The following is a 55,630-nucleotide window of genomic DNA, read 5'->3' as shown; positions in this document are numbered from 1 at the left end:
GCAACCACGGGCCCACGTATTCGAAGCGCTACCCCGATGCGTTCCGGCGCTTCACACCCACCTGCGACACAGGCGAGTTGCGCAAGTGCACGCGCGAGCAGATCGTCAACGCGTACGACAACGCCCTGCTCTACACCGATCACATCCTGGCGCGGACGATTGCCTTCCTGAAGGAACGCGAGTCACGCTTCGACACCGCGCTGCTATACGTGTCGGACCACGGCGAATCGCTCGGCGAAAACGGCCTGTACCTCCACGGGATCCCATATGCCATCGCGCCGAACGAACAGACCAAGGTGCCCATGGTCTGGTGGCTGTCAGACGGCTTCACCACCAGCTTTGGCCTGGACCGCAGTTGCCTTGCGGCGCAAGCCGGCCGGCCTTGGGGGCACGATCAGTTGTTCCATTCCGTGCTGGGGCTGCTGCAGGTCCAGACGAGTGTCTACGAACGCAAGCTCGACATCTCTGCGGCGTGTCGTCAATGATGGGTGCCCAGGCAGAAGTGGCGCTGGCAAGTCCGCCCGCACCACACACGGCACTGCGAGATGGGCTGTGGGTGGGCGCTGCACTGTTGCTGCTGCTGGCGTGGGATCTTGCCGGGCTGGATCTGCCTCTGGCACGCCTGTACGGCAGCGCCCAGGGCTTTCCGTGGCGCGATCACTGGCTGACCGGCGGCGTCCTGTACGGCGGCGCGCGCGGGCTGGCCTGGGGTATTTTTGCCGTGCTGTTGCTCGGCATGTGGTGGCCATTGCCCGTCGTTCGGGCACTGTCCCGACGAGAGCGAGTCTGGTGGTTGGCCACGATGCTGCTGTGCGTGGCGCTGATCCCCCTGATCAAGCGGACGAGCTGGACCAGTTGCCCCTGGTCGCTGGCGGAGTTCGGCGGGACGGTGGTGCGTTACGTGCCGCATGGGGCGCTCGGCCAGCGGGACGGCGGCCCCGGCGGCTGCTTTCCGTCGGGGCATGCCTCCACGGCTTTCAGCTTCCTGGCCGGCTGGTTCGCGTTGCGCGAGCGCCAGACCCGTGCGGCGAAGCTCTGGTTGATCGTCACAGTGGCGGCAGGCTTGATGCTTGGATGGGTGCAGATGATGCGCGGCGCCCACTACCTAAGCCATTCCCTTTGGACCGCCTGGGTGTGTTGGGCGGTGACGGCCTTGTCGTTCCATTGCACCCGGTCGTGGCGAAGCCCGACGGATGGCCGCTCCAACGTGATTTAAGTACTGCATAAGTGCGTGAAACCCATCATGCGTGGGTCTGCAATTCAACTGGAAAGCGCAACCCCATGAACACCCCGCTTCAAGAGCCGCTTCGGCACATGCTCAACAAGGTGCCGCAGGTCACGCTGTTCTTCTGGGTGATCAAGATCATGGCCACCACCGTCGGTGAAACCGCGGCCGACTTCCTGAACACCAACTTCAATCTCGGATTGACGAACACATCCATCTTGATGGGTGCGCTGCTGCTGGCCGCGTTGGTGGGCCAGTTCCGAAAGGATCGCTACGTGCCTTGGATCTACTGGGTCTCGGTGGTGTTGATCAGCGTCGTGGGCACCTTGATCACCGACAACCTCACCGACAACTTCGGCATACCGCTGAAGGTCACGACGGGCGTCTTTGCCGCGGCGCTGGCGGCGACTTTCGGCGTTTGGTACGCAAGCGAGAAGACGCTGTCGATCCACACCATCGTCACCACGCGGCGCGAGTGGTTCTACTGGGCCGCGATCCTGTTCACCTTCGCGCTGGGCACGGCAGCGGGCGACCTGGTGGCCGAAAGCCTGCAGCTCGGGTACTTCTATTCGGCGCTCGCGTTTGGTGCCGGCATTGCGGTCGTGACCTTCTGCTACTACGTGTTCAAGGTCAACGCCGTCCTGGCATTTTGGGCGGCCTACATCCTGACGCGGCCGTTCGGTGCATCCTTTGGCGATCTGCTGTCACAGCCGACCAGCAATGGTGGGCTGGGGCTCGGAACGGTCGGCACCAGCGCGTTGTTTCTGGTCGTGATCTTGGGGCTGATCGTTTACATGACGCGAGATCAGCAACGGGTGGAAAGCGACCAGCGGACTCACGGTGCTGCATAGGTGGTTGATTCAGCGAATTCGCCTCTTGCGCCTGTTGACGCCAGCACGGCTGATGTCAGCGGACGGTTGATCGCACCTGCTACTCCACGCTGGCATCCCAATTCAAGAGCGGTGCGTGCCCACCAGCGAGTCAAGGCGGCGCAAGGGGCACGTCGCAATCGTTGCAATCGCGCTTGCTATTGGGTCGCCGTTCTTCTTCGAGATGGCACAGGCGTCGCGCGTGCGGGAGTCGATGCCCCTTCATGGCTGGCGTTATCCGAGCGGACATATGAGCTGTGCTGTCGTGGCGCATGGCGCGGTGGCACACATATCGTGCGCACCGTGACGCTTCGTTGGCATTTTCCGTTCGTACTGTTGTCCGGAGCGCTTGCCGTCACCCTTGCAGGCGGCAGGGTGATCCTGCAGGCGCATCGGAGGCTGGCGTCGTGCAGCCCAGGTGTGCGAACTGGATGTGGAACTCCTTGAAAGACTTTGATGCTCCACAAAAGCTGAAGCCAGACATCCCTCATCTGGCTGAGATTCCCAGCCCCGGCACGGCAGCGGCATTGAAGAGCACCGGTGGCGCAGGCCGAATCTGGCAGGCTTTTGGCTATTCGCGGCGTGGCTTCGCAGCAGCGTGGCGCTTCGAAGCGGCGTTTCGGCAAGAAGTCGGGCTGGGGCTTGTGCTGATCGTGGCCGCCGTCGTGTGGGCACCGGACCGTTGGCAAGGCTTGCTATTGGTGGCCAGCGTCTTGCAGGTTTGGCTGGTCGAGCTCGTCAATTCGGCGATCGAAACACTGGCCGACGCGGTTTCGCCCGAACTGCACCCGCTGCTCGGGCGCGCCAAGGACATGGGCAGCGCGGCGGTGATGGTGAGCCTGTGCCTGGCCGCAGCCGCATGGCTGGTCGTGTTCTGGCCCTGACCGCCGCAGTGACCTGCAATGGCGCGGCCGCCTTAAGTTTTGCCTAACCGTTGCCTTTGACCATTGGGTCAACGTCGCCGGACATTGCTGAACATCTGGAGTTATCAATGAAAAGAGTCTTAAGTGCCCCGCCTGTTGACCTGCTGAAGGCGGAGGCCTACATCAAAGGCGAATCTACGCTCGCCGTGGTGTGCGATGCCCCATTCGATGACGTCGCGGCCCGTCTGGAGGGAAGCATTCTGGCCAACGACATGTTGATCGTGCACATGCACGACATCGGCAAGCTGCTGCAGGGCAAGGGTATCGGGCTGGGACTGCGCTGTCGCATCTATGAGGTGTTCAATGCCCACCTGGCGGCGCAACTCATTCAGCTGGATGCCGGCCTTGCGCATGTGTTGCCCTGCCGTATCTCGCTGCACGACCAGGGCGGCCTAACTACGGTGACCACCCCGATGCCTTCGGCGTTGATCACCGAGTTCTCACACTCGGCTGATGTGGCCCGCGTGGCGCGGATCTTCGAGGCTGGGCTCCAGCGCGTGTTGCAGGGGCTGCGATGAAGTCTGCCGAGCAGTCGCGCGGCGAGCCTGGCCCCGCCGACGTGCCATTGTCTGACGCGCAGGTGCTACGCGAACTGCACGAGTCGCTGCACGACATTCGCAATCACCTGAACGCGATCCTGGGTTTGGTGAGCATTTTGCTGTTGCAGTCGCGCGATCAGGCCGCCGCCCGCTTCAGGCCGCTGATCGAAGAGCAGTCGGACCAGCTCCGGCACCTTGTGGATCAACTGGTTGAGCCACTAGAAAGACGGCGGCCATCCGCGTCACATGACATGCTGGTGGATCCGTCCCGCTTCGTCCCTTCGCTGGTTGACCTGTATGCACCGTATGCGGCTGAGCACGGCATACGGCTGAAGGTGCAGGTGGACGCCGGCACGCCGCGCCTGAGCACCTGCGCCCGCTCATTGCATAGGCTACTGAGCAATGTGCTGGTGAACGCGATTAAGCACTCGCAGGCCTCGCTGGTTGTACTGGGTGCTGCGCCTATCGATGCAGAGCAGCCGGAAGCAGGGGTGCAGTTCATCGTCATCGACGATGGAATCGGTATAGATGCGCTGGCGCAGCAAACCTTGCGCAGCGTTCTTTCAGGGCAGCGGGCTCCGGAGGTGGCGTACGACCGGTCCGGCCTGGGCATCGTCGCGCGCCTGTCGCAGGCCATTGGGGCCAGCATCGTTTTGGACAGCGAGCCTCACGATGGCACCACGGTGACCGTCGCCGTGCCATCGCGGCCCCGGGGACCGCTGGCTCGCGCCACTTGAGCGCCCGGCGCGCCGGCGCGTGTGAGCCAGCTGACGTTTAAGAACCGGCTAAGCGTCCGGCCCAACATTGCGACTGTGCCCCCACCCTTCGAGGAACTTTCATGACCACCCGCCCGATGATCTCCACCCGCCTTGTGCTCGCCCTGGCCGCCGCTGGCGTGCTCGGCGGCGCAGGTGCGACGCTCGTGTCCAACAGCCAAGCCCGTGCGGCTGCACCGGCGACCAACGCTGCAGGCGCGGCCTTGGCGACAAATCCGGCAAGCCCAGGGACCGCCTTGCCGGACTTCGCGCAGATCGCCAAGGCCCATGGGGCGGCTGTCGTGAACATCGGCGTCAGTGGCATCACGCAAGTGGCCGCCGGCGCTGACGAAGGTAATGACAGCGCCGAGGGCCCTGCAGCCCAACGCCATGGCATGCCCGGCATGGATCCGCGCGACCCGTTCTCCGAGTTCTTCAGGCGCTTTCAAAGCCCCCAGGGCCCAGGCCAGGAGGTGCCCGGCCAGCGCGAGATGCCCACACGGGGCCAGGGCTCGGGCTTTATCGTCAGCGGGGACGGTGTGATCCTGACCAACGCCCACGTCGTGCGGGGCGCCCGGGAGGTGATCGTCAAGCTCACCGACCGCCGCGAGTTCGCTGCCCGGGTGCTGGGCTCGGACCCTAAAACGGACATCGCGGTGCTGAAGATTGACGCGACGAACCTGCCCACCGTGCCGCTGGGCAGCGCCCGCGACCTGCAAGTGGGCGAATGGGTGCTGGCCATCGGTTCGCCGTTCGGCTTTGAGAACAGCGTCACAGCGGGCGTGGTCAGTGCCAAAGGCCGCTCGCTGCCCGACGACAGCTTCGTGCCCTTCATCCAAACCGACGTGGCCGTCAACCCGGGCAATTCGGGCGGGCCTCTGTTCAACGCGCGCGGTCAGGTGGTCGGCATCAACTCGCAGATCTTCAGCCGCACAGGCGGCTACCAGGGCCTGTCGTTCGCGATCCCAATCGATCTGGCCAGCAAGATCAAGGACCAGATCGTCGCCACCGGCAAGGCCAGCCATGCGCGGCTGGGGGTCGCGGTGCAAGAGGTGAACCAGACGCTGGCTGATTCCTTCAAGCTAGACAAGCCCGAGGGCGCACTGGTGTCTGGTGTCGATGCCGGTGGCCCGGCCGACCAGGCCGGCTTGAAGGCCGGCGACGTGATTCGCAAGGTGAACGGGCAGGCCATCGTGTCGTCTGGCGACCTACCCGCACTCATCGGACAGGCCTTGCCCGGTGACAAGGTTGCACTCGAGGTGTGGCGACAGGGCCGCCGCGAAGACGTGAACGCCAAGCTCGGCGATGCTGGTGACAAGAAGCCACAGTTCACGAGGGCCGAGGACGGCCGGGGCAATGGCAAACTCGGCCTTGCATTGCGACCCTTGCAGCCGCAAGAAAGGCGCGATGCAGGAATTGAAGCGGGCCTGCTGGTCGAGGATGCTGTTGGATCGGCCGCACTTGCAGGCGTGCAGCCTGGCGATGTGCTGGTGGCGGTCAACGGCACGCCAGTGGCCAGTGTCGAGCAGGTGCGCGCGGCCGTGGGCAGGTCGAGCAGATCGGTGGCCCTGCTGATTCAGCGCGAAGGCATCACGATCTTCGTACCGGTGCGCGTGGGCTGATCGAGGCTTCGCGCATCGGAGCCAGAGCGTCATGGACACAGACGGCCCCTCGCCTTCCCCAGCACCTGCCAACCGGGATGGACAGCCGGTGGGTGCAGGCGGCGGACTATCGGCCCACATCCTGCCGACCTCGGCCACGATGATCGGCGTGTGTCTGACGGCGCTCTACATCAGCCTGCTCAGCCCCGTGGGCGCGCAGCGGATGGTGATCGACAAGCTGCTGGCCGTGGACACGCTGGTGTTCCTGCTCAGCGCGACGCTGTCTTTCATGTCGATGCGGGCGCGACGTCGGGGCGCTGCATACGAGTCTGCTGCCGAAGCCATCTTCCTCGCCGGATTGGGGCTGTTGTCACTCGGGGCGGTGGTGCTGGCGTTCGTGGTCAGCTGATCGCTGGTAAGCGTGGCTTCATCACCCTCTTGACATGCCAGGCGCTCCTAGGAAGTTCAAGATCCAGGGTGACGCCCTGGCATGCTTCAGCCTATGAGCATTCGCGGCAACTTGAAGACGTGGGCTAAACGCATCAAGCGCGATGGCGTGACGCTGTGGTTCGCTGGTAAGAACCCCTTGACGCCTTGGTATGCGAAGGCGTTGGGGGTGTTCGTGGTGGCGTACGCGCTAAGCCCCATCGACCTGATTCCGGACTTCATCCCAGTGCTGGGATATGTTGACGATGTCCTGCTGCTGCCCGGCCTCATCTGGCTAACCATCAAGCTCTTGCCGCCTGAGGTCCTCGCAGAATGCCGCGTGCAAGCGGACGAATGGATGCGGACGCAGGGGTCGAAGCCCACAAGTCGGGCCGGGGCAGTCCTCATCGTCTTGCTGTGGCTGGCTGCTAGCGTAGCGATATGGTTTTGGCTGCAGCCACGCCTGTAGGCGTCCCCGGCTTCTCACCTGCCCTGTGGCTCAACAGCGCACGCAGGCACGCCGTATGAGCCGTGCGGCTTGGGCGGCAACCCGCTGGACTTCAGGCCGCGCGTGGGAGCGCTTGCTGCGCCGCGATCGACCACGGCTGCAGCTCGTCGATCCGGTTCACCGGATGGTCGGCGACCCGCTCCAGCACCTCGCGCAGATAGGCCTCGGGATCGAGCCCGTTGAGCTTGGCCGTCTCGATGAGGCAGTACATCGACGCCGCGCGCTCACCGCCGGCGTTCGAGCCCATGAACAGTTAGTTGCCGCGACCGAGCGCCAAACCTCGCAGTGCGCGCTCGACCGCGAGTTGTCGATTTCGATGCGTCCGTCGTCCACGTAGCGCGTCAACGCCTTCCAGCGCGCGAGGCTGTAGCGGGCGGCCTTGGCCAACTCCGACGGCGCCGACGCTTGAGCAGGTTCTGCGCCAGAGGCCTCGACAGCGTGATGTTCACGGCGCCACTTGAACACCAGGTTGGCGTTGATGCCGTGAACCATCGCGATGCTGGAGACTGAAGCACCGGGCAGCAGGCACTGCCGGACCAACTCGCGTTTTAGTTCGGGGCTGTGGTCGCGCTTGCGGCGCCTGGAGGGTGTGTCTTGATCGGCCATGGTGTGCGTTAGCGATGCCTGATGCACACCATCTCGGGTGCGCCGGATCAGCCGATCTTGCGCACGACGCCACCGCCACGCCAGAGGGCCGTGAGGCCACGCTTACGATCGCCGCGGCGCGACCGGGTTGATGATGGAGGGGTAAGCATGGCAAAGCGCCACGCTTGGCTGTTCTTTACGGTGCCTATCAGGCGCCGCGCAGTCGCCGCGTTGCGTACAGCCAGAGCGCCGCCCAGCCGGCACCGAACGTCCACCCAGCGATCACGTCACTGGCCCAGTGAACACCCAGCGCCACGCGGCTGAAACCGACCAGGCCGGTGCACAGCACGGCAATGCCGATCACATAGGCCCGCGCTGGCCGACACGATTGCGCCTGGGCGAGCAGCGCGCCTACGGTAAGAAAGAAGATGGCGGACATGCCCGCGTGCGCGCTGGGAAAGCTCAACCCATCCTGCACGAAGGCGGCAAGGGCCGGGTCAGGGCGTGCCCTGCCGAAGCTGTGCTTCAAGGCGCTCACGGCCAGCTCGCCCGTTCCCATCGAGACAACCACCAGGACCGCCCGCGCGGCATGGCCGCTGACCCAGAGGTAACCCGCCGTCGCCAGGGTAGCCAGTGTCAGCACGACCCCACTGCCGACGCCGCTCAGGTCGCGCATGACGATCTCGACTTTCGGGCTCGATGCGCGCCACTGCTGCGCCAGCTGAAGGCAAACAGCATCGAGCCTGGCAGTCTCAGATTCCATCACTTCGCTGGCCATGCCCGTGAAGGCAACCATCAGCAGCAGTCCGATGCCCAGCCACAGCCAGGACCGATGAAACGAGCCGCTCACAGAGCGGGCCTCTTCTTCTGACCTCATTGATTGCAGCATCGATAGGCCAAGCCGACGCTGGCGGACGATCCCAGCCCATGCTTGGTCAACGGGCTCGCAGCGGCGTCCTGGAGCAGCTTCGATGCCCCAATGTTGGCAAAAGCTATCCACCGCGGGGTGACCGCCGTCATCACGGCGACGCCAAGGTGCACATCGCGCGCGCCAGCACCGGCCGAGAAGGCTGCGCGGTCAGGTCGCACCGCCCTGTCCGGCACGCCGAAATAGGTGTTCATGTACGTGGCGTTGCCGAACGACACGCCGATACCGCTGGACAGCTCGGTGCGTTCGCCCAGGCGGATCCGATGGCCAAGATCGAGGCTGGCCACGGCGCCCCCATGCCGCCCGATCAGGTCCTGTGATACGGACCCGCTGAGGTTCCATTGTTCGCCCAATCGGTACGAAGCGTAGAAGCGGCCCCGCAGCGTTCGCTTGACGTCGGGCATGCCTTCCAAGTCCACCGAGTCGGACGACGAGCGGCCGCTGTCGAAGCGCAGTGCGGCTCCCACGCGCCAGGTCTTGCCGCTGATCAGCTCAGCGCTCGCGCCGGGCCCGGCGGGATCGGAGGCAAAGCCCAGCACGCTACTCGCGCGGGAGGTGCTGACGCGCCAGCGACCGTACTGGTAGGCCCACAAGGGCCTGAGCTTGGTTTGGCGGCGGCCAGACCCTGGGTATTGCGGCGCGACCGTGAGCGAAGCGCCAAGAACGTACCGCGAGGTCGTGACCGGCGACTCGGGGTCATCGGCGGCAGTCGCGACAGTAGAGATCGCGAAGAAAGCGGCGAGAAGCGCACAGCCGGGAAGACGGGAGACGGGCATAGCGCCAGGATGTGGGAGGCCGGCTTAAACCGGCCTTAAGCCAATCCCGATCAGACGCGTGCCGAGCTACTTACCGCTGACGCAGCGCTGCTGCGCACCTCATGCTCGATCAGTCTTGCCTTGGCGACGGGGTCGTCCGGCGCTGCCGTGACAGCGATATGGAAGCTGCCGCCATCTTGTCGCACCTGAACGCCAGACGCGGCATAGGCATCGAACCAAAGCAACGCTACGCGCGCTGCGCCAGGCCCGCGTCCTACTACAGGCAATGACAGACAGCCGCGAACTCGCCCAGGCCATACGGCACTTGGCCGCAGGGGCGCTGCGACGCTACCCAGTCCACGCCGAGATTGATACCCAACGTCAAGCCCAGAGTGCCGCTGATGCTGAGCTGGCGCAGCAGCGCCCGCATCAGCCAGCGGATGTTGAACCCGGCCGCGCACAGCACCGCGTGCAGCGCGTCCCCGTCGCTGCCCTCGAGCCAGTAGCGCTGCATGCCGTGGTCCTGCTTGGTGTGGCCGATTAGTGGCTCGATGGCTTGGCGCCGCCTGAGCCAGCGCTTGTGCTCCTGGCTCAGCGACTTGTACTTGCCCCGGTGGATCAGCTCGACGGGCGCGATGTCCTTGTCCACACCGCGATAGCCCAGATCGACCACCGGGACCTTGGGCGACACGCCGATGTCCTGCAGGAACGCGCCCGTCTGCTCCAGTTGGGCACTGCGCGTGTGCCCGTCGAACGGGTTGCCAGGGAACGACCTGGCACCCACCATCAGCCCACTCTTGTGCGTCACCGCCAGGCTGACCTTGACTCCGAACTCGTAGGGCTTCCTGGCCGACACGCGACGGATCGAATCGGGAACCGCACTTCGGAAGATTTCAGAGACGCTTGCCTAGTTCCCATCCCAGCGGCGGCGCCATCCCGCACGCGCCGATTTAGCCAACTGGGGGACGTCAACGCTTTTTCAGCAGCGAGCGTCTGCGACGTCGATCGCCAGGCGGCGACTTGACCTGTTTCATCGAGTCGCGCCACATGTCTGTCAATGCCTGAATGGTCTCGCTCGTGTAGCCGCACCACTCCGCTTTTACACGAAACAATGACTCAGCATTGACTGGATCTGGTGGCCGCAAGCGAACTGGAAATGCTTGCGCGGCGGCCCCCAAAGCACGCGGCTTCCCCTCGTATGCGCCTTCAAGAATGATGGTCATGGAACAAAACCGACGGCGGAGAAACTCGGCGAATCTGTCTGCCAGTACTTTCGAACCAAAGGCCACTGGGAGCAAGTGCAATTGGCCGAGGAGCAGTTCGTATCCCCTGCGATAGGCGATCGAGTCTTGGTACAGCTCCGCCTCTCGCAGCAGCCCCACGGTTGCCATCAACCCGTTGAAGGTGCACAGATCCGCGACAACCTCCAACTCAGTCCGCAGAAAGCCGGCTGACCTCAACACACGGCCGTTGGGAAACACGTCGATCATGAGAAGACATCGAACATCGATGGGCAGCTCCACCATCAACCAATGGATCTCGGCGAGCGAAAGCTCCGCGTACCCTGCCAGGCGCCATAAGGGCCACTGATAGCTCGCGGCGGCATGTGGGTAGCACTCCGCCAATCGGCTCAGGAGGAGCCCCGCAGTTCTCGGCAGATTTTTTCCAGCGCTCAGACGATTCCACGCGCCCGAGCTGCGAGGCTGGGCCCGGGTGGCTGGGAACAGCTGGTTGAGCTCCGCAAGCTTGGGGCTGACACCTTCGTGTTCGCCTTGGTATGCGAGGGACGTGAGGGTCCACAGAACCGGTCCTCGCACAGGATCGACGTCAGGGTCCCACCGTTGCGTTCGATGCGCTGACTTCACGCCCACAACGCCTGCGCCTTCTTCCTAAAGACGAGCATCGCTGCCTCTCGACCGGATGTTCGAGACCCGGTCAAGGCCCAAGTTTAGTTTGCAAAGTTGCAGCTTGCCAGTCTGGGTAGCCGCCGCTCCACTTCGCACTCTCCCGTGCATCCACATGCAAACAAGCGCATCAATCCAACCGCCCGATCTGCGGCCGTTGCTCACAGCGCCCGAGGTGGCCGCCGTACTGGCGATCTCCTTGCGCAAGCTCGAGCAACTCATCGCCGCCCACGATGCTCCGGCGCACTTTCGCGTCGGTCGTCTACGCCGCTGGCGCGCGACGGACGTGCAAGCCTGGATCGATGCCCGCACCGAACCGCAACCGTAGAAAGGAGGAGTCGAAGCACCGGCGACGCTGAGCCGCCGGATTTGCTGACTGATCGGGAGGCAACACGCACCCGAGCACACCCCAGCCGCGACATCGCGGTCGAGGACCCGTCGCCAGCAATCAACCGTGTCGAAGCCACTAAAAGGCAATGGCATCGCGACGATTCCAACGTGGCGATGCCATCTCGTACCCTGTCAATCACACCGACAGAGTCACTCTAGACAAGTTTCCGCACCGGGTCAACAACCTGGAGTGTGGATGGTCGCGCCTTTTCGCCGCTCCGATGCAGGTGACTGCATCTGGGTGCATTCCGCCCTGGATGCGGCGGATCCTTGTTGTCAAAACGAGGAAAGGCAAGACCATGAAATCGAAGTTACATCAACTCGCTGCCGCTGCACACCGCGGCGTGCACACCACTCAGCGGGAGGCGCCATGAGCACGCCCTCCCCAAACGGCTCCGGCGCACGCCTGGGCACACAGCTGCGCGGCAAGCTGGCCGCGGGCTACAAGAAGCGCGGCAAGACCAAGGGCGACCTGGTTCTGCATCACTCTTTCAAGTGCCGCGCCGACGTCCCGCTGGCCGCCGAGATGCAGTTGCTGCATTTCCTGCACGCCGAATCGGACCCTGACGTCGAATCAGTCGTGTATGAGCCATCCGCCGAGGTCACTCGCTTGGCAGGATCGGCCAACGCGAAGCTCGTGCATGCGGCCGTGACGTTGAAGGACGGAACCCGTGTCTGGCGCAGGCTCATCCAGCAACTGCCCGATACCGTCGAGCGGGTCGAGGAACTCGTCGCCATGGTTGGCAAGGGTGCGCTCGCCGAGATCGCACGCGTTGAGACCATCGATCGGGATCTACTGACCGCCAACCCAGTCAGGCTGCGCAACGCGCTGCGCGCGACCAGTTGGATCGCGGCAGCAAAGCACTGGCCGTTGATCGACCACAAGTTGCAGATCCTGAAGGTTGTGCGCGCGCGCACCAGCACCTTTGAAGAAGTCATCAATCTTGGCGAAGGAGCGCAGCGCGCGCTGTTCGGCGCGGCGGTGTTGGAACTGGCCTTCGCCGGTTCGCTCGGACATGACCTTTTCGAGCTGCCGCTCACCGCGGTCAGCGTGTTCCATCCGACCATGAAGGAGGCCTGAGATGGCGCAACGAGTCCTTCCCACAGCGCACCCGCCCGAGCCGGTGACGAAGAGAAAAGTCCTCTGGACCTTCAAGACCATGACTGACCGGCAACGCGACTGCGAGAACTGGCCGACAGCGGTCAAGCCCGACGCGGCCCAGATCAAGACGAGCTACCCCTTCCTGTCAGATGAGGAGGCCGAAGAGCACGCCCTGCTGATCGGCGAGCGCTTTGACCGCCTCGCCAAGGCCATACGCGCATACCTGACCAACGGCAGGCTCAAGCCGGCGCTCGTTATCGCTGAATGTGGCCGCGAATCGTTCTATGAACAGCTCAACCGGTGCCTTACGAAGAGTCAGCACAGCGACACCATCGTCGGATGGGCAGGCTTGATCTATCACCTGCGACTCACCCCGACTCAGGGAAAGTTCAGGAAGTGGCTGGATGGCAACCCGTCTTGGAAACTGATCTTGCACCGCTTGATTGAGTGCGGTGGCGGCACGAAGAAAGTCAAACTAAGGAAGCCCACCGTCGAGACGGTCTCGCGGGCGTTCATCAAGGCATTCAAGACAGGAGAGCTAGCCGGGGAGAGCATCAAGCCTGTCCCGATCCCGCTTGGCACGTATCCGCACACCGGCGGGTCCAACGCCCGCGGCCCGGTTCGGCGTTACATCGCTGACTACATCGCCACCCATCTTGAGACGACCGAGGTCTGGTTCGGCTCTACCGCCGACGCGAAGAAGGGACTGGGGACGGGGAAGATGTCCTTCCTGCTCTCGCACGCGCCGTTCGACGTTATCGGCGGCGACTGCCATACGGTCGATGCGATTGGCTACATCATCTTGGAAGGGCCGGTCGGCCCGATGAAAGTGCCGGTCAAACGCATGCAGGTTTTCATAGACGCCTGCCACACCTCCCGCGCGGCCACCGGGTGGGCCGTCTGTATCGGCGCACAGATCGAAGCCCGCCATGTTGAGCTGGCCCATCTCATGGCATCGAGGCCCTGGAAGCCGAAAAAGCTCACCGTAGAAGGTCTCAGGTATGCGGAGGGGGCTGGCTTCCCGTGCGGCTGCGTTGAAGGGTTGGAAGATGGCATCCAGCCCGCGATGAAGCGACTGGACAACGCCGTGCAGCACTGGGCTGCGCTAATCCGGGAGGACTTGCGCGCAGCGATCGGCTGCGCCATCGCCTACGGCGCGGTCGGCAGTTGGTGGCGGAACTCGATTTCCGAGCGGCTGTTCGGTACGTTGGAACGCTTCGGCTTTCAGCGGCTGCCCAGTTCCATGGGAACCGGACCGCAGGACGTTCACCGCGCGGACGATCCAACGCTGGAGGCGAAGGGCGTCGGCATCGAGTGGAACGAGCTCATCGAGGTACTGGACGTCCTATTGGCAAACTACAACGCCACCCCGCACTCCGCGTTGGGAAACCTCTCGCCGCTGGACTACATCCGCCAGTCGCTGAACGGACGCCGTCCGCGGTGGATCCCAAGGAGCGCGCCGCCGCCAACGGCGCTCTCACCGCGGCTCGGATGGACCGTCATGCGAAACAAGACGATTCGCGGATCTGTCTCAAAACGGACCACTCCCTACATCGAGGTCGGCGAGGAACGGTACACGGGAGACCTGCTCAAGGGCAGGTACGACCTGATCGGACGTGACGCCACGGTTCATGTTCCGGAGGACATGCGGACCGTAGAGGCGTTCCTGTCTAGCGGCGAGTCGCTGGGCACCCTCAACGTCCTGCACAAGGGCTGGTCGAACGTCGCTCATTCGCTGCAAGACCGCCAGGCATTCAATCAGTTGGTGCGTGATGGCCAGCAGGTCGACCGGGACGATCCCATCGGCACTTTGGCGGCGCACTTCGAGAAGAAGGCAGTACGGAAGGCGACGCAGTCCGGTACGGACCACATCTCGGCTGAGGCGTCCGAGCTGGCCGACCACATCCACCGCCACGGCGTCGCGCCGAAGGCGCCGAAGCCCGCCAGCCCGGCAGCCAATGCCGAGCGGTTTGAAGACCTCCGCCGCGCACGCGGCATTGGTCTGCCTGAGGGGTGGTAATCAAATGGAGCTGAACATGCAAGTCAATTTCACTGAAGATTCAGATGGCGATTGCAGCCATCCCAGTTCCCAGGCCGATGAATCCAGGAGTCGGGAGTCTCTGAGGAACGCTGCGCTGCTTCCGGGGCTAGAAAGGCAGGCCCTCTTGCAGGGTCACCCGCTTCACGCCGTCATCATCGAAATCAAGACGCCACCGGTTAGAGAGGCGCTGCTTGCCATTCAGGAAGCCATCAAATTCCGCCGGCCGGGACTCGCATTCGCTGCGGACTGTCGCCATGGCAAGACCACGATGGTGACGATGGTCTCAAGGGCCATGGGCACGATGTTCCCTAATGTGCCTTACCAAGTCATTACGGCAGCCAAGCATGACAAGTGCACTGAGAAGGCGCTTTGGACTGATGTGCTCTTGGGCTTCAATATCGAAGCTGCGGGGACGGCCGTGGATCGCAAGAATGCCGCGCGCGGCGGAATTCTCGCAGCTTGCCGCGAGGTGAAAGGGGACACTTTTGCGCTTTATATCGATGAGGGTCAAAACTGGGGTGACCCCGAGTTCAATTTCTTACGCGACTTCACGAATGAGTTGCGGGAGTACCACAAGAAAACCGTCATCACTATCCCGGTCGGCGACTTGAAACTCCAAACGGTCGCCGATGCGATTCGAGTCTCGGACAAGGGCCTGTGGTCGCGTTTTCTCCGAGGAGTTCGCGTGTTCTCCGGCATCTCCTCGCAGAAGGAACTTCGTGCAGTTATGGGGGAGTACGACAGCGTCGACAGCTGTGAGTATCCGGCCGGGTCTGGCGTCTGCTACTCGCAGTTCTTCCTGCCGCATGCCCATGCGGCGGGCTGGCGACTGGCGCACGAAGCGCCGCGGCTGTGGAGCGAGCTACAAGCCGTGGCCAAGAAGCATGTCAAGCCTCTGAAAGACGTGGGCATGCAGTGGATCGCGGATTCCATCCTGGCGTTCTTGACCGTCCAGATGGTTGAGGACGAACCCGGCTACCGGCCCGACCGCGACTTCTGGAAGAGCGCTCTGGACAGCAGTCAGTTCGAAACCACGTTCCTGTGAGCTGACATGCCGATACCCGCCCTTGGCAACCTCGCCTGGCACGAGAGCTGGGCGGGTTTCGGAGAAGGGTCGTTCACTCTGTTGGCGAAGTTGCGTGCACTCAACAGCCTAGGGATGAAAAGCTTTGGCGTGCAGTTTGGGTGGTCGCGCTACGTCAGTTTTTTGATTGACGCGAGGACCACGCCAACCCCAGTTTCGCAACGAATCAATGCTGCCAGCGTGCAAGCCCAGTTGGGACCGATCTTTGCGGATGCTGCCGCTCGCGAACACCTGCGGTTTTGCCGAAGCTGCCTCCGGTCGGGCTATCACGCAGCTTCTTTCCAACTGGACATCTTCGAGTGCTGCCTCATTCATCACGAACCGCTTTTGCACCACTGCAATGGGTGTAATAGCTCTACACCAGCCTATGCGTTCGTCACGCCGGGCGGCTTCCCTTCCTTCACTTGCTCCCACTGCTCTTTGTCACTCGCAGGTGGCAAGAATCTGGATAAATACCCTGGCGCTTGGTCAGAGCCTGAGTCTCTCGACGAAGTCCGATCTTTTCACGCTTGGGCTGCTTCGGTGCAATCACGCGTCAAGCTTCCGCGGAGACATTCCTGGATTACCTGTGAGCCCGAATCAGCGAGTGTGTGGCGGGCAACTCTCGTCTCCGTTCTTTCTCACATCGAACCATGCCCTCAAAGGCTGAGCTTCCGCCACGCCGAGGTCGAGCTCTTCCCCTCGATTGAGGTTAGAACAAGCGGGGCCCCGAGAAACCAATCTTATGTGTCCGTCGTATCGTCGACGCTCCCGAAAGATTGGCAAGAATCTGACTTTTTTTGGAAGGGCTGGGCTGAAGGAGCCAACCGCCTTCGAGTTCCGGTGGAGCTCGATGTCAGCGTCGAGCGACATGCAACATATATCTGGCGTTCTCAATTCGAGTCGTATGGCCAGATCGTATGGACAGCGACTCTCGAAGCTGCTGAAGTTGGTCAAATAGATGAGTTCTTCAGTCGCTTCGCCTCGGCCTTTCTCACGCCGGGTAGTAAGTTCGCGTCCGAGGGCTATTTCCAACTTGCCCACGTGATATGGCTCGCAGCGTTCAAGGTCGCCAGCGCGTGGCGTGCTCATCTCGAGGACAGCATCAAGAGAAGGCAGAGTCCCCCATTGAACGCTGCGTGGCTGTCCCGTCTGGGTCGATGGGATTTGCAAACCGCGTCACCCATCGGTGTGGCGCAGATCATTACTCCATCAGGTGAACAAGCCGTTCGTCTGTTCCTACGCTAACGCAGCAGCACGTCGAAGATGGGACCACGACTTTCGGATGTTCAGCGAGCTGAAGCATTGGAGGTTTGCTGCGCTTGTGACACCTGGGCCTTCTGCGTATCCGTCGGCGCGATCACCTTCGGAACCACGGCGACACTGGCCGCCGAGACCGGAGCATTTGGCTTGACAGCTGAAGCCGCCGACGACGCCGCGGATGCTCCGGAAGTCGGACCTGCGAGGGCGGGGGCGACGGTCGCTCCGGTCACACTCGCCCAGTCCAACGGTGTCAGCCGCGCATAAGCCCAGTGCGCCATGACCAAGCCGAGAACCGCCACGATGCTGATCACGCACACGTCCCGCAAGCGATTTGAGGGCGTCCTCCAACGAGCACTGAAGGGCACGGCCAGCGCCTCGACGACAGCGGGAGCACCTCGTCACAGATGGCGCTGGCCACGCGTGTCGTGCCTCTGTCTTTGTTTGCTGATTCCAGCAGTTCAGTAAGGATTCATGATTTCGTGGCGATAGATCGCCCTCACCTGCTTCCGATCCTCGTGGCCGATCCGAACGCCTCCCAACGAGACGCAAAACTTGTGCAGCAGCAGCCGGTCCACGCTCGGCGGGATAGCGCCATTGGCTAAGCGAAAGGGGCTTGGCGGGCTTCCGCCTCCAAGTGTTGAATCAACCTTCCTGGATCACAGAGATGTAGGTCAGCCCGCATCTTGCTCCGCTAATCACTCACCAGCGCAATGACCTGCGAGAGCAGATAGCCCGCATTTCCCTCCCAGAAAAAGATAAGCCCCCTGTGAAGGGGGCAGATGCCGACCGCCTCCTGGATAGACAGGCGGCGTCGCCGGGGCGTTAAAGGTCTGCACCGCGTCAGGTCAGGGAATGAGCAGTCCGTCTCCGAAGGCACCAGGCGGCGGTCGGGGTGAGAGCGTAGAACTTGCGATAAAGCGAAATTTCGCTGACACTTATGACATGGAGACGGAATACAAAACACCAGGGCAGCTGATTGAAGCCCAGCTTGAGCAGAGGGGCTGGTCGCAGCGGTTCCTTTCGACGGTGCTCGGTATGAGCGAGTCCACGCTGAACAAGCTCATCACGGGCAAACAGGCCGTCACCGCGGAAATAGCGATCGCGCTGGAGGAAGTTTTTGAGGTTCCGGCTGATCAATTCCTGGCGCTTCAGAAAGATTTTGACTTGGCCAGGGCCCGGTTGGTTACGCGACCAGATCCGGCGCGTGCAATGCGGGCGCAGCTGTTCGGCGGGCTTCCAGTTCCCGAGATGATCAAGCGTGGGTGGTTGGATGGCGCCGATGTTCGAAACGTGCTCAGCATCGAGATCGCCCTGACCAAGTTCTTCGGCGTGGGCTCGCTCAACGAAATCGAGGTCCTGCCTCATGCCGCTAAAAAGACCGACGTCGTCAGCGAGACCACGGCCGCTCAGCTGGCATGGCTCTACCGCGTCAGGCAGATTGCGGCTGAGATGATCGTTGCCCCCTTCTCCCCATTTGGCGTTCGGCGGGCTTTGGGACAGCTCAAGCAGTTGATCTTGTCAGTTGAGGAGACGCGCAAAGTGCCGCGTGTCCTGGCCGAAGCCGGCATCCGCTTCGTGATCGTCGAGTCGCTTCCTGGCGCCAAGATCGACGGCGTTTGCTTCTGGCTGGACGACGCGTCGCCCGTTATCGGCATGTCGCTTCGGCACGACCGGATCGACAACTTCTGGTTCGTTCTCCGGCATGAGTTGGAACACGTAATCCAAGGTCATGGCAAGGGCCAAATCAGCATCGACGCCGGACTTGAGGGCGAGAAGGCGGGCTTGGGTGAAGGTGTACCTGAGGAGGAGCGCGTGGCAAACGCCGCTGCTGCAGAGTTCTGCGTGCCGAAAAAATCGATGGACGCCTTCGTCGCTCGCAAGGCCCCTGTTTTTGCTGAACGTGATATTCGCAGCTTGGCCTCTGCTCTCCAGATCCACCCCGGACTGGTGGCAGGACAACTGCAGCATAGGACGGGTCGCTACGACAGGTTCCGTGATCACTTGGTGAAAGTTCGTGCGGTAGTTGCGCCGGGGGCTGCCGTCGACGGTTGGGGCGACGTTGCTCCGGTTGGTCCTTGAAGGGAATCAAATTGCAAACGAAAGCTCAACAACGCCAGGCGATCATCCGGCGCTATTGCGAAGAGACGGGTAAGCAGTCTTGGGACATGCACGAGGTGGCCGAATACGCCATCAAGCTCGGGATGAAGCCGCCGACGCCCAAGACACCTGTGGCCTTGTTGGCCGAACTCTTCTCGCAATCCGCTCGCGAGGAGACGGGCAAGGATGAGGTCACGGGCAGACCCTACAGGGTCAATTTCGCCGTCACCGAGCGCAGTGGCACGGAACAGATGACGCTGTGGCATACGCTGGACAACGCACCTAGATATATTGCCCACAAGGGGTTGATGCAACGGCGTGAACAGATGGTTGGCGACGCCCTCTCGCTGTCGGACGACGCGATGCGGTGGAACCGTCTGCACCCGCACGATGAGCAGATTCAGATACCGTTGGATCTGGAATTCGACGTGATGCTGCGGCGGCACGCCCCGCCTGATGACGAAGAAATGGCCGCCTGAGGTTTGTTCAGCGCGTCTTCCAGGGGTTGAAGCTCTTGATGTGGCCGTTCTGCGTTGGCGCCCCTGGCTCCATGAGGATCTGCTTCATGCCGCGCCGCTGAGACCAGCCCAGCAAGGCGCGGCTGGTGAACTCTGGTCCGTTGTCGGTGCGATGCAGCCTGCGGGTAGCCCCGGACCGCGCCGCCTGGTCCAGCAGCCGCGTGACGCACTCGCCACCGATGCCGAAGTCCACCGCGATGTCCACGCACTTGTGGCTCAACTCGTCTGCCAGCCACCCCGTTCAGTTCATCGGGTCAGGGGGGCGTAAAGCGGATAGTACGTGGGGTTTAGGGGGGCAAAAACAAACAATGTGCGATCAGGGGGCGCTGATCCGGACATCGCGAGTTCGTTTTCCCTCCCTCTGGATTTGGCCTTAAGCTATACAAATCAATGGGTTGGGTCGATTCTTCAGGGGGTGAAGTCGTACAACCCGACTTTCCATGCCGGCAATGCATAGGGAAAACCCTGGTGTTTATCGGTGGAAACCCTATGATCGCTGTGCATCAACAAGAAAGGGAAACAAATGGAACTGCTCATCATCACCTTGGTACTCGCAACGCTCGCACTCGTCGGCCAACTCGGCGACGTTCTCGGCGGCGGCCAGTACGGCAACAAGCGCAACTGAGGCGCTGCCAAAACTGCAGGCAAAACTGGCCTGCGAGTTGTCGAGGGCTGCGTTTGCAGCCCTTTTGCTTTCATGCACGCGTTCCCTGGTGGTCGACATATATGGTCTTCATATAGGCGACAGCTAAAAATAGATATTTCGGAACTAGCAGCCAGCTCTAAGCTTTGACCGTCCCTGTAGCAGTCATGGCCCATGCGAATCACCAAGCTGACGACCTACCGCCTCGCGCCGCGGTGGATGTTCCTGAAGATCGACACCGACGCCGGCATCAGCGGCTGGGGTGAGCCCGTCATCGAAGGCAAGGCACGCAGCGTCGAAGCCGCGGTGCACGAGTTCGAGCACTACCTGATCGGGCAGGACCCGTCGCGCATCAACGACCTCTGGCAGGTCATGTACCGCGGCGGCTTCTACCGCGGCGGCGCCATCCTGATGAGCGCCATTGCCGGCATCGACCAGGCGCTATGGGACATCAAGGGCAAGGTGCTCGGCGCGCCGGTGCACGAGCTGCTCGGTGGCCTGGTGCGCGACAAGATGAAGGTGTATTCCTGGGTCGGCGGCGATCGGCCGGCCGATGTCATCCGCGACATCAAGCGGCTGCGTGAAGGGGGCTTCGACACCTTCAAGATGAATGGATCCGAGGAGATGGGCCTCATCGACAGCGCCCGCAAGGTGGACGAGGCCGTCGCCCGCATCGCCGAGATCCGCGAAGCGTTTGGCCACGACATCGAATTCGGCATCGACTTCCACGGTCGCATCGGCGCGCCGATGGCCAAGGTCATGCTGAAGGCGCTGGAACCCTACCGGCCGCTGTTCGTTGAAGAACCCGTGCTGGCCGAGCAGGACGAAACCTATGCCCGCCTCGCGCAGCACACGGCCATTCCCCTGGCGGCCGGCGAGCGGATGTATTCGCGCTTCGAGTTCAAGCGCGTTTTCCAGGCCGGTGGCCTGTCCATCGTGCAGCCGGACCTGTCGCATGCGGGTGGCATCACCGAGTGCCACAAGATCGCCGCGATGGCGGAGGCGTACGACGTGGCCTTTGCCCCGCACTGCCCGCTCGGCCCCATTGCGCTGGCGGCCTGCCTGCACGTCGACTTCGTCTCGCACAACGCGGTCCTGCAGGAGCAGAGCATGGGCATCCACTACAACCAGGGTGGCGAGCTGCTTGACTACGTGCTGAACAAGGAAGACTTCCACGTCGAGAACGGCTTCATGCTGCCGCTGACCAAGCCGGGGCTGGGCGTGGTGGTCGATGAAGAGAAAGTCATCGAAGCCAGCAAGAGGGCACCCGACTGGCGCAACCCGCTGTGGCGGCACGCGGACGGCAGCGTCGCCGAATGGTGATGAGCGACGCCCGCCTGATTGCGCTGGACTGGGGCAGCACGCGGCTGCGCGCCTTCCTGCTGGGCGCCGATGGTGCCGTGCTGGCCACGTCCCAGTCCGAACAGGGCGCCTCGACGCTGTCCGGCGCTGACGCTTTCGCACAAGCCTTGACGACGGTGGTCCGGGGGTGGCCGGCGCTGCCGGCGCTGCCGATGCTGGCCTGCGGCATGGTCGGCAGCCAGCATGGCTGGTGCGAGGCGCCCTATGCGCCCTGCCCGGCCGGCGCCGATGCGCTGGCCCGCCAGGCGCTGCAGGTCAGCGCCAAGTTCTGGATCCTGCCGGGCCTGATGCACGATGGCGCCCAGCCCGATGTCATGCGCGGCGAGGAGACGCAGATCATCGGCGCTCTCGCCTTGCATCCCGTGCTGGCCGAGCAGGCCTGCCTGGTGCTGCCTGGGACGCACTCCAAATGGGCGCGCGTCGCCGCGGGGCGTGTGACGGGTTTTGCCACCCACATGACCGGTGAGCTTTATGCGCTGCTGCGTCAGCATTCGGTGTTGTCTCGACTGATGCCGGGCGGTGCCTCCGCGCCCTCGCCCGAGAGCTTCCTGGCCGGTGTCGATGCGGCGCGCAAGGATGGCGGCCTTAGCCATCACCTGTTCGCCGTGCGCACGCTCGGCCTCTTCAAGCGCTTGGCCGCAGAGCAATTGCCCGACTACCTGTCGGGCTTGTTGATCGGCCACGAAATTGCCCACGAGCTGAGCGCGGCATTGCCTGAGCGCCTCGCCCTCGTCGGCGACCCGGCGTTGTGTGAGCGCTATGCGTTGGCGCTCAATCGCTTCGGCCTCGCTGCGCCGCTGCAACTCGACAACACCGCACCCGCCGGCCTGTGGCGGCTGGCGCAAACCATGGGGCTTTGACATGCTCGACCAGGCACTGCAGCAACTACCTCTCGTCGCCATCCTGCGCGGCGTCAAGCCCGACGAGGTCGAGGCCGTTGCCGACGCCCTCTACGCCGAAGGTTTCCGCGTCATCGAGGTGCCGCTGAACTCGCCCCAGGCCCTGGATTCGATCGGGCGGCTGGCGCGCCGCATGCCCGACGACGCGTTGATCGGTGCCGGCACGGTGCTCAGCGCCGACGCCGTGCGCGACGTGCAGGTCGCTGGCGGCCGGCTTATCGTCATGCCACATGCCGACGTGGCGGTCATCCGCGTGGCCAAGGCTCGCGGTCTGGCCTGCGTGCCGGGCGCGGCCACGCCGACCGAGGCGTTTGCGGCCCTGCAGGCCGGGGCCGATGCTCTCAAGCTGTTTCCAGCCGAGCTTGTCACGCCGACTGTGCTGAAGGCCATGCGCGCCGTGCTGCCGCGCGAGCTGCGGTTGCTGCCGGTGGGTGGCATCACGCCCGAGACCATGGCGGTCTATCGAAAGGCCGGCGCGGCCGGTTTCGGCCTGGGCTCGGCGCTGTACAGCCCCGGCATGAGCGCGACCGACGTGGCGACACGCGCGCGGGCCTTCACCCAGGCCTGGGCCAAGCCCTGACACGCAACGCGAGACAACAACATCCGGATACTTCCCATGACGCGCATGCTCACGCTGTGTGCGGGCCTGGCGCTGGCCGCCCTCGGCCACGCCGATGCCGACACCGTGCTCAAGCTCGACGCCCGCGCCGACACCCCGGCGCCGCAGACGGGCCATATCAAGCTCGGCACGGCGCGCGCGCCGAACGGCGAGACGCTGGCCGTCAACAACCAATACCTGCTGCGCGATGGCGGGCCTTGGCTGCCGGTCATGGGCGAGTATCACTACAGCCGCGCACCCGCCGCGCAATGGGATGCACAGCTGCGCCTGATGAAGGCCGCCGGCATCGACATCGTCGCCAGCTACGTGTTCTGGAACCACCACCAGGAGCAACCCGGCGCCTTCAACTGGCAGGGCAGCCGCGACCTGCGCCGCTTTGTCCAGCTGGCGCACGCCGCCGGCCTGCAGGTGGTCGTTCGCCTGGGCCCCTGGGTGCATGGCGAGGCGCGCTACGGCGGCATTCCCGACTGGGTCGTCGACGCCATGCCCACGCGCGGCAATGACGCCGAGTACCTCGGCCATGTCGAGCGCCTGTATGCGGAGATCGGCGCGCAGATCAAGGGCCTGCTGTGGAAGGACGGCGGCCCCGTCGTGGGCGTGCAGCTGGAGAACGAATACAACCTGCGCGGTCCCGGCCGCGGCGAGGAACACATCAGTGCGCTCAAACGCCTGGCCTTGAAGGCCGGCCTGGACGTGCCGCTCTACACCGTGACCGGCTGGGACGGCGCCGTCTATCCGTCCGGAGAGGTCATCCCCGTGTTTGGCGGTTACCCCGACGAACCCTGGGCCAAGAGCGAGAAGGAGCTGCCGCCCAAGGAGACGCACGCCTTCCGTTTCAACACCCGCGTCAGCGGCGACCTTGGCGCGCAGACCAAGTCGCACGGTGCTGGCACCGCGGAGACCGACAAGGACAAGGTGCCCTTCTTCGGTGCGGAATACGGCCCCGGCCTGCCGGCCATGTACCGCCGTCGCACACTGGTTTCGGCCGATGACGTCGCGTCCATGCTGCCGGTGCAGCTCGGCTCGGGCGTCAATCTGCTGGGCTACTACATGTTCCACGGCGGCCGCAACCCGGTGGGCGTGGGCGGCACGGGTCTGGAAGAAAGCACGCTAAGCGGCGGCTACAACGACACGCCGCGCATCAGCTACGACTTCCAGGCGCCGCTCGGGCCCGACGGCCAGCAGCGCCCGGTGCTGACCAAGCTGCGCCCCTTCCACTACTTCCTGCGCGACTACGGCGCCCGGCTGGCACCGATGATCGTGCGCCAGCCCGAGCAGGTGCCGGCCAACCCGGCCGACCTGCGGACGCTGCGCTGGTCGGTGCGCAGCCGCGGCGAGAGCGGCTTTGTGTTCGTCAACAACCATGTGCGGCAATACCCGATGCCGGCCCACACGGCGGTGCGCTTCGAGGTGAGGTTGCCCGGTGGCGCGCTGAGCCTGCCCAGCCGTCCGGTCGACATTCCCGACGGAGCCTATTTCATCTGGCCCATCAATATGGACCTGGACGGCGTGCTGCTGCGGCATGCCACGGCCCAACCGGTTGCGCGCCTGGACGCTGGTGCCCAAGGCATCGTCCATGTTTTCGCTGCCACTGCGGGTATCGACGCCGAGTTCGCGCTGCCCGAGGGCGTCAGGACCTGGGCGCCGGACGCCGGCACGCTGCATCAGATTGGCAGCACCGGCGGCCGCGCCGTCAGCGTCATGTTGTTGACGCCAGCGCAGCGGGATCAACTGCAGATCCTCGACCTGGCCGGCCAGCGCCGCCTCTTCTTCAGCGAGCAGCAGGCCTGGGTGGCCGACGGCAAGCTCCAGCTGCGCGGCACCGGCACGCAGCCGCTGCGCGCCGCCGTCTTCCCTGCCCTGCCCAGGCCGCGCGCCGTCGGCTTGCAGATCCACCAGGACGGCCTGCTGCAACGTCTGGAACTGGCTGCGGATGCGACGGCCGATCTGGCGCTGCAGATCCATGCCACGCGCGCGGCCGGCCATGCACCGCGCATCCTCAAGGGCGGCCTGGCCGGTGCAGCCGTGCAGCCCATTCCCGAGGCCTTTGCCACGGCCGCAACCTGGTCGTTGAAGTTGCCCGCCCGGCGCGCCCCGGCTGTCGAGGATGTGCTGCTGGAGGTGGACTTCGTGGGCGACATCGGCCGTGTCTTCCATGGCACGCGCATGCTGGATGACTGGTACTACAACGGCCAGCGCTGGCAGATCGGCCTGCGCCAGTTCGCCCTGACGCCGGGCGCCGAACTGCGCCTGGCCGTGCTGCCGCTGCGCGCCGACGCGCCCATCTACATCGACGCCGCGCACCGCCCGGCCTTTGCGGCGGGCCAGGCACAGATGGCCGAGTTGCGCGGTGCACGGCTGCTGCCGGTACGCCAGGTGAGCATCACGCCATGAGCGCAGCGCTGGCCGGCATGGCGCTGGAACTGGCATTGCCGCACGGCGCCGTGCTGGGCGAAGGGCTGCTGTGGCATGCCGGGCGCTGGTGGTGGACGGACATCGACGCCGCCACGCTGTTTTCATGGCAGCCCGGCGCGCCGCGGCCGCAGTTCTGCCGGCTGCCGGACCGGCTGGGCAGCTTTGCCCACTGCCGTTCGGGCCGCGTGCTGCTGGGCCTGGCCAAGCGCCTGGCGGTCGCCACGCTGGGCGACAAGCTCGAACTTGACCAGTTGTTGACGCTGGCGCCGGTGGACGCCGCCGAGCCGCGCACCCGCATCAACGATGGCCGCACCGACCGCAGTGGCTACTTTGTGTTCGGCACGATGAACGAGGCGAAGGACAAGCGCCAGATCGCCAGCTTCTACCAGTTCTCGCTGCGCCACGGGCTGCGCCGCCTGGCCCTGCCGGCGGTAGCGATTGCCAACAGCATCTGCTTCAGCCTGGACGGCCGCCGCATGTATTTCTGCGACACGCTGGCCCGGCGCATCCAGCAGTGCGATTACGACGCCGAGACAGCCCGGGTCGACAACCTGCGCCTGTTCGCGCCGATGGACGTGGCCGATGCCTGGCCCGATGGCTCGGTCATCGACGCCGAGGGCTGCCTGTGGAATGCGCAGTGGGGTGCCGGCCGTGTGGCACGCTACGACCCCGAGGGCCAGCTGATGGGCGTGATGACTGCCCCGGCGGAACACACCACCTGCCCTGCCATCGGCGGCCCGGGGCTGGACCAACTGATGCTGACCACCGCCCGCACGGCGCTGGGCCGCGAGGCGCTGACCGCGCAGCCGCTGTCCGGCAGCCTGTTCGGCCTGCGCCTGCCCAAGGCGCTGGGTGTACCTGACGCCCTGTTCGAAGATTGAAACAAGACTAGGAGACGACCATGAAGATGCAACGACGCGCACTCACCCTCGCCATGCTGGCCACCCCGTTCGCGCTGCACGCCGCCGAGCCCGTCAAGATCGGCTTCCTCGTCAAACAGGCCGAGGAACCCTGGTTCCAGGATGAGTGGCGCTATGCCGAGCAGGCCGCCAAGGACAAGGGTTTCACGCTGGTGAAGATCGGCATCCCGAACGGCGAGAAGATGATGGCTGCCATCGACAACCTGGCCGCGCAGAAGGCCGTCGGCTTCGTCATCTGCGCACCCGATGTCAAGCTCGGCGTGGCGGTCAATCGCGCGGCCAAGCGCCACAGGCTCAAGGTCATGTCGGTCGACGACCAGCTCGTCGACGGCGCCGGCAAGCCCATCGCCGACATCCCGCACATGGGCATCTCGGGCTACGAGATCGGCAAGCAGGTCGGCCAGGGCCTGCTGGCCGAGATCAAGGCGCGCGGCTGGAAGCTCGACGAGGTCGGCGTGCTGCGCGTTGCCTTCGACCAGCTGCCCACGGCGCGCGACCGCACGATGGGTGCTGTCGATGCGCTCAAGGCCGGCGGCATGCCGGTGGCCAACGTCATTGATGCGCCGCAGGCCAAGACCGACACCGAGAGCGCCTTCAATGCGGCCAACATCGCGTTCACGAAGAACGCCAAGTTCAAGCGCTGGGTGGCCTTCGGGCTCAACGACGAGGCGGCCTTGGGCGCCGTGCGCGCCGGCGAGGGCCGCGGCATCAGGCAGGACGCCATGCTGGCCATCGGCATCGGCGGCAGCCAGACCGCGCTGAACGAGTTCACCAAGGCCACGCCGACCGCCTTCTACGGCACGGTGCTGATCAGCCCCAAGCGCCATGGCTACGAGACCGCGGCGATGGTCTATGACTGGGCCACCCAGGGCAAGGCGCCCCCGCCCGTCACGCTGACCAGCGGCATCCTGATGACGCGCCAGAACCAGGCCGAACTGCGAAAGCAAATGGGTCTCTGAAATGGCCGCCCTGCAGTTCGACAACATCAGCAAGGTCTTCCCTGGCGTCAAGGCGCTGAACGGAGTGAGCTTCGTGGCGCAAGCCGGTCAGGTGATGGGCCTGCTCGGCGAGAACGGCGCGGGCAAGAGCACGCTGCTGAAGATCCTCGGCGGCCAGTACAAGCCCGACGGCGGCCGCTTGCTGATCGACGGCCAGGAGCGCCACTTCACGTCGGCCGGCGACGCCATCGCGTCCGGCATCGCCATCATTCATCAGGAGCTGCAGTACGTGGCCGAGCTGACGGTGGCCGAGAACGTGTTGCTGGGTCGGCTGCCGACGCGCTTCGGGCTCGTGGACCACAAGGCCGCGCGCCGGCTGGTGGCGGCGCAGCTGGCGTCCATCGGCGTTGACCTGGACCCGGCCGTGCGCCTGTCCGAGCTGTCCATCGCCCAGCGCCAGATGGTCGAGATCTGCAAGGCCGTCATGCAGGACGCCAAGGTCATTGCGTTTGATGAGCCCACCAGCAGCCTGTCGCACCGCGAGACCGAGATCCTGTTCCGGCTGGTCAGGCGCCTGCGGGCGGAGGGGCGCACACTCATCTACATCTCGCACCGGCTCGAGGAGCTGTACGAGTTGTGCGACGCCTGCACCATCTTTCGCGACGGCCGCAAGATCGTCACGCACGAGGCGATGGCCGAAGTGCCGCGCGAACGGCTGATTGCCGACATGGTCGGCCGCGAGCTGCAGGACATCTACGACTACCGCTCGCGCGGCCATGGCCCCGTGCGACTTGAAGCGCGCGGCCTGCACAGCGCCCGCCTGCCCGAGCCGCTGAGCTTCGGCGTGCGGGCTGGCGAGGTATTGGGCTTCTTCGGCCTGGTCGGCGCCGGCCGCAGCGAGCTGATGCGCCTGCTCTACGGCGCCGACCCACGCCGGGGCGGCGAGGTGCTGCTGGACGGCAAGTCGGTGCCCACCGCCGGCCCATCGGCGGCGATAGCCGCCGGCATCGTGCTGTGCCCCGAGGACCGCAAGGAGCAGGGCATCCTGGCGCACAGCTCGGTCGCCGAGAACATCAACATCAGCTGCCGCCGCCACGGCCTGCTGGGCGGGATTTTCCTGCGCCATGGCCAGGAGGCGCGCCGCGCCGACGACTTCATCCAGAAGCTGCGCATCAAGACGCCCCACCGCGAGCAGGAGATCCGCCTGCTGTCGGGCGGCAACCAGCAGAAAGTCATCCTGGCGCGCTGGCTGGCCGAGCCGGGACTGAAGGTGCTCATCCTCGACGAGCCGACGCGCGGCATCGACGTGGGCGCCAAGAATGAGATCTACAAGATCATCCACGACGTGGCAGCCTCGGGATGCTGCGTCATCGTCATCTCCAGCGAGCTGCCCGAGGTGCTGGGCATCACCGACCGTCTCATCGTCATGCGCGACGGCCGCATCAGCGGCGAGCTGGACCGCGCCAGCGCCAGCGAGACCGCCGCGCTGGCCTTGGCCCTTCCCGACGCTGCGCCGGTCGCGACCTTGTCCTGAAACAGAACTCAAAGGCAACCACAGAGGCACAGAGTCACAGAGACCATGCAGGACAGGTTCTTCTCCGTGCCTCCGTGCCTCTGTGGTTGCATTTCCCGACTTGCGATATGAACACGACCACCCTCACCCCACGCCCCGCCATGTCCACCACGTCCCGCGCCCTGCTCAAGGAACACAGCATGACGCTGGGCTATGGCCTGCTCTTCATCGTGCTGGCCTTCACTGTCGAGAACTTCTTCTCGGCCGCCAACATCACCGGCTTGCTGCTGTCGGTCGCGCAGATCGGCATGGTCGCCTGCACCATGATGTTCTGCCTGGCCTCGCGTGACTTCGACCTGTCCGTCGGCTCGACCATCGCTTTCGCCGGCGTGCTTGGCGCGATGGTGCTGGAGAGCACCGGCAGCGTACCCATCGCCGTCTTCGCCGGCCTGGCGGCAGGTGCGCTGATCGGCGCGGGCAACGGCGTGCTGATCGCCTACCTGCGTGTCAACGCGCTGATTGCCACGCTGGCCACCATGCTGATGGTGCGCGGCCTGGCCTTCATCGCATCGCAAGGCCAGGCGGTGGGGATCGCCGATGAAAGCTTCTTTGCGTTCGGCGACACCGTCGTGCTGGGCCTGCCGCTACCCATCTGGATGACGGTGGGCTGCTTCGTCATCTTCGGCGTGTTGCTCAACCACACGGTGTTCGGCCGCAATGCGCTCGCCATCGGCGGCAACCCCGAGGCCGCGCGGCTGGCGGGCGTGAAGGTCGAGCGACTGCGCGTATGGATCTTCCTGCTGCAAGGCTTGGTCGCCGCGCTGGCGGGCCTGATCCTGTCGGCCCGCATCACCAGCGGCCAGCCCAATGCGGCCACGGGCTTCGAGCTGGATGTCATCTCGGCCTGCGTACTGGGTGGCGTGTCGCTGGCCGGCGGCAAGGCGCGCATCTTCGGCGTCGTCGTCGGTGTGCTCATCATGGGCACGGTCGAGAACGTCATGAACCTGTTGAACGTGGATGCCTTCTACCAATACCTCGTGCGTGGCCTGATCCTGCTGGCAGCCGTGCTGCTGGACCAGCTCAAGACCCGCGGCGAGCGCCGGAACTGACGCCATGGCTCAACGCCTGCAAGGCAAGGTCGCGCTGGTGACCGGTTCCACCCAGGGCATCGGCAAGGCCGTGGCACGGCTGTTCGTCGCCGAGGGCGCCAAGGTCATCCTCAACGGCTTGGACACCGATGCCCACGGTGAGGCGCTGGTGGCCGAACTGGGCACCGACAAGGCGCTGTTCGTCGCCGCCGACATCGCCGACGAAGCCGCCGTGCAGGCCATGGCCGCGCGGGGCGCCGAACGCTTCGGCCCCGTCAGCGTGCTGATCAACAACGCCGGCATGAACGTCTTTGCCGAGCCGCTGGCGATGACCACCGCGCAATGGCAGCGCTGCTTCGCCGTGGACCTGGAAGGCGCCCTGCACTGCAGCCGCGCCGTGCTGCCCGGCATGCTGGCCGGTGGCGGCGGCAGCATCGTCAACATCGCCTCGGTGCACGGCCACCGCATCATTCCCAACACCTTTCCCTACCCCGTTGCCAAGCATGCGCTGATCGGCCTGAGCAAGGCGCTGGGCATCCAGTACGCGGCGCAAAACGTGCGGGTCAATTCGATCTCACCGGGCCTGATCCTGTCCGAGCGCATCGTCGAATGGCTGGCCAGCCTGACGCCGGAGCAGCGGCAGCAGCAGCTCGACCTGCTGCCGCCCAAGCGCATCGGCGAGCCCATCGAGGTTGCCTACACTGCCCTGTTCCTCGCCAGCGATGAGGCCCGCTTCATCAATGCCACCGACATCCTCATCGACGGGGGCCGGTCGCAGCTTTATCACGAATGACAGACCCACGCTCGGATCGCTTTGTCCGCTCCCACCTCAAGACTCGCCAACTGGTGCTGCTGGTGGAGCTGGGGCGGCACGGCTCGATCCTGCATGCCGCGCAGGCTGCCAACCTGACGCAGCCGGCTGCCTCCAAGCTGTTGGCGGACCTGGAGCATGCCCTCGGCGTGAAACTCTTCGAGCGCCTGCCGCGTGGCGTGGCGCCGACCTGGTATGGCGAGGTCATGATCCGCCGCGCCGGTGCGGCCCTGGCGGAGCTGGACGCCGGCCATCAGGAGGTCATGGAGCTGCTGTCTGGCCTGTCGGGCCGGGTCGCCGTCGGCGCCGTGCTCACGCCGTCCACCACCCTGCTGCCCGCCGCCATCACGTTGTTGAAGGCGCGCCAGCCGCGCGTGCACATCGCCATCTCGGTCGACACCAGCAAGCTGCTGATCCAGCACCTGCAAAGCGGTGAGCTGGACATCGTCATCGGCCGCGTGCTGGACAGCGAGTCTGCCGCCCAGCTCAGCTTCGAGCCGTTGACCGACGAGCCGCACTGCCTGGTGGTGCGTGCCGCGCATCCGCTGGCCCACCGGAGCGACCTCAGCCTGCCGGAGCTGGCACGCCAGAGCTGGATCCTGCCGCCGGGCGGCAGCATCCTGCGTGATCGCTTGACCGCGCTGTTCCTCTCCGCCGGCCTGGACCAGCCGCAGCAGACGGTCGAGACGCTGTCCCTGCCCGTCATCACCAGCCTGCTCGGGCAGTCCGACATGGTGTCGGCGCTGCCCGAGGAGCTGGTCAAACCCTATGTCGAGACGGGCCTGCTGACGGTGCTGAACTTCGACTTCGGCTTGCGCATGGACGCCTACGGCATCGTCACGCGGCGCGGCCACCAGCTGTCGCCGGGGGCCGACCTGATGCTGAACTGTCTGCGCGAGGAAGCCGCAAAGCGCCGTCTGGCCGGCCGCTGACGCCGGCGCCGCTATCCTTGCCCGGACCAGGCAACCGGGACCGCTTGACATGACTCACACCTGCGACGTCGCCATCATCGGCGCCGGCACCGCCGGCATGGCAGCCTATCGCGCCGCGCGCGTACACACCGAGCGTGTGCTGCTGATCGAGGCGGCCCATTACGGCACGACCTGCGCGCGCGTCGGCTGCATGCCCAGCAAGCTGCTGATCGCCGCGGCCGAGTCGGCCCAGGGGGTGCGCGAGGCGCATCGCTTCGGTGTGCAGGCCGAGCCGCCGCGCATCGACGGACGCGCCGTCATGCAGCGGGTGCGCGACGAACGCGACCGCTTCGTCGGCTTTGTGCAGGACACGGTCCATGGCTGGCCGGAGGCGACGCGGCTGTTCGGACGCGCGCGCTTTGCCGGCGCGGGCGTGTTGGACGTCGAGGGGCAGCGCGTCGCGGCCAAGGCCGTCGTCATCGCCACCGGCTCGCGGCCCTTTGTCCCGCCCGGCTGGCGTGAGCGCCTGGGCGCCAGGCTCATCGTCAATGACGATGTGTTCAACTGGGTCGACCTGCCGCGCTCGGCGGCCGTCGTCGGTGCCGGTGTGATCGGCCTGGAACTGGCCCTGGCCCTGCACAAGCTCGGCGTTCGGGTGCGCCTGTTCTCCCGCGGCGAGCGCGTCGGGCCGCTAACCGATCCCGAGCTGCAGAAGCTGTCGAGAACCATCTTTGCTGCGGAGCTGCCGTTGTCGTTGAACGCCACGCAGCTCGACCCCTTGCCGGATGGCGACCAGGTGCTTATCGGCGGAGAGCGTTTCGACACCCTGCTTTGCGCCGCTGGCCGCGAGCCCAATCTGGACGACCTCGGCCTGGACACCTTGGACCTGCCGCGAGACGACCAGGGCCGGCCGCTCGTCAACCGCCACACCAGCCAATGGGGCGGCACGCCTGTGTTCATCGCGGGCGATGCCACCGACGACCGGGCGCTGCTGCACGAGGCGTCGGACGCCGGCCGCATCGCTGGCGACAACGCCGCGCGCTGGCCCGATATGCACCACCGCCCGCGCCGCACACCGCTGAGCGTCGTCTTCAGCGAACCGCAGATCGCCCTGGCAGGCGCAAGTCATGCGGAACTGCTGGCAGACGGCAGCCACTTTGACACCGGCCGCGTCAGCTTTGCCAACCAGGGCCGCAGCCGCGTGATGCTGGTCAACCGCGGCGCGCTGCATGTCTATGCCGAGCGCAACACCGGCCGGCTGCTGGGCGCCGAGATGATCGGCCCGGCCGCCGAGCACCTTGGCCACCTGCTCGCCTGGAGCGTGCAGCGCGGCGACACGGTGCGACAGATGCTGGACTGCCCCTTCTATCACCCCGTCATCGAGGAAGGCCTGCGCACCGCGCTGCGCGAACTCCACAGCGACCTGCACCTGCCCGCGCCGCCGATCGAGAGCTGCATGGACTGCGACACCGAGGCCGAGGTGGGCGGCTAGGATCACGCCATGAAGAAGTTCGCCACCTGGAACGTCAACTCCCTCGCCGTCCGCCTGCCGCAGGTGCTGGACTGGCTGGCCGCCCACCCCGTCGATGCCCTGGTGCTGCAGGAGACCAAGCTCACCGACGACAAGTTCCCCACCATGGAAATCGGCGCGGCCGGCTACCAGGTGCAGTGGTTCGGCCAGAAGACCTACAACGGTGTCGCGCTGATCAGCCGCGAGCGGGCCGACGACGTCGTCAAGAACATCACCGGCTTTGCGGACGAGCAGGCACGCGTCATCGCTGGCACGGTAGGTGGCGTGCGCGTCATCGGCGGCTATTTCCCGAACGGGCAGGCGCCCGACAGCGACAAGTTCACCTACAAGATGAACTGGCTGACCGGCCTGCGCGGTTGGCTGATCGAGGAGATGAAGCAGCATCCGGAGCTGGTGCTGATGGGCGACTTCAACATCGCGCCCGAAGACCGCGACGTCCATGACCCCATCGCCTGGGCCGGCCAGATCCACTGCACGCCCGAAGAGCGCGAGCACTTCCAGCAGCTCATCAACCTGGGCCTGACGGATGCCTTCCGCCTCTTCGAGCAGCCGCCCAAGAGCTGGAGCTGGTGGGACTACCGCAACCTGGCCTTCCGCAAGAACCAGGGGCTGCGCATCGACCACATCCTCGTCAGCGCAGCGCTCAAGCCCCGCGTGACGGCCTGCGAGATCGACAAGCTGCCGCGCAAGAACGAGCGTCCCAGCGACCACGCGCCGGTCATCGTCACCCTCGACGGCTGATCGCGCGCCCCTGAGTTGAGTGCGGGCCGGTGGGTCGGCTCTTTCGACGGCGATTCAATCGCTCGCGTTTCGACAAACGCGCTGCTGCCAGAGGCCGATCCAGCGCCTGGCGTGGCGGATCAGATCGCGTCCAGATTCGCCTGCAGCCGTTCGAAGAAGCGGCCCACGTGCACGCCGTCGCACAGCGCATGGTGCACGTCCACGGCCACCGGCATCAGCAAGCGCCCGGCCGTTTCGGTGAAGCGGCCGAAGGCCACCTTGGGCCGGTCATCACCCTGGCCGCGCGCATGCGTGAACGCCGTGAAGGCCAGCCAGGGCAGCGCCGTCATGTGGACCAGCGTCTGTTCGCGCACCTCGCCCGGTTCGTCGACGGCGAACAGGTCGCCGCTGGCCTGGCGCACACGCGCGATGCCGGGTTTGGCCCGTGCGGCAAATGCGGCCAACGAGGGCTCGCGCGGCAGTGTCAGGAAGCCGAAGCTGCCGTCGTCACGCAACACGGTCGTGCTGGCGTGGATGACGGCGAACTCGCGCACGCCGTCGGCGGTCAGTGTCTGGTGCATCGCGTCGATGCCGTTGGCCGCCTCCAGCGCAGCATGGTGATAGGCCAGCCAGGGTGTCGCGCCATGGCGGGCGGCACGCTCGCGCAGCCCGCTCACGTCGACGGGCACGGTGACGCAGAAGGCTGGCTGGGCCATGCGCCGGAAATGTTCAAAGGCCGCGCGGCGCGGCCAGCTTTCGAGAGGAATGTCGCGGTCTTGCATGCACGCATGCTCGCACGGCCGGCAAAAAAGAAGCCCGGGGGCCGTGAGGCTGCCGGGCTCGAAGGAGTTGAACGTTGCTCGCGCGTCAGGCGCTCAGGTCGCCCAGCTGTGAGGGGCGCATGCCGAAGTCATAGAGCGCACGCTGCAATTCCTCGGCACGGTCCTCGCCGAGGTCGGCGAAGAGGCGGCTGTTGGGCGTACTTCGGATCTGGCCGATCTGGTTGTAGCCCAGCGTCTTGGCCCACGCCAAGGTGCGCGACGTCAGCGGCAGGCATTCGAGCGGAGCCTGGTCGGCAAGGCTCAAAAGCCGGGCATAGGTTTTGGCGGAGATGGACACGGCTTCAGGCCCGATGTGCGGGAAGTAGGTCGGGTCTAGATGCTGCGGTTCCAAGACGCCGAAAGATGCGGAGCTCGTTGTCTGGAGCTGGTCATCTTCAGTAGCCATGAACGGCTGCATCGAGGCGCCGAGCTTTCGCAGCTTCAGCAGCCGACGTAAGGCAAGCCAAGAATTTCATAGATGAATTTAATGAGTTCCATGTGGGGCTCCGGTGAAGTGCAGGACGAAATCTGATGTCCCGAACTGTCTCCGTTTTCGCTCCCCTAGAAACCTAGCAAGTCTTCCAGGTTGTAGAGAGAAACCCAGATCTAGAAAACCCCCGCCGCAACGCACTTGAGCACGGCTTGGTGCTTGGACGTGACCTCAAGCTTGCGCATTGCATTGCCCAGATGGAAGTTCACGGTCTTCTCGCTCATGCCGAGAATCACACTCGCTTCCCAGGCCGTCTTGCCCTGAGCTGTCCAGCTGAGCACGTCGAGTTCGCGCTTGGTCAGTCTGGGAAATTCACGGCTAGTGAGCTTGAGCGTAAGCAGTCGGTCAGCGGCCACCATTGCATGGGAAGCAAGCAACTGCAGCCCACCTATCAGTTGCGTCAACCCTTCACCGGAGGAAGGAAGTGCTTCGTCGCGGTCCACCCCGAGCACGAAAGTCTTGTCCCCCGGAAGGTGTAGCTTGACGCCGATGCCGGTCTTGTAGCCATACGGGGCCTGGGCCTCCCAAAGTTCGCCAGCGCTGGCTGCAACGTAGGTGCCCTGGTCGTAAACCACAGGCAGCGCATGGTTCAAAAGCCGGTCAAGCACAGGATCGCGAATCGCTTTGGCCGCGTCGCTATAAGCCTCTGAGTGGCCCTCTGGCGTGTTACCGAAGGAACGTCCCTCAACGCCGCTGGCGGTCAACTGCCCGCGCATCAAAGCGCCCGAGATGATCGGAAACCCCATCGCATCCGCCGTCGCCACAAGCCGGCGCTCGAAGCTCGCGAAGTCCTCGCTCAAGCCGACATCGATCAGCTGCTGATAGTTCATTTCGGGCTTACCCATACCTGCCAAGTCTGCCAGCTTGTTCCTCATTGCACGTGAACAGAGACTGCCTCCACGTTGAAACCCACGACCCCGAGGTAATGTTCATGCCGACCTTGATCAAGCTGCCCGAGGGCAGTGTCTGCTGGCCCGTTGCGGCCTTGTCCAGCGCCGCACAGGATGTCCGTCACGCCCAAACCAGCGTGCACCGTCACCGCAGCAGCGAGCGGCCGACCGCAGGCACGACGCGCTGGGAGCGTTCGTATGCCGATGCGCGCGCCTGGGTGGAGTGGGACTGGGTCGAAGTGGGTGAAGGCACCGTCGTGCAGGTCGATCCCCTCAACGTCCGTTCCAACGTGCTGCTGCTGGATGACCACAACCGACCGCTGCTGTCGTCCCGGCGCCGCGCGACGCTGGCCACCTTGGTCTACCTGCTGCCTTGGCAGGGGCCGGTGCTGGACAAGCTGCGCCTGACCGAACCATCACATCGCAACGGGTTGCCGGCAGAGCGCCTGGCGGCCTGAACCTCGGCGACAGCGCGCGCCGGCGCGCTTGCGCAGAATCGGCGGCTCGTTCATCTCCGTCGCCACCATGAGCCCCACCGCCTCCGAAGACATCCTCGCGCAATGGCAAGCCGATGAAGCCGCGCTGCGCGCCATCCCTCGCCCCGAGCCGGGCGTCGCGGCCCGCACGCTGATGGCAGGCAAGACCGGCCTGCAGCAAATGCAGGCGCTGATCGACGGCGAAGGCCCCGCGGCGCCGATCAGCCAGACGCTGGACTTCTTACTGGTCTCGGTGGCCGACGGCGAGGCCATCTTCCAGGGCCGCCCTCAGTTCAAGCACTACAACCCGCTGGGCAGCGTGCACGGCGGCTGGTTCGCGACACTGCTGGACTCGGCGTTGGGCTGCGCGGTGCATACAACGCTGCCGACGGGCCGCAGCTACACGACGCTGGAGTTCAAGGTCAACCTGGTGCGGGCGCTGAACGACAGCGTGCCGCTGGTGCGCGCCATCGGCCGCGTCGTGCACCGCGGGCGGCAAGTCACAACGGCAGAGGCCGACCTTGTCGGCCATGACGGCAGGCTCTACGCGCACGCGTCGACGACCTGTCTGCTCTTCGATCTGCCCGCCTAGACCCGTTCCAGCCTGGCGTGCGGCAGCGGCGGAAGACGCACACTGATCGTGTCTCCCGGGCGCACGACACCACCGGCCAGCACCACGCTCATGGCGCCGGCCTTGCGCACGAGTTCGCCGTTCGCAGCCTTGCCGACGACCGCCCTCAGCAGGCCGGTCTCGAAGTTCTCGATCTGCGGGCAAGGGTTGCGCAGGCCTGTCAGGCGCAGCACGACCTCGCCGCCGATGTGCAGTTCCGTATCGCGCGGCAAGGCCAGCAAGTCGATGCCGCGCGTGGTCAGGTTCTCGCCCAGCTTGCCCGGCTGCACGCCGAAGCCGCGTCGGGCGAGCTCGTCGAACAGCTCGCCCTGGATCAGGTGCACCTGGCGCAGGTTCGGCTGCGTCGGGTCCTTGGCAACGCGCGAGCGGTGCTTGACCGTCACGCCGCAATGGGTGTCACCGGCTACGCCCTGCCCTGCAATGAGCTGCAGTTCGGCTTGCGCGAACTTGGAGAAGCTGTGCGTCGCGCTGGCCCACACGGCCGCGACGACAGCCGCCGTCATGCGCGCAACGCAGCGGCCTCGGCGGCCAGTTGGGTGATGCGCGCCCAGCCCTTGGCGTCGACCGCGTCCTGCGGCGTCAGCCAGGAGCCGCCGCAGACCTTGACGTTGGGCAGCTTCAGGAACTGCGGCGCCGTCTCCAGCGAGATGCCGCCGGTCGGGCAGAAGGCCACGTCCGGGAAGGGCCCGGCCAGCGACTTCAACAGGTTGACGCCGCCGACTGCGACGGCCGGAAACAGCTTCAGGAAGCTGAAGCCCGCCGCGTTGGCCGTCATGACCTCCGAGGCCGTCGACACGCCCGGCAGCAGCGGCAGGCCCGTGGTCTTGCAGGCCTCAGCCAGTGCGTCGGTGTAGCCGGGGCTGACGCCAAACTGGCAGCCGGCGTTCCTGGCGTTGGTCACGTCGGTGGGGGTACGCAACGTGCCGGCGCCGACGATGGCGCCCGGCACCTTGGCCATGACTTCCATCGCCTGCAACGCGACAGGAGTGCGCAGCGTCACCTCGAGCACGCGCACGCCGCCGGCGACCAGCGCCTCGGCCAACGGCACGGCGTCCTCCAGGCGCTGGATGACGATGACGGGAATGACGGGGCCGTGGCTGGCCAGGCTCAGGGTTTCAAGCATGCTTTGGATCTCACAACCAGGTGACAGCGCCTTCTTCGGCGCTCAGGGCATTGCGGCGCATGCCGGCGAAGAGTTCACGGCCGAGGCCGTGTGCGTTGACCTCGGCTTCGGCCGGGTCGAGCGTCGCGGTCTGGCGCGCGGCCCAATCGGCCTCGCTGACGAGGGCCTGCAGACTGCCGGTCAGGGCGCACAGTCGCACGACATCGCCGTCACGCAGCCGGGCCAGCGGGCCACCGGCAAGGGCTTCGGGGCTGACGTGGATGGCGGCAGGCACCTTGCCCGACGCGCCGCTCATGCGGCCATCGGTGACCAGGGCGACCTTGAAGCCCTTGCCTTGCAGCACGGCCAGCGGCGGTGTCAGCTTGTGCAGCTCGGGCATGCCATTGGCATGCGGGCCCTGGAAGCGCACGACGACGATGACATCGCGCTCCAGCTCACCGTTCTTGAAGGCGTTGAGCATGGCTTCCTGCGTCGTGAAGATGCGGCAGGGTGCTTCGACCGTGTGGCGGTCCTCGGGCACGGCCGAGACCTTGATCACGGCACGGCCGAGGTTGCCGTCCAGCAGCTTGAGGCCACCTGTCGCACTGAACGGCGCGGTCGCCGTGCGCACCACGCTGTCGTCAGGGCTGACGGCCGGCAAAGCCTCGCGCACGACCTCACCGCCCTGCCCCACCGCATGCGGCACGAAGCTGTAGGGGCGCAGGCTGTCGCCAGCGACCGAGAGGACGTCCTCGTGCATGAGGCCGGCGTCCAGCAGCTCGCGAATGACGAAGCCGGGGCCGCCAGCGGCCTGGAACTGGTTCACGTCGGCGCTGCCGTTCGGATAGACGCGTGACAGCAGCGGCACGGCGGCCGACAGGTCGGAGAAGTCGGTCCAATTGATCAGGATGCCGGCCGAGCGTGCGACGGCGACCCAGTGGATGAGGTGATTGGTCGAGCCGCCCGTGGCCAGCAAGGCGGCCATCGCGTTGACGATGCAGCGCTCGTCGACGATGTGGCCGATGGGCTTGGCCGCATGCCCCTCGATGCGGCCGCTGATCCTTAGCGCCGTGGCGACGGCCTCCCGTGTCAGCGCCGCGCGCAGGTCGTCATGCGGGTGCACGAAGGCGCTGCCTGGCGTGTGCAGGCCCATGGCTTCCAGCAGCATCTGGTTGCTGTTGGCGGTGCCGTAGAAGGTGCAGGTGCCGGCGCCGTGGTAGGCGGCGGACTCGCTCTTGAGCAGCTCGTCGCGCCCGACCTTGCCCTGGGCATAGAGCTCGCGAACCTTGCCTTTGTCGCTGTTGGAGATGCCCGTGCTCATCGGCCCGGCCGGCACGAAGACGCAGGGCAGATGACCGAAGTGCAACGCGCCGATCAGCAGGCCCGGCACGATCTTGTCGCAGATGCCCAGCAGCAGCGCTGCGTCGAACACGTCGTGCGTCAGCGCGACGGCCGTACCCATGGCGATGGTGTCACGCGAGAACAGGCTCAGCTCCATGCCGGGGAGGCCCTGGGTGACACCGTCGCACATGGCCGGCACGCCGCCGGCCACCTGCACCGTGGCGCCCAGGCGGTGGGCCTCGGCGCGGATCTGCTCGGGGTAGCCTTCGTAGGGCTGGTGTGCCGACAACATGTCGTTGTAGGCGGTGACGATGCCCAGATGCGGCGCCTTCTCGGCCACGATACGCAGCTTATCGTTGGCTGGCAGGGCCGCGACGGCATGGGCGACGTTGGCGCAGCCCATGCGCTCGAAGCCGCGCTGGCGGCCACCCAGCTTGGCGATGCGGGCCAGGTAGTCGCCGCGCAGCTTGGCGCTGCGTTCGCGGATGCGGTCGGTGACGGCGATGAGTGTGGGATTCATGATGTGCCTCCGGGGGGCTCGTTGACGTAACCGACCCTTGGGAATTTAGGTAACCATATTACTTTGTCATTGGGACCAGCGGGTTACGGGCTGGGTACCAGGCAAACGCTGACAAGATAGGGCCGATGGCGTCACAGGCAATCAACATTCCCCACGGTCCGGTGCGCAGCGAGCAACTGCTGCTGCGCACGGCGGCCGAGTGGCGGGCCAGTGGGGACGATCTGCGGCTGTTCGCTTATGGATCGCTGATCTGGCGACCCGAGTTCGAGTATGCCGAGGCCCTGCAGGCCAAGGTGCTCGGCTTTCACCGCGTGCTGCGCATGCGTTCGCGCGTGAACCGCGGCTCGCCCCAGGAGCCCGGTTTGGTGCTTGCGCTGATCTCCGGCGGCAGCTGCCGTGGCCTCGTCTACCGTATCCCGCGCGCCGCTGGCGAAGAAGTGCTGGCGCGGCTGTGGGCACGCGAGATGCCCAATGGCGTTTACGAACCGCGCTGGTTGAACTGCGACACCGCCTCGGGCCGACTGCGCGCGCTGGCGTTCACGTTGTCGCGCCAAAGCCCGAACTGGACGGGACAGCTGCGCGAACCCGAACTGCTGCACATCTTTCAGCACGCCAGCGGCCGCTACGGCACCACGCTGGACTATCTGTTGCGCACCGTGCAGGGTTTGCGCGAGCACGGCATTCGCGACATGGAACTGGAGCGCCAGGTCCATCTGGCCGTGCAACACGGCCTGTGTGCTCCGCTGTGATGGAGATTCAGCGGGTGCTTGCGGTCAGGCGCGCGAGGTCTTCCTCGGTGTCGACATCAACAAGCACGCCAGGGTCGTCGACCGCAATCGGTTGCGCCGCGTAGCGCGCCACGATGCGCCGCGCACCTTCATCGCCCTGCAAGGCCATCAGCTCGGAATAGAGCTCGGTGCCGAAACCCACCGGATGCCCCTGGATACCGCGGTATTGCGCATAGCAGACGGGATAGCGCTCAAGGCCATGGGCGACGGCCAGAATGGTCGCGGGTTGGACGAGGGGCATGTCCGCAGGCAGGATCAGCCAGCCATCGGCGTCACCCGTGGCGCTGACACCGGCAACGATGGAATGGCCCATTCCCTGGGCGTCGCGCTCGGACAGCGTGACCACGTCGCGCGCGGCTACCAGCTTGTGCACCGCCGGTGCCAGGGCCGGCGTGGTGACGACAACGACAGGCAACTGCGTCGCGATGGCGTGACGCAGGCTGCGGGCGAGCAAGGTGTCGGCACCGGGCATGCCATCCAGATGCTGCTCGAGCTTGTGGCCCGAGCCGCGGAAGCGTGAGCCGCGACCCGCGGCCAGCACGACGACGGCGGGGCGTCGCTTTGTCATTGGCTATTCGTCCTTCTAAACCCCAACACTGCGCGACGGTCTGTGCCGTTTCCTGCAGTGCCACGAGCATGCCGAGTGCCATTGCGCTTGAAACTGGTACGTTCACTTAAGGGAAGGCCTTTAAGGGAAGGTCTGCATACTTCCGCCCATGAGCAAACTGAGCGACTTCCGAAAGAGCTATGAACTGGGGGAGCTGAACGAGGCCGAAGCCGCCGACGGCCCCCTGGCCCTTTTCCAGCGCTGGATGGACGAGGCGATCGCGCACGACGTGTCCGAACCCACGGCGATGACGCTGGCCACCGTCGGTGCGGGCAACCGGCCATCCACCCGCGTCGTGCTGCTCAAGGGCTGCGACGCCCGCGGCATGGTCTGGTTCACCAATTACGAAAGCCGCAAAGGTGAGGAGTTAGCACACAACCCCTTTGCGGCGCTGCAGTTCCATTGGGTGGAGATGGAGCGCGTCGTGCGTATCGAAGGGTGCGTCGAGAAAACCTCGGACGAGGAATCTGACGCGTACTTCAAGAGCCGCCCGCTGGACTCGCGCCTGGGCGCCTGGGCATCGCCGCAGAGCCGGGTCATCAGCACGCGCGCGGTGCTGGTGGCCAACGCAGCCAAGGCGGCCGTCCAGCATGGCCTCAACCCCGACCGGCCTCCGCATTGGGGCGGCTACCGGCTGGTACCGGACCGCTTCGAGTTCTGGCAGGGGCGCCGGTCGCGGCTGCATGACCGGCTGTGCTTCAGGCTGAACGCCGACGCTTGGCTGCGCGAACGGCTCGCCCCCTAGTTGACGGCGTTGCCGTCTTCGACGCGGTAGTACAGACCGTAGGGGTCGTCCGTCAGCACGGCCAGCACACCTTCGACGACGACGGGTTCCAGCGTATAGCGCACCGGCTTCCTGGTGCGCACTTCCACCAGGCCCTCGGGGCCGGCCGGCACGCAGAAGGAGCAGCTCGTCGGCACGGCCGACAGCAGGAAATGCTGCTGCTTGTCGCCCGCCTCCAGCGGCATCATGAAGCCCTGTACCTTGACCGTCTTGCGGTCCAGCGCCTGCACGGCAGCCGGGAAGGTCGGCACGATCTTCTTTTTCTCGGCCTTGGCCGTGACCTGGGACAGCAGCTTCCAGGACAGGATATCGGCACGCTCCTCCAACGGCTTGAAGGCGCTGCGAGGGTCGTGATAGCCGGCGCCCTGCCCCGCGACGGGCGGCGTTTGGGCGAATGCGGCCGCAGCGGCCAGCGAGAGGGCGAGAAGAGGCTTGAACTTCATGATGGCGGAATTGTCGTCGTTGCTCAGCGCGGAGCTTGCAGCAGGGTTGTGACATCCAGCCGATAGGCCCGCCAGGCGGGCCAGGCGGCGGACAGCAGCGCCAATCCAAAGGCCAGCAGCGGTACCAGCCATTCGGCATCACTGACACCCAGAGGCCCCAGGCGCAGCGACTGGCGCACCATCAGCACCCGCTCCAGCACGGCAACCAGGGCGTGCCCAGCCGCCAGGCCGAGCACGGCGGCCAGACCGGCCAGCAGCAGCGCTTCCAGCGCGATCAGCGCGGCGACCCGGCGGGCGGGTGCGCCCAGCATGCGCAACATGGCCAGGTCGCCCTGGCGCGCGCGCACCGCATGCAGCAGCGCCACCCAGACCGACAGCCCCGCAGCGACCAGCAGCACGAGGCCGAAGCCGCGCAGCACCTCGGTCCCTGCACCCACCAGCCGCATCAGCCGTGCGGTTTCAAGCGCGGGTGCGGCGGCCTGCAGCCCGTCCTGGGCATTGACCCAGCGCGGTAGCGAGACGGCCGCGAGCGGGCTGCGATAACGCACCAGGAGCAGCGTGATCTCACGCTGCTCTTCCTCCTCGTGATGGGCTTCATCGGCATGGTGTTCTTCATGCACTTCCCACACCGAAGCGAGATCCGTCAGCACCAGGCGGTCCAGCACACTGCCTGATTCGGCCAGCACGCCGACGACCTCGAACTGCTGCTCTTCATGCGCGCCGCCGCCGTCGGCCAGGCCATGGCTGCCTGCAAAGCGGTCGCCAAGCTGGAGCCCTGTAGCTCGCGCCACCTCGGCGCCGAGCACGGCCTGCATCGGCCGCGTCCACCGTGCGCCCTGCGCCAGCTTGGCGCCGTAGAGGTCGATGTAGTCCGCCGTCGTGCCCGCGATGCGGAAGCCGCGGAACGAGTCGCCCAGCGACAGCGGCACGACTTGGGCGACCAGCGGCTGTTGCCTCAGCAGGTCCAGCGTCGCCAAGGGGATGTTGCCGGTGGGGGCATCGAGGTGGAAGACGCCGGCCAGCATGATCTGCATCGGGCTGCCCTTGGCGCCGACGACGAGGTCGATGCCGGCGAGGTCGCGCTTGAGGCCGGCCTCGACCTGGGCGCTAGCGCGCAGCACGAAGGTCACGGCCGCCAGGCCCAGCGCCAGCAGCAGCAGGTTCAGCACCGTCGTCAGCGGACTGGACCAAAGATAGCGCCAAGCCAGCCGAATCACAGCACCACCTCAGCAACGTCACCCCGTTCGCTGAGGGCTTCCACCACCCGCGCGTCATGGCTGGCGATGACCAGCGTGCAGCCCTCGCGCTCGGCCGCATCGAGCAGCAGTGCCAGCATGTGCAGGGTGTGCTCGTCGTCCAGGCTGGCACTGGGCTCGTCGGCCAGCAGCAGGCGCGGCCGGCGCATCAGTGCGCGCGCCAGTGCGACACGCTGGGCCTGGCCAACGCTGAGCTGGTGCGGCCGGCGTGCGGCGAGTTCGCCGATGTCCAAGGCGGCCAGCAGTTCGGTCGCGCGCGCCGGCTCGGCGCCCTGCCCGGCTGCCAGGGCCGGCAAGGCGAGGTTCTCCGCCACGGTCAGCGCCTCGCTGAGGTGCAGGCGCTGGGGCACAAAGCCCAGCGTGGCGCCACGCCAGGCGTCCAACGCGCGCGGGCCCAGCGTCTGCAGTTCGGTGCCGGCAACGACCAGTTCGCCCTGCTGCACGCGCAGCAGGCCGGCCAGCAGCGCCAGCAGTGTCGACTTGCCGGAGCCCGACGCGCCACGCAGCAGCAAATGCCGCCCGGGCGCCAGCGCGAAGTCGGCATAGCCGACTTCGGCACCGCCGGCATAGCGATGACTCAGCCCGCCCCAGGCCAGCATCACTTGACCAGACGCTCGAAGCTGGCCAGGAACTTGTCCACCTTGCCAGCGACGACGAAGGCGCAGTAGCCCTGCTCGGGGTTGCGGGCGTAGTAGTGCTGGTGATACGCCTCGGCCGGGTGGTAGTTGACCTCGGGCTGCAGCTCGGTGACAACACGGCCGCCGTGGTGCTGGTTCGCCTCGGCCATGACCTCGGCCGCCAGCTGGCGCTGGGCGTCGGTGTGCCAGTAGATGGCCGAGCGGTACTGCGTGCCCACGTCGGCGCCCTGGCGGTTCAGCGTGGTCGGGTCGTGGATGGTGAAAAACACTTCCAGCAGCTCCCGCAATGACACCTCGGCGGCGTCGAAATCGACGCGCACCACTTCGGCAAAGCCGGTGTTGCCGCCGCAGACGGCCTCGTAGGTGGGTGGCGTGGCACCCTGGCCGTTGCTGTAGCCGTTCTCGACACGGTGCACGCCGCGCACGCGCTCGTAGACGGCTTCCAGGCACCAGAAGCAGCCGCCGGCCAGGGTGATGCGTTCGAGGGTCGGTGTGGACATGGGTTGCTTTCAGTGAGCTGCGAGGGAAAGTTCGACATGGGGGCGCCAGACCTCGTCACAAGCGGTGTCGCAGACCTGGGGCGCACCGACGATGACACGCGCAGCAGGGGCGCCACGGGCCAGCAATGAGTCGCGCACCGCGTTGGCGCGGGCCACGGCGAGTTGGCTCAGCGCCGCGGCGTCGACCGTGTAGCTGCCCAGCAGCAGGCCGCGCATCTGCTCCGGCGGCAGGTCCTTGGGTAAGCCAAGCAGGTTTTTGGGCTTGTTGGGCAGCGTGCTGGCGTCGTACAGGCGTTTCAGGCTGATTTGGGCCGTTGGCGCGTTTTCAGCCTTGAGCGCCTGCGCCAGGCGCTGTTCGCGGATGGCCTGGCCTTCGGCGGCGATGCCGGCCCAGCCGATCAATGTCAGTTGCACGCCAGGCTTGTCGACCAGCAGCTTGGCGACGTGTTCGAGCCTGGCCGCATCGGCCGGTTGGCTACTGCCAGGCGCGAAGACGACCTGGGCGGCTTCTGGCGCATCGTTGCCGCTGAAGAGGGCAAAGGGCGAGGTCAGTGCCTTGCCGAAGAGGTTCAGGACCAGCTTCCACACCAGCCCCCCGACGCTGAACTCGGGGTCGTTGAGCGAGCCGCTGACGGGCAGGTCGACATCGATGACGCCATGGCTGTCCTTCAAGAGCGCCACGGCGAAGCGCACCGGCAGCGTCGTGGCATCGGGGCTCTCGACTCGCTCGCCCAGGCTGAGCTGGTTGAGGATGATCTGGTTGCCAGCGACCAGTTGGCCGCCCGGCTCGATTTTGTAGCGCAGCTTGGCCGACAGCTTGCCGCGCTCGATCACATAGCCGACGTATTTGGCCGCATAGGGCGACAGCGGTGCCAGCTCGATGTCGGCCGCGTTGGCGGCCACGTCCATGGCGGGCGGCGAGCCGGGCCTGAGCTGACCGTCGATTTCCAGCACACCGGTACCAGCGACCTTGCCGCGCACCGTCAATGGCGCCATCAAGGGGCTGGCGAACGAGAAGGCGCCGAGCGAGCCATGCAGCTCGGACAGGCGGGCGCTGTAGTTGGGGCGCACGAAGCGGTCGTTGAAATCGATCAGGCCGCGGCTGACGCGGATGCGCTCGACCGCAATCTCTGGCTGCGGCGCCTTGGCGAGGGCGGAGGCGAAAGCCACTGAAGCAGCAGCCGTCGCCGCGGCGGCCTCGGCCGGGCCGATGTCGCGCAGGTTGAAGCGACCCTGTTCGTTGACGATGAGCCGGGCATAGGCGTCTTCGAGCTGTGCGTCCTTGACGGCCAGCCGCGGCGGCGCGCCGGGCGCTAAGGCGAGCCTGACGCCGTCGAGCTGCAGGGACTGCCAGCTCATCAGGTCTTCACCGATGACGCGCTGGCCGTCGACGACGCGGGCCTGCAGCAGTGCCAGCGGCCCGATGCGCACATCGCCACCCAGAACCGTCTGCCAACCCCCGCCCGCCTGCTGGCTCGCGCTGAGGTCGGCCTTCAGCCCGAGTTCGGCGCGCTGCAGTTGCAGCCCCCAGGCGGGGTCGAGGTAGGCGTTGAGCAGATGCAGCGGCAGCGCCGCGGCCTGCACGCTGCCGATGACCGACAGCAGGGGCGCCAGGCCGACGCGGCCGCCCCATTGCAGGCTGCCGGCGCCGTTGGCGATGAGCTGGTCGTTGGAGCCAACAGCCGCAAGCTGGGCCGCCAGTTGGGCCTGAACCGGCGCCGTGGCGGGCCAGGCCAGCGCGGCGGCCTGCAGACGCAGGGGCTCGATGGCCAGCGCAACCGGCTCCACACCTGCGGGCACCGCGGCGTCGTGCCAGCGGACCGCGCCACGCTCGACATGGAGCGCGGCGAGTCGCAGCGTCCAGGCCGGGCTCGCAGCGGCCGCAGGCGCGGCACTGTCGGGCGGCAGCAGCGCTGCGATGTTCAACTGGCCATCAACCCCACGCGCAAGCTGGGCGCGTGGTGCGTCCAGCGTCAGCGTGCCGAGGCTGACAGTCTGGGTCGCAGGCTCGACACTGCCCTTGTCGAGCCGAGCCGCAGTCAGTGACAACAGCTGCGGTGCGCCCGGCAGGCTGAGGCGGGCATTGCTGACCAGCGTTTCGGTCAGCGTCAACTGGGCCCGCTCGGCTGCGCCTTCGGCCAGCGGGTTGTTCACGCTCAGGTTGGCCTTGGTCGACACGCGGGCCGCCAACCGCGCGCCGCCCGGCAAGGGCAGCCAGTCGGCCAGTCTTTCGGCGGCAAGGCCGGTGAGCTCGGCATCGGCCTGCAGCAGTTCAGGCGACAGCCTGGCGTGCGCGGTCATCGTGGCGTCATCCAGACGCAGGCTGCCGTCGAGTTCCGCGGGTGCCTTCAACGGCCAGGCCGCCGCGCCCAGCTTGACTTCGATGGCATCTAGCGTCAGACCCCGGGCGTTGAAGCGGCCGTCGCTGACTTGCAGGCCGGTCAGCCTGAACTGCCAGGACGCCGTAGTGATCGGCGCCGTGGCGGCACTGGGTTTGATCGCCGGTTCACTGGCGGCGGGCGGCCACAACGAGGCGCTTGGCGACTCCAGCAGGACATCCCCCAGGGCAAGCCGGCGCTTGAAGGGCTGCACGTCAACCAGCGGCAGGCTCAGCCGCTTGAGGCCGAGCAGGGGCTGACCGTTGGGCTGGGTCAGTGCCAGGTCGCGCAGTTGAACCTGGCCACTGAGTTTGACGCCCGGCGATCCCTTGGCCTGCTCGGCGAAGTCCACGGCCAGGTCGACGTCGAGCTGGCCGGCGGACAGACGCAGCGGCAGGCTGGCCGGCAGATAGGCACCCAGCGGCGCGAGGTCGAGCCCCGACAGCTTGAAGGACAACCGGGCGCTGACGTCCTCGGCAAACGGCAGCGCCTCGGCGCGGCTGTCGAAGGTGACGCCGTCGATCTTGCCGCTGAGTCGGGGCTGCACGGTGACCTTGACGTCGGATTCCAGCGTCGACACGAAAGGCAGGGCCAGTTGCAGGGCAGCCAGCTCATGCTTGCGCTGCACCGGGCGGTCGTCGAAGAAGACGCGGCCATCGCTCAGCTCGACGTTGTAGACGGCGAATTCGATCGGTTCCTCAACCACCGCGCCGGGCTTTGCGGCAAAGCGCTGGATCAGGTCGTCGATGTCATAGCGGCCTTCTGCGACACGCGCCAGGCGCAGTGTCGGCTGGGTCAGCGCGAGGGATTCGACGACGAGGCTGCCGCGCAGCAGTGAGCGCAGCGACAAAGCGGCGTCCAGCTTGGCCAGCGTGAACAAGGGCGGCTGGCTGGCTGACTGGCCGTCGATGCGCAGGCCGTCGATGACGACCGCCAGCCGCCAGGGCTGGAAATGCGCCTGCTCAATGTGCACCTGCCGCCCGAGCGTCTCGGTGGCCAGCGCCACGCCGCGGCTGGCGATCCAGCCGGGCAGCGCCAGGGTCATGCTCACGAGCAGCAGCGAGACCAGGGCCGACAGGGCGACCAGGGTCCAGAGGGCGATACGGACGGAGGAACGGGAAGCAGTCTTCACGGCGGTCGCATTATTGATGTGGGCGATGATGGCGGCGGGGAGCCTCGCCCTCGACTATTCCGGCCTCAAGACCTTGCTGCTGGCAGTCGCCCTGCCCCCGGCGCCCATGCTGCTGCTGGCGGCCTGGGGCGGCTGGCGGCTCAGGCGCGGCCGGCGCTTCGGCGGGTTCTTGCTGGTCTTGGCGCTAGCGGGGGTGTGGCTGGCGGGCACCGAGGCTGCGGGCGAGTTGCTGAGCCGGGCCGCGGGCCAGCCGGTGCTGCTGAGCCCTGGTCAGGTCGATGCTTTGCGCGGCCGCACGGACGGCGCGGTGCTGGTGCTGGGCGGTGGGGTCAGGCGCCACGTGCCGGAATTCAGCGCCGGTGCGCCAACCCGCATCACGGCCGAGCGCCTGGCCTATGGCGTGTGGCTGGCGCGTCGCAGTGGCTGGCCGCTGGCGTTCTCGGGCGGCATCGGCTGGACGGCGACCGAACTGCGCCAGCCGGAGGCCGACATCGTCGCCCGCGTGGCCGCGGAGAACCACGGCATGCCGCTGCGCTGGGCCGAAGCCAGTTCGAGGGATACGCGCGAGAACGCCGCCCACACGCTGCCGCTGCTGGCGAAGGCGGGCGTGAAGCAGGTCGTCCTCGTCACGCACGACGCGCATATGCGCCGCGCGTTGCGAGCCTTCAAGGCGGAGGCGGACCCGCTGGGCTTGCAAATGCTGCCGGCCCCCGTTGGCTTAAGGGACGACGCCTTGAGCAGCTTTGACGACTGGTGTCCGTCCGTCGAGGGGTTTGCCCGGGTGCGGTATGTCGTCTATGAGACCTTGGCCTGGTGGGCGGGAAGATGAGCCACCAACCCAAAAAGTAGAAACCCCGCCGGGCTTGAAGGCCGGGCGGGGTTGGGTGGCTATGCCACCTTGGGGCTCGACGGCAATTTGCCGAAGGGCTCCTGGCGCGCAAAGATTGCGCCAGAGGTTTTGCCTCAAAAGGCAGTCAAAGAGTAGGCGAGCCTGGGGCGGGGTTCAAGAAGAGTTGCCCGAATAGCGCTTCGGCCCTGGCCGTGACCTCAACCGGCAAGCAGATGCCCCGGCCCCATTCGCGGCTGGTCTCCCCGGGCCATTTATTGGTGGCATCCAGCCCCATCTTTCCGCCCAGGCCGCTGATGGGTGAGGCGAAGTCGAGGTAGTCGATGGGCGTGTTGTCGACCAGCGTGGTGTCGCGCACCGGATCCATCCGCGTCGTGATGGCCCAGATCACCTCCTGCCAATTGCGCGTGTCGATGTCGTCGTCGACGACGACGATGAACTTGGTGTACATGAACTGGCGCAGGAAGCTCCAGATGCCAAACATCAGCCGCTTGGCGTGGCCGGGATAGGCCTTCTTGATCGACACGACAGCCATGCGGTAGCTGCACCCCTCCGGCGGCAGGTAGAAGTCGACGATCTCCGGGAACTGCTTCTGAAGGATTGGGACAAAAACCTCGTTGAGCGCGACGCCCAGGATGGCGGGCTCGTCCGGCGGCTTGCCGGTGTAAGTTGAGTGGTAGATCGGGTTGCTGCGCTGGGTCTGGCGCGTGATCTCGAAGACCGGGAACCAGTCCTGCTCGTTGTAGTAACCCGTATGGTCGCCGAAGGGGCCTTCGAGCGCATGCAGATAGCCGCCCTTTTCCTTCAGCGGCACGCCGTGCTCGCTCAGGCCTGTGTAGGCGGGTGCGGCGGGCGGGATATGGCCCTCCAGCACGATCTCCGCCGACGCGGGCGCTTGCAATGGCAGGCATTTGCCCACGCTGGTGTTGACGAGCTCCGTGCGGGAGCCGCGCAGCAGGCCGGCGAACTGGTACTCCGACAGACTGTCGGGCACCGGCGTGACGGCGCCAAGAATGGTGGCCGGGTCCGCGCCGAGAGCGACAGCAATGGGAAAGGGCTCGCCGGGGTGGGTCAGCGCATGATCGCGAAAGTCCAGCGCACCACCGCGGTGCGCGAGCCAGCGCATGATGACTTGGCGAGGCCCGATCAACTGCTGGCGGTAGATGCCCAGATTCTGGCGGGTGCGATTCGGCCCACGGGTGATGACGAGACCCCACGTGATCAGGGGGGCTGCATCGTCCGGCCAGCAGGTCTGAATGGGTAGGCGACCAAGGTCGATATCGGAGCCCTCAAATGCCTCCTCCTGGCAGGCCGCGCGACGCTGCACTGCGGGCTTCATGTCCCACAACGCCTTGGCCATCTGCAGCAGCTTGCCGGCATCTTTCAAGCTCTTGGGAGGGTCAGGTTCCTTGAGGCTCGCAAGCACGCGGCCGACATCACGCAAATCGGCCAGAGACTCAGCGCCCATGCCGAGTGCGACCCGACGCGTTGTCCCGAAAAGATTGGTCAGCGCAGGAGTCGAATGCCCTGTCGGCGCCTCGAAGAGCAAGGCGGGTCCGCCGGCTCGCAGGACGCGGTCGCTCAGGGCCGTCATCTCCAGCACGGGCGAGACTTTTTCACGCACACGCTTGAGCTCCTTCAAGCCTTCCAAGCCCGCGATGAAGTCCCTCAAGTCGCTGTATTTCATAACCAAAAGTAGTTTAGAAGAGGGCAAACAACCTTGACGGGTTATCTTCGCCCCATAGAATTCGTCACTTCGGGTTTGTACTAGAGCCCCCGGCGCCACGTCCCCTGAGGCGCCGCAACGCCGCCGCCCGTGCTTTTCGATCGGGAAATTATCACTTTCGCCGCACCTCGCCGCCGTTCGGAAACGGCGTCGGGGTGCGGCGGCGATTCAAGGAGTCGAATGACGACACGTCAAGACTTGATGAGCCTGGCTCGCCACACGCGCCTGTCGGTGTTGCTGTTTGTCAGGGACATCGGCAACGGCCTGCTCGTTGTCAGCCACAACACGCTCGCCCTCGTCGGCTTGGCGGTGATGGCCGTGCTGCTGGTGTTTTCAAGCCAGGCGGGCCTGCGCGAAAAACTCGAGTCCGCCACGCTGGGTTGGCTGAACGCACGCCACGAGGCGCGCGCGGAAGCTGAGGGCAACACCCTGCTTGCTGCTGCCGAGCCTGACGCCATCGCACGCGCCACCGCGACCGACCCGCGCGAACTCAGCCGCCAGCAGTCGGCCGTGGCCCACTGGCTTGCGCGCCGCTACAGCGTGGCGCCGGAGCCCCTCAGCCGCCTCGTGCAGGAGGCCTGGGCCGTCGGCCAACGCGCCAAGGTCGAGCCGACGCTGATCCTGGCCATCATGGCCATCGAGTCGCGGTTCAATCCTTTTGCGCAAAGTCCCGTCGGCGCCCAGGGCCTCATGCAGGTCATGACCCGCGTTCACGACGACAAGTACGAAGCTTTCGGCGGCACGCTGGCGGCCTTCGATCCGGTAACGAATCTGCGTGTCGGCGTTCAGGTCTTGAAGGAATGCATACAGCGCGCCGGCAGCCTGGAAGACGGCCTGCGCTATTACGTCGGCGGGGCGAATCTGGAAGAAACCGGCTACACGGCCCGCGTGCTGGCCGAGCACGACCTGCTCCGTGCCGTCGCGTCCGGCCGCAGCGTGCCAACCAACACCGTCGCACGCCCGCAGCTGCGCGAAGCCGCATCTGCACCCACCGGTGTCGCTTCAGAGCAGGTCGCACTGCTGCGCTGAACTACACTGCGCGTTCACGCGACTGGCGATCAGGGGCACGAGCTGCCCCGAGGTGGGCCACCACCGGGGAGCGTGAGGCGGCTGTCGTGTGTCGACATGGCAACCGCTATCAGCCGTTCGCCTGGGCAGCCCTGACCTCACGCCAGCTCGTCGAGCGCCAGGGATTTACCGCCTGACCTTCGGAACATCAGCCATGTTTGACCGCAATACCTCCACCCTCGCTCTGGTTGACCCTGAGCTCTGGACCGCCGTCCAGAACGAGAACCGCCGCCAGGAAGACCACATCGAGCTGATCGCCAGCGAGAACTACACCTCGCCAGCCGTCATGCAGGCTCAGGGCAGCCAGCTGACCAACTAGTACGCCGAGGGCTACCCCGGCAAGCGTTACTACGGCGGCTGCGAGTACGTCGACGTCGTCGAGCAACTGGCCATTGATCGCTTGAAGCAACTGTTCGGCGCCGAGTTCGCCAACGTGCAGGCTAACTCGGGCTCACAAGCCAACCAGGGCGTGTTCTTCGCGCTGCTGCAGCCCGGCGACACCATCATGGGGATGAGCCTTGCCGAAGGCGGCCATCTGACCCACGGGATGGCTTTGAACATGAGCGGCAAGTGGTTCAACGTCATCAGCTACGGCCTCGACGCGAACGAAGCCATCGACTACGACGCGATGGAAGCCATGGCTCGAGAGAAAAAGCCCAAGCTCATCATCGCCGGTGCATCCGCCTACTCGCTGCGCATCGACTTCGAGCGTTTCGGCCGCATCGCCAAGGAGATCGGCGCCTATTTCATGGTCGACATGGCGCACTATGCAGGGCTGATCGCCGCCGGCGCCTACCCGAACCCGCTGCCGCACGCCGACGTGGTGACGTCCACGACCCACAAGAGCCTCCGCGGCCCGCGTGGCGGCATCATCCTGACGAACCGGGAAGACATCGCTAAAAAGATCAACTCGGCCATCTTCCCCGGCATCCAGGGCGGCCCGCTGATGCACGTCATCGCCGGCAAGGCCGTGGCCTTCAAGGAAGCGCTGACGCCGGAGTTCAAGGCTTACCAGGAGCAAGTGGTCAAGAACGCCAAGGTGCTGGCCGAGACGCTGATCGAACGCGGCCTGCGCATCGTCTCCGGCGGGACCGAAAGCCACGTCATGCTGGTCGACCTGCGCCCGAAGAATCTGACTGGCAAGGAAGCCGAGGCCATCCTGGGCGCCGCCCACATGACCTGCAACAAGAACGGCATCCCCAACGACCCGCAGAAGCCGATGGTGACCAGCGGCATCCGCCTGGGCACGCCGGCCATGACCACGCGTGGCTTCAAGGAGGAGCAGGTGCGCGCCACCGCCCACCTGATTGCCGACGTGCTGGACAAGCCGCACGATGAGGCCACGCTGGCTGCCGTGCGCGAGAAGGTCGCCGCGCTGACGGCCGCCTTCCCGGTTTACCGCAGTTAATTCCGGCCGTCGTGCGCTGCCCGTTCTGCTCTCACACGGAAACCCAGGTCTCCGAGACCCGGGAATCGGACGAAGGCGACGTCATCCGGCGGCGCCGGCGTTGCCTTTCTTGCGACAAGCGTTTCACGACCTACGAGCGGGCGGACATCGCCCTGCCGTCGGTCGTCAAGAAGGACGGGCGGCGCGCCGATTTCGACTCGGCCAAGCTGCGCGCCTCCATGCAGTTGGCCCTGCGCAAGCGGCCGGTCAGCGTCGAGCAGATCGATGCGGCCATCAACCGCATCGAGGAAAAGCTGCTGGCCAGCGGTGCACGGGAGATCGCATCGACGCGTGTTGGAGAACACGTCATGCGCGAGCTCAAGCGCATCGACAAGGTTGCGTACGTCCGGTTCGCGTCGGTCTACCGCAGCTTTGAAGACGTTGACGAGTTCCGTCAGCTGATCCGGGAGATCTGACCGGGGGTTTCCCTATCCCTCCAAAGGGGGAGCTGCGGGGGATGTGCCCCCTCCTCTCCCCCTTCGCTCCGCCTTTCGGGTGAAAGACGCGGCGTGACCCGCTTCCTAAAGTTCGTTCATCAACAACGAACCGAGGAAGCATCATGAACCGGACCGCCAACGCCCGTCGCAACAGCCGTGGCTTCACGCTCGTCGAGCTCTGCGTCAGCGTTGGTATCTGCGCCACGCTGCTCGGCCAGGCGATACCGGCGCTGGGCAAGCTGCAGCAGGAGCACAAGCTGCGCGCCAGCACTCAGGCTCTGGGTGCCGATTTGCGGCTGGCGCGCAGCGAGGTGGCACGCACAGGCAAACCGGTCTTCTTCCGTATCAGCGGCAAGGGAGCCAACGCCTGCTACCTGCTGCATACCGGCGCCAAGGACGACTGCGACTGCGCCGGCGGCAAGCCGGTGTGCAAGAAGCCGGGCAGCGAGGTCATCAAGGCCGAATGGCTGTCCGCGAACCAGCCGGTACGCATCAGCAGCAATGCCGAGACGCTGCAGTTCCAGTATCGCCAGGGGCTGGTTACGCAAACCGGCAGCATCGAGCTGCGCTTGGACCAGGGACCGGCCCTTCGCCAAGTCGTCGCGATCACTGGTCGTGTCCGTACGTGCTCGGTGGGCGCCAAGTTGGGCAGCATCGCCAAGTGCTGAGCCCCCTGTTTCTGGTGGCCGCCGACAAACGGCGGATTGCCGGTGACAAACGGCTACAAGCTTACCGGTTGCTGGACAAGTCTGCCGAAAATCGGCCGATGCTTGCATTCCCACGCCATCAGCGCCACGGCTTTACTTTGATCGAGCTGATGGTCGTGGTGGTCATCGTGGGTATTCTGGCCGCAGTCGCCTTTCCGGCATACACGGCGTATGTGCAGCGCAGCCGTCGGGCCGACGCAGCAGAGGGGTTGTCGGCGGTGATTCAGGCGCAGGAACGTTTTCGCGCCAATCAAAGCGTGTATGCGTCCACCATCACCGCCCTCGGCATTTCAAATCCTAAACACTACACGATTACGATCACCGGCACCGGGAACCCGGCCAGCTTGTCAACTGGATATATCGCCACGGCGGTGCCAGCAAATAGCAGCCCACAGCGAAACGATGTCAAATGCGCGGTCATCGGCGTCCAGCTGGATGGCGCAACGCTCACATACATAGCGTCCGACTCAAGCAGCAACGACAGCTCCTCGTACTGCTGGCCACGGTAACCCCATGAAGCACGCTTGCGTCCCTCAAGGCAACGTCATCAACCGCGGTGTCGGCTTGATCGAGATTTTGGTGGCAGTTGCCATCGTTGGCGTGTTGTTGGCAGCGGCAACACCGTCGCTATCCGACTTTATGGAACGTCGCCGTGTGTTTGCTGCGGCCGGTGACTTGAGTTACTTGAGCGCCTGTGCCAATTCGGAAGCTAACGTGATTGGTGCCGGTGTGACTGTGC

Annotated in this window: 55 protein-coding genes, 4 pseudogenes and 1 riboswitch (1 of these 60 cut by a window edge); of the genes and pseudogenes, 39 read left to right on the top strand and 20 right to left on the bottom strand. The window is 65.7% G+C overall.

The features are described 5' to 3' along the window. From ACT6S0_RS03305 to ACT6S0_RS03265, 9 genes are all read left to right on the top strand, one after another. A protein-coding gene (locus ACT6S0_RS03305) for a phosphoethanolamine transferase (RefSeq protein WP_444762488.1) crosses the window boundary here: on the top strand, positions 1 to 485 show its final stretch. The gene continues 1,264 nt to the left of window position 1, outside the view; only the last 485 of its 1,749 coding nucleotides appear in the window; the start codon falls outside the window, past its left edge; it ends in the stop codon at positions 483 to 485. Then, on the top strand, positions 482 to 1,216 hold the full coding sequence (locus ACT6S0_RS03300) for a phosphatase PAP2 family protein (RefSeq protein WP_444762487.1): 735 nt from the start codon (positions 482 to 484) through the stop codon (positions 1,214 to 1,216). The genes ACT6S0_RS03305 and ACT6S0_RS03300 overlap by 4 nt, the downstream gene beginning before the upstream one ends. Positions 1,217 to 1,314: 98 nt before the next feature. Then, positions 1,315 to 2,076: a COG4705 family protein gene (locus ACT6S0_RS03295; RefSeq protein WP_444762525.1), complete on the top strand. Its 762-nt coding sequence runs from the start codon at positions 1,315 to 1,317 to the stop codon at positions 2,074 to 2,076. A gap of 509 nt (positions 2,077 to 2,585) precedes the next feature. Further along, positions 2,586 to 2,978: a diacylglycerol kinase gene (locus tag ACT6S0_RS03290; RefSeq protein ID WP_444762524.1), complete on the top strand. Its 393-nt coding sequence runs from the start codon at positions 2,586 to 2,588 to the stop codon at positions 2,976 to 2,978. A 107-nt stretch (positions 2,979 to 3,085) separates the two neighbouring features. After that, positions 3,086 to 3,535: a DUF302 domain-containing protein gene (locus ACT6S0_RS03285; RefSeq protein WP_444762486.1), complete on the top strand. Its 450-nt coding sequence runs from the start codon at positions 3,086 to 3,088 to the stop codon at positions 3,533 to 3,535. Continuing rightward, the gene (locus tag ACT6S0_RS03280; protein WP_444762485.1) at positions 3,532 to 4,293 is read left to right on the top strand and encodes a sensor histidine kinase; all 762 of its coding nucleotides are present in this window, start codon (positions 3,532 to 3,534) and stop codon (positions 4,291 to 4,293) included. Before ACT6S0_RS03285 ends, ACT6S0_RS03280 begins: the two co-directional genes overlap by 4 nt. 101 nt (positions 4,294 to 4,394) lie before the next feature. Next, entirely contained in the window at positions 4,395 to 5,933 is a 1,539-nt protein-coding gene (locus ACT6S0_RS03275) for a Do family serine endopeptidase (RefSeq protein ID WP_444762484.1), read from the top strand. Between the two features lie 31 nt (positions 5,934 to 5,964). Continuing rightward, positions 5,965 to 6,321: a hypothetical protein gene (locus ACT6S0_RS03270; RefSeq protein ID WP_444762483.1), complete on the top strand. Its 357-nt coding sequence runs from the start codon at positions 5,965 to 5,967 to the stop codon at positions 6,319 to 6,321. 93 nt (positions 6,322 to 6,414) lie between these two features. Continuing rightward, positions 6,415 to 6,807: a YkvA family protein gene (locus ACT6S0_RS03265; RefSeq protein ID WP_444762482.1), complete on the top strand. Its 393-nt coding sequence runs from the start codon at positions 6,415 to 6,417 to the stop codon at positions 6,805 to 6,807. 91 nt (positions 6,808 to 6,898) lie between these two features. On the opposite strand, the pseudogene ACT6S0_RS03260 reads toward ACT6S0_RS03265, so the two are convergent. The 6 genes and pseudogenes from ACT6S0_RS03260 to ACT6S0_RS03235 form a co-directional block, all read right to left on the bottom strand. Beyond that, positions 6,899 to 7,239, bottom strand: a pseudogene (locus ACT6S0_RS03260) (transposase domain-containing protein); the annotation flags it as partial. A 51-nt stretch (positions 7,240 to 7,290) separates the two neighbouring features. Beyond that, positions 7,291 to 7,452, bottom strand: a pseudogene (locus tag ACT6S0_RS03255) (transposase); the annotation flags it as partial. Positions 7,453 to 7,639: 187 nt separating this feature from the next. After that, a complete protein-coding gene (locus ACT6S0_RS03250; RefSeq protein ID WP_444762481.1) occupies positions 7,640 to 8,281 on the bottom strand; it encodes a phosphatase PAP2 family protein in 642 nt (213 codons plus the stop codon). Positions 8,282 to 8,304: 23 nt separating this feature from the next. Beyond that, a complete protein-coding gene (locus ACT6S0_RS03245; RefSeq protein ID WP_444762480.1) occupies positions 8,305 to 9,135 on the bottom strand; it encodes a MipA/OmpV family protein in 831 nt (276 codons plus the stop codon). Positions 9,136 to 9,526: 391 nt separating this feature from the next. Then, positions 9,527 to 9,985 (bottom strand): annotated as a pseudogene (locus ACT6S0_RS03240) (transposase); the annotation flags it as partial. A gap of 97 nt (positions 9,986 to 10,082) precedes the next feature. Continuing rightward, positions 10,083 to 10,604, bottom strand: a complete 522-nt coding sequence (locus ACT6S0_RS03235) for a hypothetical protein (protein WP_444762479.1) — start codon at positions 10,602 to 10,604, stop codon at positions 10,083 to 10,085. A gap of 430 nt (positions 10,605 to 11,034) precedes the next feature. On the opposite strand from ACT6S0_RS03235, the gene ACT6S0_RS03230 reads away from it, so the two are divergent. From ACT6S0_RS03230 to ACT6S0_RS03200, 7 genes are all read left to right on the top strand, one after another. Continuing rightward, positions 11,035 to 11,346 (top strand): helix-turn-helix transcriptional regulator, encoded by a 312-nt coding sequence (locus ACT6S0_RS03230; protein WP_444762478.1) that lies wholly within the window; start codon positions 11,035 to 11,037, stop codon positions 11,344 to 11,346. A 432-nt stretch (positions 11,347 to 11,778) separates the two neighbouring features. Further along, a complete protein-coding gene (locus ACT6S0_RS03225) occupies positions 11,779 to 12,489 on the top strand; it encodes a hypothetical protein (protein WP_444762477.1) in 711 nt (236 codons plus the stop codon). 1 nt (position 12,490) lies between these two features. Beyond that, on the top strand, positions 12,491 to 14,530 hold the full coding sequence (locus ACT6S0_RS03220; RefSeq protein WP_444762476.1) for a hypothetical protein: 2,040 nt from the start codon (positions 12,491 to 12,493) through the stop codon (positions 14,528 to 14,530). A 16-nt stretch (positions 14,531 to 14,546) separates the two neighbouring features. Continuing rightward, complete coding sequence (locus tag ACT6S0_RS03215; protein WP_444762475.1) at positions 14,547 to 15,596, top strand: hypothetical protein; 1,050 nt, start codon at positions 14,547 to 14,549, stop codon at positions 15,594 to 15,596. Between the two features lie 861 nt (positions 15,597 to 16,457). Continuing rightward, positions 16,458 to 16,862, top strand: coding sequence for a hypothetical protein (locus ACT6S0_RS03210; protein ID WP_444762474.1), 405 nt, complete (start codon positions 16,458 to 16,460; stop codon positions 16,860 to 16,862). A gap of 957 nt (positions 16,863 to 17,819) precedes the next feature. Beyond that, positions 17,820 to 18,956, top strand: coding sequence for a HigA family addiction module antitoxin (locus ACT6S0_RS03205; protein ID WP_444762473.1), 1,137 nt, complete (start codon positions 17,820 to 17,822; stop codon positions 18,954 to 18,956). A gap of 11 nt (positions 18,957 to 18,967) precedes the next feature. Then, positions 18,968 to 19,453, top strand: a complete 486-nt coding sequence (locus ACT6S0_RS03200) for a hypothetical protein (protein ID WP_444762472.1) — start codon at positions 18,968 to 18,970, stop codon at positions 19,451 to 19,453. A 7-nt stretch (positions 19,454 to 19,460) separates the two neighbouring features. Here ACT6S0_RS03200 and ACT6S0_RS03195 read toward each other — a convergent pair whose 3' ends face one another. Beyond that, a complete protein-coding gene (locus ACT6S0_RS03195; RefSeq protein WP_444762471.1) occupies positions 19,461 to 19,712 on the bottom strand; it encodes a DDE-type integrase/transposase/recombinase in 252 nt (83 codons plus the stop codon). 597 nt (positions 19,713 to 20,309) lie between these two features. On the opposite strand from ACT6S0_RS03195, the gene dgoD reads away from it, so the two are divergent. The 12 genes from dgoD (at position 20,310) to xth (ending at position 33,883) form a co-directional block, all read left to right on the top strand. After that, complete coding sequence (gene dgoD, locus ACT6S0_RS03190) at positions 20,310 to 21,458, top strand: galactonate dehydratase (RefSeq protein WP_444762470.1); 1,149 nt, start codon at positions 20,310 to 20,312, stop codon at positions 21,456 to 21,458. Then, entirely contained in the window at positions 21,458 to 22,357 is a 900-nt protein-coding gene (locus tag ACT6S0_RS03185; RefSeq protein ID WP_444762469.1) for a 2-dehydro-3-deoxygalactonokinase, read from the top strand. The genes dgoD and ACT6S0_RS03185 overlap by 1 nt, the downstream gene beginning before the upstream one ends. Position 22,358: 1 nt before the next feature. After that, positions 22,359 to 22,976 (top strand): 2-dehydro-3-deoxy-6-phosphogalactonate aldolase, encoded by a 618-nt coding sequence (locus ACT6S0_RS03180; RefSeq protein WP_444762468.1) that lies wholly within the window; start codon positions 22,359 to 22,361, stop codon positions 22,974 to 22,976. 36 nt (positions 22,977 to 23,012) lie between these two features. Beyond that, entirely contained in the window at positions 23,013 to 25,409 is a 2,397-nt protein-coding gene (locus ACT6S0_RS03175; RefSeq protein ID WP_444762467.1) for a beta-galactosidase, read from the top strand. Then, entirely contained in the window at positions 25,406 to 26,311 is a 906-nt protein-coding gene (locus ACT6S0_RS03170) for an SMP-30/gluconolactonase/LRE family protein (RefSeq protein WP_444762466.1), read from the top strand. The genes ACT6S0_RS03175 and ACT6S0_RS03170 overlap by 4 nt, the downstream gene beginning before the upstream one ends. A gap of 26 nt (positions 26,312 to 26,337) precedes the next feature. Further along, positions 26,338 to 27,309: an arabinose ABC transporter substrate-binding protein gene (locus ACT6S0_RS03165; RefSeq protein WP_444762523.1), complete on the top strand. Its 972-nt coding sequence runs from the start codon at positions 26,338 to 26,340 to the stop codon at positions 27,307 to 27,309. A 1-nt stretch (position 27,310) separates the two neighbouring features. Continuing rightward, positions 27,311 to 28,822: an L-arabinose ABC transporter ATP-binding protein AraG gene (gene araG / locus ACT6S0_RS03160; protein WP_444762465.1), complete on the top strand. Its 1,512-nt coding sequence runs from the start codon at positions 27,311 to 27,313 to the stop codon at positions 28,820 to 28,822. 179 nt (positions 28,823 to 29,001) lie between these two features. Then, positions 29,002 to 29,910 carry an L-arabinose ABC transporter permease AraH gene (gene araH, locus ACT6S0_RS03155; protein WP_444762522.1) on the top strand — a complete coding sequence of 303 codons (909 nt, stop codon included), beginning with the start codon at positions 29,002 to 29,004 and terminating at the stop codon, positions 29,908 to 29,910. 4 nt (positions 29,911 to 29,914) lie between these two features. Beyond that, positions 29,915 to 30,682: an SDR family oxidoreductase gene (locus tag ACT6S0_RS03150; RefSeq protein WP_444762464.1), complete on the top strand. Its 768-nt coding sequence runs from the start codon at positions 29,915 to 29,917 to the stop codon at positions 30,680 to 30,682. After that, on the top strand, positions 30,679 to 31,632 hold the full coding sequence (locus ACT6S0_RS03145; protein ID WP_444762463.1) for a LysR family transcriptional regulator: 954 nt from the start codon (positions 30,679 to 30,681) through the stop codon (positions 31,630 to 31,632). Before ACT6S0_RS03150 ends, ACT6S0_RS03145 begins: the two co-directional genes overlap by 4 nt. A gap of 49 nt (positions 31,633 to 31,681) precedes the next feature. Continuing rightward, positions 31,682 to 33,103, top strand: a complete 1,422-nt coding sequence (locus tag ACT6S0_RS03140) for a dihydrolipoyl dehydrogenase (protein ID WP_444762462.1) — start codon at positions 31,682 to 31,684, stop codon at positions 33,101 to 33,103. Between the two features lie 9 nt (positions 33,104 to 33,112). Then, positions 33,113 to 33,883 carry an exodeoxyribonuclease III gene (gene xth, locus ACT6S0_RS03135; RefSeq protein WP_444762461.1) on the top strand — a complete coding sequence of 257 codons (771 nt, stop codon included), beginning with the start codon at positions 33,113 to 33,115 and terminating at the stop codon, positions 33,881 to 33,883. Positions 33,884 to 34,002: 119 nt separating this feature from the next. Here xth and ACT6S0_RS03130 read toward each other — a convergent pair whose 3' ends face one another. The 3 genes from ACT6S0_RS03130 to ACT6S0_RS03120 all read right to left on the bottom strand — a co-directional run bounded on the left by ACT6S0_RS03130 (position 34,003) and on the right by ACT6S0_RS03120 (position 36,048). Beyond that, on the bottom strand, positions 34,003 to 34,644 hold the full coding sequence (locus ACT6S0_RS03130) for a CatA-like O-acetyltransferase (RefSeq protein ID WP_444762460.1): 642 nt from the start codon (positions 34,642 to 34,644) through the stop codon (positions 34,003 to 34,005). Between the two features lie 85 nt (positions 34,645 to 34,729). Then, positions 34,730 to 34,981: a hypothetical protein gene (locus tag ACT6S0_RS03125; RefSeq protein WP_444762459.1), complete on the bottom strand. Its 252-nt coding sequence runs from the start codon at positions 34,979 to 34,981 to the stop codon at positions 34,730 to 34,732. A gap of 308 nt (positions 34,982 to 35,289) precedes the next feature. Next, entirely contained in the window at positions 35,290 to 36,048 is a 759-nt protein-coding gene (locus tag ACT6S0_RS03120; protein ID WP_444762458.1) for a helix-turn-helix transcriptional regulator, read from the bottom strand. Positions 36,049 to 36,104: 56 nt separating this feature from the next. On the opposite strand from ACT6S0_RS03120, the gene ACT6S0_RS03115 reads away from it, so the two are divergent. Both ACT6S0_RS03115 and ACT6S0_RS03110 read left to right on the top strand, forming a co-directional pair. Continuing rightward, positions 36,105 to 36,521: a DUF4902 domain-containing protein gene (locus ACT6S0_RS03115; RefSeq protein ID WP_444762457.1), complete on the top strand. Its 417-nt coding sequence runs from the start codon at positions 36,105 to 36,107 to the stop codon at positions 36,519 to 36,521. A gap of 67 nt (positions 36,522 to 36,588) precedes the next feature. Beyond that, on the top strand, positions 36,589 to 37,131 hold the full coding sequence (locus ACT6S0_RS03110; protein WP_444762456.1) for a PaaI family thioesterase: 543 nt from the start codon (positions 36,589 to 36,591) through the stop codon (positions 37,129 to 37,131). On the opposite strand, the gene ACT6S0_RS03105 is transcribed toward ACT6S0_RS03110, so the two are convergent. The 3 genes from ACT6S0_RS03105 to edd are packed head-to-tail and all read right to left on the bottom strand — an operon-like array spanning position 37,128 to position 40,133. Beyond that, positions 37,128 to 37,673, bottom strand: coding sequence for an MOSC domain-containing protein (locus ACT6S0_RS03105; RefSeq protein ID WP_444762455.1), 546 nt, complete (start codon positions 37,671 to 37,673; stop codon positions 37,128 to 37,130). The genes ACT6S0_RS03110 and ACT6S0_RS03105 overlap by 4 nt on opposite strands. Beyond that, on the bottom strand, positions 37,670 to 38,293 hold the full coding sequence (eda, locus tag ACT6S0_RS03100) for a bifunctional 4-hydroxy-2-oxoglutarate aldolase/2-dehydro-3-deoxy-phosphogluconate aldolase (RefSeq protein WP_444762454.1): 624 nt from the start codon (positions 38,291 to 38,293) through the stop codon (positions 37,670 to 37,672). Before eda ends, ACT6S0_RS03105 begins: the two co-directional genes overlap by 4 nt. Before the next feature lie 10 nt (positions 38,294 to 38,303). After that, a complete protein-coding gene (edd, locus tag ACT6S0_RS03095) occupies positions 38,304 to 40,133 on the bottom strand; it encodes a phosphogluconate dehydratase (protein ID WP_444762453.1) in 1,830 nt (609 codons plus the stop codon). A gap of 125 nt (positions 40,134 to 40,258) precedes the next feature. On the opposite strand from edd, the gene ACT6S0_RS03090 reads away from it, so the two are divergent. Further along, complete coding sequence (locus ACT6S0_RS03090) at positions 40,259 to 40,882, top strand: gamma-glutamylcyclotransferase (RefSeq protein ID WP_444762452.1); 624 nt, start codon at positions 40,259 to 40,261, stop codon at positions 40,880 to 40,882. A gap of 7 nt (positions 40,883 to 40,889) precedes the next feature. Here the strand turns inward: ACT6S0_RS03090 and ACT6S0_RS03085 are convergent, their stop codons facing one another. Next, positions 40,890 to 41,489, bottom strand: a complete 600-nt coding sequence (locus ACT6S0_RS03085) for a nucleotidyltransferase family protein (protein ID WP_444762451.1) — start codon at positions 41,487 to 41,489, stop codon at positions 40,890 to 40,892. A gap of 148 nt (positions 41,490 to 41,637) precedes the next feature. On the opposite strand from ACT6S0_RS03085, the gene pdxH reads away from it, so the two are divergent. Next, positions 41,638 to 42,273, top strand: a complete 636-nt coding sequence (pdxH, locus tag ACT6S0_RS03080; RefSeq protein ID WP_444762450.1) for a pyridoxamine 5'-phosphate oxidase — start codon at positions 41,638 to 41,640, stop codon at positions 42,271 to 42,273. Here pdxH and ACT6S0_RS03075 read toward each other — a convergent pair. Genes ACT6S0_RS03075 through ACT6S0_RS03055 form a run of 5 tightly spaced genes read right to left on the bottom strand, consistent with a single transcriptional unit; the run spans position 42,270 to position 48,659 of the window. After that, positions 42,270 to 42,755: a DUF3299 domain-containing protein gene (locus ACT6S0_RS03075; protein WP_444762449.1), complete on the bottom strand. Its 486-nt coding sequence runs from the start codon at positions 42,753 to 42,755 to the stop codon at positions 42,270 to 42,272. The two genes, pdxH and ACT6S0_RS03075, sit on opposite strands and share 4 nt — an antisense overlap. 23 nt (positions 42,756 to 42,778) lie before the next feature. Continuing rightward, entirely contained in the window at positions 42,779 to 43,972 is a 1,194-nt protein-coding gene (locus tag ACT6S0_RS03070; RefSeq protein WP_444762448.1) for an ABC transporter permease, read from the bottom strand. Beyond that, the gene (locus ACT6S0_RS03065; protein WP_444762447.1) at positions 43,969 to 44,610 is read right to left on the bottom strand and encodes an ABC transporter ATP-binding protein; all 642 of its coding nucleotides are present in this window, start codon (positions 44,608 to 44,610) and stop codon (positions 43,969 to 43,971) included. The genes ACT6S0_RS03070 and ACT6S0_RS03065 overlap by 4 nt, the downstream gene beginning before the upstream one ends. Beyond that, positions 44,610 to 45,149, bottom strand: coding sequence for a peptide-methionine (S)-S-oxide reductase MsrA (msrA, locus tag ACT6S0_RS03060; protein ID WP_444762446.1), 540 nt, complete (start codon positions 45,147 to 45,149; stop codon positions 44,610 to 44,612). The genes ACT6S0_RS03065 and msrA overlap by 1 nt, the downstream gene beginning before the upstream one ends. Positions 45,150 to 45,158: 9 nt before the next feature. Continuing rightward, entirely contained in the window at positions 45,159 to 48,659 is a 3,501-nt protein-coding gene (locus ACT6S0_RS03055; protein ID WP_444762445.1) for a DUF748 domain-containing protein, read from the bottom strand. 16 nt (positions 48,660 to 48,675) lie between these two features. Between ACT6S0_RS03055 and ACT6S0_RS03050 the strand changes: the two genes are divergently transcribed. Next, on the top strand, positions 48,676 to 49,488 hold the full coding sequence (locus tag ACT6S0_RS03050) for a YdcF family protein (protein ID WP_444762444.1): 813 nt from the start codon (positions 48,676 to 48,678) through the stop codon (positions 49,486 to 49,488). Positions 49,489 to 49,633: 145 nt separating this feature from the next. On the opposite strand, the gene ACT6S0_RS03045 is transcribed toward ACT6S0_RS03050, so the two are convergent. Then, complete coding sequence (locus tag ACT6S0_RS03045; RefSeq protein ID WP_444762521.1) at positions 49,634 to 51,193, bottom strand: UbiD family decarboxylase; 1,560 nt, start codon at positions 51,191 to 51,193, stop codon at positions 49,634 to 49,636. A gap of 219 nt (positions 51,194 to 51,412) precedes the next feature. Here ACT6S0_RS03045 and ACT6S0_RS03040 point away from each other — a divergent pair, with 219 nt between their 5' ends. The 6 genes and pseudogenes from ACT6S0_RS03040 to ACT6S0_RS03015 form a co-directional block, all read left to right on the top strand. Next, entirely contained in the window at positions 51,413 to 52,261 is an 849-nt protein-coding gene (locus tag ACT6S0_RS03040) for a transglycosylase SLT domain-containing protein (RefSeq protein WP_444762443.1), read from the top strand. Positions 52,262 to 52,268: 7 nt separating this feature from the next. Continuing rightward, positions 52,269 to 52,395, top strand: a riboswitch (ZMP/ZTP riboswitch). A gap of 59 nt (positions 52,396 to 52,454) precedes the next feature. Further along, positions 52,455 to 53,708 (top strand): annotated as a pseudogene (gene glyA / locus ACT6S0_RS03035) (serine hydroxymethyltransferase). 11 nt (positions 53,709 to 53,719) lie between these two features. Next, positions 53,720 to 54,163 carry a transcriptional regulator NrdR gene (nrdR, locus tag ACT6S0_RS03030; protein ID WP_056271154.1) on the top strand — a complete coding sequence of 148 codons (444 nt, stop codon included), beginning with the start codon at positions 53,720 to 53,722 and terminating at the stop codon, positions 54,161 to 54,163. 143 nt (positions 54,164 to 54,306) lie between these two features. Beyond that, a complete protein-coding gene (locus tag ACT6S0_RS03025) occupies positions 54,307 to 54,852 on the top strand; it encodes a GspH/FimT family pseudopilin (RefSeq protein WP_444762442.1) in 546 nt (181 codons plus the stop codon). Further along, positions 54,846 to 55,400, top strand: a complete 555-nt coding sequence (locus tag ACT6S0_RS03020) for a type IV pilin protein (protein WP_444762441.1) — start codon at positions 54,846 to 54,848, stop codon at positions 55,398 to 55,400. Before ACT6S0_RS03025 ends, ACT6S0_RS03020 begins: the two co-directional genes overlap by 7 nt. A 4-nt stretch (positions 55,401 to 55,404) precedes the next feature. Next, the coding region (locus tag ACT6S0_RS03015) for a pilus assembly FimT family protein (RefSeq protein WP_444762440.1) at positions 55,405 to 55,630 on the top strand (226 nt) is incomplete at its 3' end.

Origin of the sequence: Roseateles sp., assembly GCF_052436255.1 — a bacterium.
Taxonomy (GTDB): Bacteria; Pseudomonadota; Gammaproteobacteria; order Burkholderiales; family Burkholderiaceae_C; genus Pelomonas.
Note: the sequence above shows the minus strand (reverse complement) of the source record. Positions and strands in the feature narration are given on the sequence as shown.

Bases quoted from the DNA above. Each gene is read 5' to 3' on its own strand.
- ACT6S0_RS03280 (WP_444762485.1), top strand. From the start codon at position 3,532: ATGAAGTCTGCCGAGCAGTCGCGCGGCGAGCCTGGCCCCGCCGACGTG.
- eda (WP_444762454.1), bottom strand. From the start codon at position 38,293: ATGCTTGAAACCCTGAGCCTGGCCAGCCACGGCCCCGTCATTCCCGTC.
- msrA (WP_444762446.1), bottom strand. From the start codon at position 45,149: ATGTCCACACCGACCCTCGAACGCATCACCCTGGCCGGCGGCTGCTTC.
- ACT6S0_RS03170 (WP_444762466.1), top strand. From the start codon at position 25,406: ATGAGCGCAGCGCTGGCCGGCATGGCGCTGGAACTGGCATTGCCGCAC.
- ACT6S0_RS03295 (WP_444762525.1), top strand. From the start codon at position 1,315: ATGCTCAACAAGGTGCCGCAGGTCACGCTGTTCTTCTGGGTGATCAAG.
- ACT6S0_RS03230 (WP_444762478.1), top strand. From the start codon at position 11,035: ATGTTCGAGACCCGGTCAAGGCCCAAGTTTAGTTTGCAAAGTTGCAGC.
- ACT6S0_RS03165 (WP_444762523.1), top strand. From the start codon at position 26,338: ATGCAACGACGCGCACTCACCCTCGCCATGCTGGCCACCCCGTTCGCG.
- ACT6S0_RS03185 (WP_444762469.1), top strand. From the start codon at position 21,458: ATGAGCGACGCCCGCCTGATTGCGCTGGACTGGGGCAGCACGCGGCTG.
- araG (WP_444762465.1), top strand. From the start codon at position 27,311: ATGGCCGCCCTGCAGTTCGACAACATCAGCAAGGTCTTCCCTGGCGTC.
- ACT6S0_RS03040 (WP_444762443.1), top strand. From the start codon at position 51,413: ATGACGACACGTCAAGACTTGATGAGCCTGGCTCGCCACACGCGCCTG.
- ACT6S0_RS03090 (WP_444762452.1), top strand. From the start codon at position 40,259: ATGGCGTCACAGGCAATCAACATTCCCCACGGTCCGGTGCGCAGCGAG.
- ACT6S0_RS03145 (WP_444762463.1), top strand. From the start codon at position 30,679: ATGACAGACCCACGCTCGGATCGCTTTGTCCGCTCCCACCTCAAGACT.
- edd (WP_444762453.1), bottom strand. From the start codon at position 40,133: ATGAATCCCACACTCATCGCCGTCACCGACCGCATCCGCGAACGCAGC.
- ACT6S0_RS03285 (WP_444762486.1), top strand. From the start codon at position 3,086: ATGAAAAGAGTCTTAAGTGCCCCGCCTGTTGACCTGCTGAAGGCGGAG.
- ACT6S0_RS03130 (WP_444762460.1), bottom strand. From the start codon at position 34,644: ATGCAAGACCGCGACATTCCTCTCGAAAGCTGGCCGCGCCGCGCGGCC.
- ACT6S0_RS03140 (WP_444762462.1), top strand. From the start codon at position 31,682: ATGACTCACACCTGCGACGTCGCCATCATCGGCGCCGGCACCGCCGGC.
- ACT6S0_RS03220 (WP_444762476.1), top strand. From the start codon at position 12,491: ATGGCGCAACGAGTCCTTCCCACAGCGCACCCGCCCGAGCCGGTGACG.
- dgoD (WP_444762470.1), top strand. From the start codon at position 20,310: ATGCGAATCACCAAGCTGACGACCTACCGCCTCGCGCCGCGGTGGATG.
- ACT6S0_RS03215 (WP_444762475.1), top strand. From the start codon at position 14,547: ATGCAAGTCAATTTCACTGAAGATTCAGATGGCGATTGCAGCCATCCC.
- ACT6S0_RS03265 (WP_444762482.1), top strand. From the start codon at position 6,415: ATGAGCATTCGCGGCAACTTGAAGACGTGGGCTAAACGCATCAAGCGC.
- ACT6S0_RS03025 (WP_444762442.1), top strand. From the start codon at position 54,307: ATGAACCGGACCGCCAACGCCCGTCGCAACAGCCGTGGCTTCACGCTC.
- ACT6S0_RS03300 (WP_444762487.1), top strand. From the start codon at position 482: ATGATGGGTGCCCAGGCAGAAGTGGCGCTGGCAAGTCCGCCCGCACCA.
- ACT6S0_RS03205 (WP_444762473.1), top strand. From the start codon at position 17,820: ATGGAGACGGAATACAAAACACCAGGGCAGCTGATTGAAGCCCAGCTT.
- ACT6S0_RS03105 (WP_444762455.1), bottom strand. From the start codon at position 37,673: ATGACGGCGGCTGTCGTCGCGGCCGTGTGGGCCAGCGCGACGCACAGC.
- ACT6S0_RS03225 (WP_444762477.1), top strand. From the start codon at position 11,779: ATGAGCACGCCCTCCCCAAACGGCTCCGGCGCACGCCTGGGCACACAG.
- ACT6S0_RS03120 (WP_444762458.1), bottom strand. From the start codon at position 36,048: ATGAGGAACAAGCTGGCAGACTTGGCAGGTATGGGTAAGCCCGAAATG.
- ACT6S0_RS03270 (WP_444762483.1), top strand. From the start codon at position 5,965: ATGGACACAGACGGCCCCTCGCCTTCCCCAGCACCTGCCAACCGGGAT.
- ACT6S0_RS03150 (WP_444762464.1), top strand. From the start codon at position 29,915: ATGGCTCAACGCCTGCAAGGCAAGGTCGCGCTGGTGACCGGTTCCACC.
- ACT6S0_RS03175 (WP_444762467.1), top strand. From the start codon at position 23,013: ATGACGCGCATGCTCACGCTGTGTGCGGGCCTGGCGCTGGCCGCCCTC.
- ACT6S0_RS03065 (WP_444762447.1), bottom strand. From the start codon at position 44,610: ATGCTGGCCTGGGGCGGGCTGAGTCATCGCTATGCCGGCGGTGCCGAA.
- ACT6S0_RS03115 (WP_444762457.1), top strand. From the start codon at position 36,105: ATGCCGACCTTGATCAAGCTGCCCGAGGGCAGTGTCTGCTGGCCCGTT.
- ACT6S0_RS03180 (WP_444762468.1), top strand. From the start codon at position 22,359: ATGCTCGACCAGGCACTGCAGCAACTACCTCTCGTCGCCATCCTGCGC.
- ACT6S0_RS03245 (WP_444762480.1), bottom strand. From the start codon at position 9,135: ATGCCCGTCTCCCGTCTTCCCGGCTGTGCGCTTCTCGCCGCTTTCTTC.
- ACT6S0_RS03110 (WP_444762456.1), top strand. From the start codon at position 36,589: ATGAGCCCCACCGCCTCCGAAGACATCCTCGCGCAATGGCAAGCCGAT.
- ACT6S0_RS03075 (WP_444762449.1), bottom strand. From the start codon at position 42,755: ATGAAGTTCAAGCCTCTTCTCGCCCTCTCGCTGGCCGCTGCGGCCGCA.
- ACT6S0_RS03235 (WP_444762479.1), bottom strand. From the start codon at position 10,604: ATGATCGACGTGTTTCCCAACGGCCGTGTGTTGAGGTCAGCCGGCTTT.
- ACT6S0_RS03275 (WP_444762484.1), top strand. From the start codon at position 4,395: ATGACCACCCGCCCGATGATCTCCACCCGCCTTGTGCTCGCCCTGGCC.
- ACT6S0_RS03050 (WP_444762444.1), top strand. From the start codon at position 48,676: ATGTGGGCGATGATGGCGGCGGGGAGCCTCGCCCTCGACTATTCCGGC.
- pdxH (WP_444762450.1), top strand. From the start codon at position 41,638: ATGAGCAAACTGAGCGACTTCCGAAAGAGCTATGAACTGGGGGAGCTG.
- ACT6S0_RS03085 (WP_444762451.1), bottom strand. From the start codon at position 41,489: ATGACAAAGCGACGCCCCGCCGTCGTCGTGCTGGCCGCGGGTCGCGGC.
- araH (WP_444762522.1), top strand. From the start codon at position 29,002: ATGACGCTGGGCTATGGCCTGCTCTTCATCGTGCTGGCCTTCACTGTC.
- ACT6S0_RS03045 (WP_444762521.1), bottom strand. From the start codon at position 51,193: ATGAAATACAGCGACTTGAGGGACTTCATCGCGGGCTTGGAAGGCTTG.
- xth (WP_444762461.1), top strand. From the start codon at position 33,113: ATGAAGAAGTTCGCCACCTGGAACGTCAACTCCCTCGCCGTCCGCCTG.